We start from the raw sequence: 55,676 nt of genomic DNA, 5'->3' as shown, positions 1-55,676 counted from the left end.
CGGCGACGTCACCGCCAAGCTGATGCTCGCGCACACCGCCGAGGCCATGGGCGTCGTCGCGGCCGAGACGCTCGCGGACGCCGAGACGATGGAACTCGACTATCCGATGATCCCGCGCGCGACCTACTGCCAGCCGCAGATCGCCAGCTTCGGCTGGACCGAGGCCCAGGCAAGGGAGAAGGGTTTCGACGTCAAGGTCGCCAAGTTCCCCTTCACCGCCAACGGCAAGGCGCACGGACTCGGCGACGCGACGGGCTTCGTGAAGCTCATCAGCGACGACACGCACGGCGAGATCATCGGCGCGCACCTGATCGGCCCCGACGTCACCGAGCTGCTGCCCGAGCTGACGCTGGCCCAGCAGTGGGACCTCACCGTCCACGAGGTCGCGCGCAACGTGCACGCGCACCCGACGCTGGGCGAGGCGGTCAAGGAGGCGGTGCACGGGCTCGCCGGGCACATGATCAATTTCTGATCCGGCGCATTGCCTGATCCTCCGGTGAGCGGTTCCGGGCGGTCTCCGGGCCCGTTCACCGTCTTCCGCACTCGCGGCGGAACGACGCGGTCGCTTCGCGGCAGGTCGTCGACGTGCACCTGCGCGGTGGAACGTACGATGACGCACGGCGTACCCGACGGCCGGTACGCCGTGCACCACCGAGCGCCACCGAGCGCCACCGAGCGAAGGAACGGGAGCGGGTCGTGCGCCTGTTGCTGACGACGGACACCCACGTGCCCAAGCGGGCCCGGGAGTTGCCCTCCGCTCTGCTCGCCGAGATGGACCGGGCCGATGTCGTCTTCCACGCCGGGGACTGGGTGGACGTGGCGACACTGGACGTGTTCCAGGCCCGTGCCCGGCGTCTGGTCGCCGTCCACGGCAACAACGACGGACCGGAGCTGCGGGCCCGGCTCGACGAGGTGGCGCGTGCGGAGTGCGGTGGGCTCCGCTTCGGTGTCGTGCACGAGACGGGGGCCGCGCAGGGCCGGGAGCGGCGCTGTGCCGACCGGTTCCCGGACCTGGACGTGCTGGTGTTCGGTCACAGCCACATTCCGTGGGACACCGTCGCGCCCGGCGGATTGCGGCTGCTGAACCCCGGCTCGCCCACCGACAGGCGGCGACAGCCCCACTGCACGTACATGACCGCCGAGGTGTCGGACGGCCGACTTCTCGACGTCCGCCTGCACCGGTTGCCACCCCGCACCTCGCGTGCGCGTGCGGAACCTCGGTGAGCGGCATGGCCGGCGAGCGGGCCGCCGACCGGGCCGAGGCCATGCAAGTACCGCCGGACCATCAGCACGAGGAGGGATGGACCGGCCTGCCGGACGTGGCGCTGCCGCCGGAGCGGGTGTGCGAGGTGGCGTACGACCACATGCGGATGATCCGGAGCTCGCACGCAGCCATCGAGCCGAGCGCGATCACGGCGCCCGGCTGCCTGACGCGCCGTCACCCTCCCTCTCGCGCCTGACGAGCCCCGGCATGGGCAACCGCATCGCGGCCGTGCTCCGGTCCTCGCCGGTCAGGGCTCACCGCTCTGCCGGGCGCGGCCGTTCACGCACGTCGCCGCCAGGTGCGCCACCACGGCAGTGATCGCGACGAGCGGCATCTGCTCGTGCGCGTCGGCGCCCAGCAGCAGTACGGTCAGCACCGCACTGCACAGCGGCAGTCCCGTGATCGCCGTCGACGCGGCACAGATGCCGAGGGCGAGGGCCGGCGCCGTACCGAGGCCGGGGAGCGCGGCACAGGCGAGGGCGGCCGCGGCGCCGAGCAGCAGCGCCGGGAAGATCGGTCCACCGCGCAGGCTCCCGAGGCTGATGCTCCAGGCGAGCCCCTTGCAGACGACCAGTGCGAGCAGTGCCGTCACCGGCCACGCTCCGGGCTGTGCCGCGAGTTCGCCGAGCGTCTCCTGGCCGGAGAGCGCGGCCTCACCGGGGGAGCGGCCGGTGATCAGTGCGTACGCGCTGAGGCAGACGCCCACCGCGACGGCGCAGATCCCCGTGCGCCGGGCGGTGCGACGGTCGCATGTCCACCGGCCCACGCGCCTGCCGAAGCGGCGGGTGAGGGCCACGGCGCACGCGATGAGCGCGGCGAGGGGGACGCCCCACAGGAAGTCGCCCGCGTCCGGCGGGGCGGCGGGCGGCACCGCCGGCAGTGCGAGCCCTCCGGTGGGCAGGCCGGTCCACGTCCCGAGGGCCGCGAAGACGACGGCTCCGGCGGCGCTCGCGGCGAGGCAGGGCAGCAGGAGGACGGCAAGGCGCACACCGGCGAGTCCGGCCGCTTCGACGACGAGGAGGGCGGCCACGAGCGGTCCGCCCAGGATCGTGGAGATGGCGGCGGTGGAGCCGACGGTCGCGACGAGGGTCGCGGTCCGCGGGTCGCTCGCGCCCCGGAAGCGGCGCAGGGCGAGAAGGGCGAGCGCACTGCCCACTGCCATCAGCGGGGCCTCCGGCCCGAGCACCACGCCGAGCGGCAGCGTGGCCAGTGCCGCCACGACGACCCCCGGCAGCACACGCGGCCCGATGGGCGCCCCACCGAGCCCATCGACCGGCAGATGCCCGCCGCGGCCGGGGAAGCGACTGACGATCGGGGCGAGGATCAGGCCGGCGAGGGCCAGCGCGGGAAGCGGCCACCACCAGGGAGCTTGTTCGTACCCCAGGGCCGCGGGCAGCGACGTCCAGACCTCGTGTTGCAGCCAGTGCTGCAGGCCGACGAAGAAGAAGCAGGCAACGGCGATGGGGGCACCGAGCAGAACGGACAGGAGCAGCAGGCGGAGGTAACGGCCGCTGAGCATGAGCCGGTGCGCGTCGTCGGTGTGCTCCGCCTCCGTCGCGGGCGACGAGGCGGGGCCGGCGGCCGTCATCCGTCACCCGCTCCGGCACGGCAGTACGCTCCGCCGAGGTCTCCCCCGGACGTCCTGCCCCGCGTGCGCCTTCCCCGGCACCCTGCACAAGCGACCATGGCACCCATCCAACGCGAGCACCGTGCGAGGGGCCCGCGTGGGTGGGCCGAACGGGTCGTCGGCCGCCTCAGCTCCGCTGGCCCCCGGAACGCCTGTCCCTGCGATGCAGCATCTGCACACGGAGGTGGCGGGTGATCGCGGTGGCGCCGGCGGTGAGGAACACGAAGCTGTAGAGAACCTGGAGCATCGTCATCACCCGTGCCGTCTGGCCGCTCGGGGTGATGTCTCCGTACCCGATCGTGGCGAGGGTGACCACGGTGAAGTACAGGGCGTCCACCCGGGTGCGCAGCCCGGTGAACTCCTGCTGGTCCCGCGCCAGTACGAAGTAGGCGGCCGAGAACAGCAGCATCGTCAGGCACATCAGACCTGCGATGAGGCAGGCGGGCCGGGTGCCGCCGCGGCCGGTCATGACGTCCTGGATCTGCACGAGGAGTCCCGCCGCGACCAACGCGAGACCGCACACCACGACGGTCCAGCTCAGGACCGGCCGGTGCGGTCCGAAGAGATGCAGCGGGAGAAAGAAGTACGCCGTCACCATGACGGCCGCCGCGACCACGAGAAACGTCGGACGCCGCCAACCGGATGCGGGCTCCCGCGAATTGCCCGTCACGTCAGCGAGACCGCCATTCCTGATCGTCCGGCACCCGTTCAACGGCCCCCTGCCCCGCCCCGCACCCCACCGCACCGCCCGCCCGCACGTCGCCGTCCCGGGCAAGGTCCGGGACGGCGACGGTCACCACGACGACTCCGTCCACGGCGGCCCGGACGCTGCCGGGGCTCCTGTGTCCGCCGGTCGGTGCGAGCCTGTTGCCGCGCAGCCGCGAGGAACTAGGTGCACAGCCGCGGGGAACTAGGTGCAGTTGACGCTGCGCGACGACTCCTGGACGGTCGTGCCGAGCTTCTGGATCTGCGGCTTCACCTTGGACAGGGCGTCCTTGCCGCTGGTGTCGCCCGGGAGGTCCTCGTACGCCTTCTTCAGATCGTCCGCAGCGGACCGCAGGCCGTTCCTCTTGGCCTCGTCGAGGTCCCCCAGAGACTCGGAGACGTCCTTCCAGTCGTCCTGGACGGCCTCGTAGGCTTCCTTCACCTGGTCCTTCGTGGCGGAAGCCGGGTCGAGGGCGGCGAGCTTGGCCTGGTCCGCCCTGAGCTCCGACAGATCGGTGCAGAGCTCCGAGGCGGCCTTCGTTCCCTCTTCCTTCGGACTCGCGTCGTTGTCCGAGCACGAAGCCAGCGAGAGAACCGCCGCGAGAGAAACCGCGGCAGGGACCAGAACACGCTTCATGGGTGACCTTCCTTTTCCCGATGAGAACTCACTCGCTCGACAACCTGCCAGACGTCAGCAGGCTCCGCATTCGCCCCACGTTTTCCCACCCGCGCGGACCGCCCGTGTTGCGCGGTCCCGGAAACAGTGAACCGATTCCGCGGGGGCCTTTTCGCTCGGCGTCGGTCAGGCGAGCAATTTGCTCTTCGCCCTGTCGAACTCGTCGTCGGACAGAACTCCGGACCGGTGCAGGTCGGAGAGCTTGGTCAGATCGTCGGGACCGCTCGTCCCCGCCCTCGCGTCGGCGGCCGTCCTGCGGATGTAGTCCTGGAGCGCCTCCTCTGCCTCCTTCGCCTGCTTGACGTCGCGTCGGCCCATGCCACGACCGCGCGCGATCACATAGACGAGCACTCCGAGGAACGGCAGGACGATGCAGAAGACGAGCCATCCGGCCTTGCCCCAGCCGCTCAGGTCGTCATCGCGGAAGATGTCCATGACCACCCGGAACAGCAGGAAGAGCCACATGATCCAGAGGAAGAAGTACATCATCGTGAGAAAGAGATCCAGGAGCGGGTAGTTTTCCATGACTTCCTCTTTCCGGTTTCCGGTCGTCGGTCGCGGGACAAGCGGCGTACCGAAGTATCGCCCGTGCATTTCGGCCGCGCATTCCGAGAGGAACAGGCCCGAAGGGCCGGTCGGATCCGACGGGTCAGCGGGCCCGAAAGACCCATCGGATCCGGCGAGTTCGGAAAGAGGCCGTGCGGCGTCGGCGCCGCCCCGCATGGCGCAGGATCCGGCCGGTGGTGAAGCTGTGCGGGAAGCACCGGCCGGAAAGGGGCGAAGTGCTTCACCGCGTGCTGCCGCCCGGGAGGCGCGGTGTCCGGCGCCGTCCGCCCCGGCCGCCGGGTCCGGAGTCATCGCCGCCGACGAGGAAGTACGGCGCGCCCTGCCGTCCGTCACCACGGTCGTCGGCATCGGACCCTGTGCGCCGTTCCGGTCGGCAGTCGCGCAGTTCCTCGGAAAGGAAGACCGGGCATGGCCTCAGTGGACGTCGTCGCCGCACGCCGTATGACCGACACCCTGTTCATCGAGCGTTCGGTGCGCAGCCCGAGCTCGACGCGGTTCTGGGGGCTGCTCGTGCTGGCCGGGATCATCGCGGGCGCGGGCGTGGTGGGCGACTCCGTCGCGACCGTCATCGGCGCGATGATCGTCGCACCCCTCATGACGCCGATCCTGGGGAGCGCGCTGGCGCTGGTCCTCGCCGACCGGTCGCAGGTGCTGCGCTGCGCTGCCCTCGTGACCGGCGGGGCGCTCGCCGTGGTGGCACTGGGAATGCTGCTCGGTTGGATCGCCGCCCCACCGGACGACTTCGCCTCCAACGGTCAGGTCTCCTCGCGGATCAGCCCTCGGCTCATCGATCTCCTCGGCGCTCTGGCCACGGGAACCGTCGGCGCCTTCGCGCTCGTCCGCGCCGACATCTCGGACACGCTGCCGGGTGTCGCCATCGCCATCTCCCTCGTGCCGCCCCTCTCCGTGACCGGGCTGCTCCTGACGGTCGGCCGCTACCACGACGCCGGTGAGTCGGCGCTGCTGTTCGCGACCAACGTGGCCGCCATCGTGGCCACCGGGACCATCGTCTTCCTGGTCTACGGGGTGCGGCGCACGGCACAGGAGTCGGGCCTGACCGTGGGGCACTTCCACGGGCGCACCCTGGCCGCGGTGGTCGCGGTCGTACTGCTGGTGGCGGTGCCGCTCACCACGGGCACGGTGAGCGTCGCCCGCGACCGGGCGCTCGCCGCCGACGCCCGACCGGTCGCCGAGGAGTGGGCGACCACCGGCGAGTGGCGGATCGCCTCCGTGCAGGCCCGTAACGGCATCGTCGTCGTCAGTGTGCTCGGCCTGCCGCCCCAACCGGCGCCCACCGCGCTGCGCGCCGCCCTGGACCGGAACGGCATGGCGGACGCCGACCTTGAACTCCACCTGGTCGGCGGCCGCACCCACTGGTGCCCGGCGGGCACGGAGGACTGCACCGTACGCGCTGCGGGACGCAGTTGAGCCAGGGCGCCTGCCGCGGCGGCCCGTGCCCTGCTCGTCGGGGCGCCGCTGCGCGGCCTGGTCCTCGCGCTGCCCGGCCCGGCGTACGTCCTGGGCGCGCCCTCCGGCTTCGCCGGAAGGCCGGCGGGCGCCTTCCGGCTGTGCGACCCGCTCGCCCCGGTCCCCGGACCCGCGACCGCGCCCGCCCGGCCGCCCCCGGGCCCTGACCGGTGCCTGACCAGCGGACATGTGGCGATCAAGGCGGGAAGGGGAACGGCGCCCCCGTACGAACGGTCGACTCCACTGTGAACAGTTCGGTCATCCGAACGGGTTCTCCCTGCCTGCCCGGCGCTACCTCGTGTGCGAGCCGACGTTTCTCCACGAGAGGTTTTCCGATCGGCGTCGAGCAAGGAGCATCAGTCGATGGACACTGCGGAGCATGTCACCGTCCTGCTTACCGGAATGTTCCGGCTTCCCCCTGACTCCGTGCTTCCCGACGTGCCGCTGTACCGCCTGAAGATCGACTCTCTCGCCCTGGAGGAGTTCCGGCTGGTGCTTGAGGACGAGCTGTCCCTCGATCTGGAGGACGCGCCCCTGACGTCCCGGAGCACCGTGGGGCAGTTGCTCGCCACCGTGTGCGAGAAGGCAGCGGTGGCATGAGGGCGGCGGCCGGCGCGGTTGCGGTGACGGGGATCGGCATGGTGACCGCCGCGGGCCACACTGCCAAACAGACCTGGGTCGAGGTCACTTCGGCCACCGCCCCTTCCTCGGTGCGCCGTCCGGACACGCTGCGGGACCTGCCCTGCGACTTCATGTACACGGTCGAAGGGCTCGACCTCGACGCGCACCTGGGTGCGACGGCACGGCTCACGAGCCGCTTCGCCCAGCTGGCGGTGATCGCGGCCCGGGAAGCCGTGGCCGACGCGGGACTCGACCCGCACACCTGGGACGGCGCCCGCGTCGCCGTCGTCGTGGGTACGGCCCACGGCGGCCTCGACTACTACGACGAGCAGCAGGCCGTCCTCACCGCACGCGGCGCCCGCAGGGTCGCGCCGAAGGTCGCGCCGCTGAGCGTGAACAGCAACGCCGCCGGCAGTGTCTGCCAGGACCTGGGCGCCCGCGGGCCGAGTTTGGCGGTCAGTACGGCCTGTGCCTCGGGCACCGACGCGATCGGCACCGCGCTGGGCTGGCTGCGTGCCGGGCGCTGCGACATCGCGGTCGCCGGCGGGGCGGAGTCCCTGCGTTCGCGCCTGGTGTACGCCAGCACCTGTCAGATGAGGGCCCTGTCCACCCGGGTGGACGACCCGGCCGCTGCCTGCCGGCCGTTCGACGTCGACCGGGACGGCTTCGTCACCGGCGAGGGAGCCGGGCTGCTCGTACTGGAGAACGAGGAACACGCCCGAGCGCGGGGAGCCGCGGTCCGGGCCCGGCTGGCGGGGTACGGGTCGTCCAACGACGCCTACTCCCCGGTCGCCCCCGACGAGAAGGGGACCGGCGTCGAGTCGGCACTGCGTACCGCGCTGGCCGATGCCGGCCTCGCCCCGCGCGACGTCGGCCACGTGAACGCGCACGGCACCTCGACCGTCCTCAACGACCTCGTCGAGAGCGCCGCCCTGTACCGCGTCTTCGGCGACCGGCCGCTCGTCACCTCCACCAAGGCCATGACCGGCCACACCCTGGGCGCTGCCGGCGGCATCGAGGCCGCCCTGACCGCCCTCGCCCTGGAGGAGCAGCTGATCCCCCCGACGGTGAACCTGGACGTGCAGGACCCGGGCGTGCCCATGGAGGTGGTGGCCGGGGCCGCCCGCCCCGCACGGCTGGAGTGCGCGGCATCGTCCTCGCTCGGCTTCGGCGGGCACAACGCCGTACTCGTCCTCACCCGGGCCTGACGTGAAGGAACATGACGTGCTCAAGGAAACCGTCCGTACCTTGACCGTGGACGGGCTGGAGTTCGCCTACCGGCGGGTGCAGCCGTCCGCGCCGCAGTACGAGCCGCTCGTCGTGCTCGGCGGCGCGTTCCAAAGAATGTACGACTGGCCCCAGTTGGAGGACGCGGTCACCGAGGTCGCGGGCCTGGTCACCGTCGACCTGCCCGGCGCGGGCGACTCGGACTGGCTGCGGCCCGAGCACACCATCGACGTCCTGGACGCGGCGCTGGCAGCGGTCATCGACGATCTGTGCGTGCCGCGCGTCAATCTCTACGGCTACTCCTACGGCTCGGTCTTCGCCTTCAGGTACGCCCAGCGCCACCCCGAACGCTGTGCCCGCCTCCTCCTCGGAGGCGTCCCCGCCCGGATCAGTGAGGCGCAGCTCGCCCGGTTCGCACAGGCCCGCCGACTGCTGGACGCCGGCGACAAGGAGGGCTTCGTCGCAGGTCTCGCCGCGGAGATGTTCTGCCTGGACGAGAACCGCCACATCCACCGTCAGGACCTCGCGCTGCGCTACTTCCGGCGCTCCCTGCTGCGCACGCTCCGCAAGCCGATGTCCGAGGACGTCCTGGACCGTGCCTTCGGTTCGCGCGTCGCCCTCACCGGCGGTCTGACGGGCGTGCCCACCCTGGTCTTCGCCGGTGAACACGACTCCGTCTCCACGCCGGACGAGCAGCGCGCCTTCGCGTCGACGATCGAGGGCAGCCACTTCGTGACCCTTCCCGACTGCGACCACATGCTCCTCATGGAACGCGCCGACGCCGCCACCTCTTTGATCGAGTCCTTCCTCACCGAGACGCCGGCCCATCCGCGCGCCGCTGCGCTGCACCTCGTCCCGTCGGGCAGTGCGCCCAGTCCGGGCTGACAGCACACGACGTCTCGCTGCGGGCGTTCGCGGGCGGCGGCGGGTGGGGTCAGGCGGCTGCGTGCCGTATGTGCAGGTGACCGTCGAGCGGGTAGGCCGGCGGCGCCGACGGCAGGATCGCGTCGAACCGGTAGCCGTTCTTCTCGGCGACGCGGCAGGAGGCCGAGTTGTCGACCTGGTGGAGGAGTTCCAGGCGCTCCAGTCCGTCCGCGCGGAAGGTCTCGAAGGACCAGGCGGTGAGGGCGTTCAGGGCGCGTGAGGCGACGCCCCGCCCGCGGGCCCGTGCGGCCGTCCAGTAGCCGACTTCGGCGGACGGCCTGCCGGATGCGACCTCCTTGAGCACCACGTTGCCCACCAGCAGCGGCGGCACCTCGGGGGCCGTTTCCAGGACCGCGAAGGCGAACCGGTCGCCCGCCGCCCAACTCCGCTCCTGGTCCCGCACCCATTCCCGTGCCTCGTCCTCGTTGTCCACATGGGAGACCGCCCATCGCCTCAGCACGGGATCCCGGTACACCTCGACCAGCCCGGCGGCGTCCTGCGCGCACCAGGGGCGGAGGAGGAGAGCGGGAGCGGCGGGCGTCGGGGCGGCCTGGAGCATGACGGGAGCGTTCATCGACGGATCATACGCAGCACGGCCCTGAACCGATCACGGCGACAGCGGCGCCTCGCCAGGACGGTCGGGGTGCAGCGGCCCGGCCATCCGGGCGACGGGCTCCGACCAGCCGGGCGAGGCGGCGAGACAGCGGCCGTTCCCGCGGCGATCCGCTCCGCCTCCGCAACTCCCTTACGAGGTCACTGACTTCCGCAGCGTCCGCAGACACAGCGTCAGCGCCTCGTGCTTCGTGCCGCCGTCGCGGCCGCGCTGCCAGGCCACGTACAGCAGCGACCACAGCACCTGGACGATCCAGTCCTGGTCGAGCCCGGTGTCGAAGGCGCCCTCCGCGTGGCCGCGGTCGATGAGGCGGGCCAGGGCGCGGTCCGCCTCGGTCTCGTCCTCCCACCCCTCCCACTTCCACGTCCCGGCGAGCGACTCGTCGAAGACCAGGGTGAGGCTCTCGCCGAGTTCGAAGAGTTCCTGGCCCAGCCGCTCCAGCGCGGCCATCGCCGGGCCGTCCTCGGTCCGGGCCCGTACGGTGGCCGCCGCCACCTTGTCCAGCACGTCGACGCCGAGCGCGCGCAGCAGGTCGGAGCGTTCCGGGAAGTAGCGGTGCACGGTCGTACGGCCCACCTCCGCCGCCGCCGCCACATCGGCGAGCGAGGCCGCCTGGTTCTGGGCCAGCACGGTGGCGGCGGCGTCGAGGATCGCGCGGCGGGTGCGGCCACGCGGCCCGCTCGTGGGGCTGCTGCTTGCGGGGCTCTCCATGCCGCACACCGTAGCGCGGTGCCGGAATGAAACGCACTTGACCGCTATGGAACAGTGATGTTCCACTGGGGAACATGATTGCTCCGGAAAGTCTGCGGATCCTCTGGTCCTTCGCCGCACCGCACCGTCGGGCCCTGGGGATCGGCCTGCTCCTCGCGCTGGCCGCGTCCGCGCTGGGTCTCGCCACGCCGATGGTCACCAAGGCGGTACTCGACGCGCTCGGCGGCGGCGGCTCGCTGCGCGGGCCCGTGGTCGCGCTGCTGGTGCTGCTCGTCCTCGGCGCGGTGCTCTACTGCGTCCAGTGGATCCTGCTGGGCACGCTCGGCGAGAAGGTGGTGCTCGAAGCGCGGGAGACGATGGTGCGGCGGTTCTTCCACGCCACCGTGCCCGCGATCACCAAGCGGCCGCCGGGCGAGCTGGTGACGAGGGCGGTGTCGGACACGGTGCTGCTGCGCGAGGCCGCTTCGTCCAGTGTGATCGGGCTGATCAACGGCGTGGTGATGCTGCTCGGCACGCTGGCGCTGATGGCGGTCCTGGACCTGGTGCTGCTCGGTACGACGGTGGCGTCCGTCGTGCTGGTCGTCGTGCTGTTCGGCGCGCTGATGCCGAAGATCGCCAAGGCGCAGGAGCGGGCGCAGGAGCACGTCGGGCGGGTCGGCGGCACGCTGGAGGGCGCGCTGCGCGCGATCCGGACGGTCAAGGCGAGCGGTGCCGAGGAACGGCAGGCGGAGCGGATCGGCAGGGACGCGAAGGAGTCCGCGCGTTACGGCATCCGCGCCGTGCGACTCGAAGCCGCCGTGTGGACCATCGCCTGGACCGGGATCCAGCTCGCGGTGATCCTCATCCTCGGCGTCGGCGCGTGGCGGGTCGGCGAGGGACAGCTGGAGGTCTCCGGTCTGATCGCCTTCCTCCTGTACGCCTTCGGGCTGATGGAGCCGATCACGGAGCTGTCGCAGAACCTGACCTCGCTGCAGTCCGGCCTCGCCGCCGCGGAGCGGATCCGCGCGGTGGACGCGCTGGAGAGGGAGTCGCAGGCCCCGCACGCGCCGGTGCCTGCGGCGCACACGGCGGCTGGTCCGGTACTGGAGCTGCGGGGTGTCACCGCGGCGTACGGACCCGGCCTGGAACCGGCGGTGCATGGGATGGACCTGGCCCTGCCGCGGCAAGGGCACATCGCGATCGTCGGCCCGTCGGGCGCCGGCAAGACCACGGTCCTGTCCTTGCTGCTGCGCTTCCTGGAGCCGCAGGAGGGGGCGCTGTTCCTGGACGGCGTCCCGTACGCACGGTACGGCCACGCCGCGATCCGCTCCCGGCTGGCGTACGTCGAGCAGGACACCCCCGTGGTGCCCGGCACCATCCGCGACAACCTCCTCATCTCCCGTCCCGACGCGACCGAGGAAGAACTGCACCGGGCGCTCGCCGACGTGCGGCTGACGCAGAAGGTGGCCGGACTGGACGACGGCCTCGACACGCAACTGTCGTCGGCCGCGGTCTCCGGCGGCGAACGGCAGCGCATCGCGCTGGCACGGGCGCTGCTGCGGCGTCCCGACGTGCTGCTGCTGGACGAGGCCACCGCACAGCTCGACGCGCTCACCGAGGCCGCGGTGCACGACTGCATCCGCGCGCGGTCGCAGCAGGCCACGGTGGTGACCATCGCACACCGGCTGTCCACGGTGATCGACGCGGACACCATCGTGGTGATGGAATCGGGCCGGATCCGGGCCCGCGGCACCCACGCGGAACTGCTCGCGGGCGACGACCTCTACCGCGACCTGGTGGAGGCGCTGCGGATCGCGGACGGAGTGCCGTCGGCCTGAGCGGGGGCCCTCGATACCGACGGCCGGCGCGGCGGGGTGCCGCGCCGGCGGCTTGACGACAGGGGACGAGGGCCGCCCACTGGCCCCCGGAGGCCCGGACCACCGAGGGCCTCCGGCCCCTCGGAGCCCCGTCGGACCGTCGGGGAGGCCCCGGACCGGAGGCCCCGGACCCCTGCCCCGGGCCCCGGGCCCCGGACCCCTGCCTCGGACCCCGGACCCCGGACCCCTGCCCCGGATCCGGGACTCCGGACCCCGGGCGGCGGGCAAAGCACCAGCGATACGGGATCAGCTCCGGCGTCCCGTCCGTGCCTTCCCACCGCCGGTCAGATCCGCACTCCGCCCACCGCATCCGGCACCCCTCCACCCACGCCCTCCCGCGCGTGCGCCTCCTGGTCCGGTCCGTCCACGGCAGCGGGCATCCACCGTGCCGCTGCCACGGACACCATGAGGGTGACGGTGCCCGCCACGACGGCGGTGACCGTCAACGCGTCGGTGAAGGCCTCCCGGGCGGCAGCCATCACGACCTCGCGTTCCGGCGGCCCGAGGCGTGCGGCGACCCCCGGCACCGCGAGCATGCTGCGATCGGCCACCGTCAGCAGGTCACCGGACGCGCCACGCTGCGCCAGCGAGGCGCTGAACTGCGAGGTGAACACGGCGGTGACGATCGCTCCTTGTACCGCCACGCCGAGAGCGGAGCCGATCTGCCGGGTGGCATCGTTGATCGCCGAGCCCAGCCCCGTCTTCTGCCCGGGTACGGCACCCATGACCGATTCCGTCGCCGCCGCGCCCACCAGACCCGAGCCGACGCCGATGACCAGCTGGAAGAGCGCGCAGCGCCCGTACCCGGAGTCCGCAGTGGTTCCTGCCAGGACGACGAAACTCGACGACACGACCAGCAACCCCCACACGATCGGGGCCTTCTGGCCGCGGCGCGCCTGCAGGGGCAGGGACATCGCGGCGCCGACCGCCAGTCCGGCGGGCAGGGGAAGCGTGCGTACTCCGGCCTCCAGCGGTGAGTATCCAAGGACGCCCTGCAGATAGAGCGTGAGCACGAACAGGGAGCCGAACGCGGCGAAAGCCACCACCGCCAGCGACCCGGCCCCCACGCCGACGCGCGGCAGCGCCAGTACCGGCAGCGGCAGCATCGGCTCCCGGGCGCGTGACTGACGCAGGAGGAACGCGGCCAGCAGCACGAGGGAACAGGCGAAGGCGCTCAGCACCCAGCCGCTGGTCCATCCCCGGTGGGGGCTTTCGATGACGGCCCACACCAGTGCCGTGAGGCCCAGGCTCGACAGCACGGCCCCGGGGACGTCGAACGCCGAGGGGCGGGCCGCGCGCGACTCGGGCACGAGAGCCAGGGCGAGGACGACGGCGAGCACGGCGAGCGGGAGATTGACCCAGAACCCGGCACGCCAGGAGGACTGCTCCACCAGCCAGCCGCCGATCACCGGCCCGCAGACCCCGCCCAGACCGCCCACGGCGGCCCACGCGGCGATGGCCCGGCGCCGCAGAGCGGGCTCGGGGAAGAGGTCGTGCAGGACCGCCAGGGTCGCCGGCATCAGCAGGGCGGCCCCCGCGCCCAGCAGGCAGCGCGCGGCGATCGCCTGCTCCGGCTGGGATGCCAGCGCACCGCAGACCGAGGCCACCGCGCAGACCGTCAACCCGCAGACGAACGAGCGCCGTCGGCCCCACGAGTCGGTGAACGCCCCCACCGCCAGCACCGTGCCGCCCAGCACCAGCGCGTACGCGTCGACGATCCACTGCACCTGGGCCGACGAAGCGTCCAGGTCCTGCTGGAGGCCCGGCAGGGCCACGTTCAGGACCGTCAGATCCATCCCCAGCAGAAACAGACCCAGGCACACCACGGCGGCAGCCGCCGCCCGGGCGCCCGGGGTCGTCGGCCTCGTCACGCGTCCCAGCCTCATGCCAGGGCCGCCATGGGAGCCACGGCATCGAGACATCGGACCACTTCCCCCGCGAGCCCCGCCACCTCCTGCGCCGGGTACATGTGCGCGCCGGGGAACAGGCGCGGTTCGGCGGGCACCGTCACCAGATCGTTCCAGGCCCGCAGGTCCGCCAGTGGCGTCAGGGGGTCCTGCGTCCCGCCGAACAGCGCCAGCGGAACGTCCAGAGGCTCTTCCGTCCGGTGCCGGTACTGCAGCAGCAACAAGGCGTCGGCGAGAAGCGGAGTGCACGCGGCGGCCATCAGCTGCGGGTCGTCCACCAGATGCTGCGGGATGGGACCGCCGACCAGATTCGCGAGCCCGTCCAGCCCCGTCGTCAGACAGGACGGCAGGGCGGCGGTGTAGGCGTTCAGGTGAGGGGCCGCGAGCGCCGAAAGCCCCAGCAGAACGGGAAGCCGCCCCCGCCTGCGGCGCAGATGCCGTGTCGTCTCGAAGGCCAGCAGCGCACCGACACTGTGACCGAACAGGGCGAACGGGCGCGGATCGGCCCAGTCGTCCACCACGGCGGCGATCCGCGCACTGAGGCACTCCGCATCGGTCAGCGAGGGCTCGTTCCGCCGCTCGCCACGGCCGGGCAGCGAGAGGGAGCACAACTCGACGCCGGCAGGCAGGTGTCCTGCCCACCCCTGGAAGAACTCCGGTCCCGCACCGGCAGGCGGCAGACAGTACAGCCGCACCGCGGCCCCTGGCGCCGTGGCCAGCACCGTCCGCTCCACCGCCGCCACCGACGCGGCCTGGGAGCCGGTCCTTTCCCACCTCATGCGGTCGCCTTCCGTTAGGGCCACCGGCGGGCGACAACCCGCCGGAGCCGCGATCAGTACCGACCGGCGCCCGAGGCCGAACGGGTACGAGAACAGCCCGCAGGCTCCCCCGGGCGCCACGTCTGGCGTGTCCTGACACCCTTTCAGCTCAGGCGCTCCCCTCCTCGGGTGGCCCGGCCCCAGGTCACCCGCACGGGCCACAGGGAAGGGGCAACCGGCACGCCCGTCCGGCACTGCGGGGCGTGCGTCGTGCACCGCGGGACGTGCGTCGGGATCCCGCCGGACAGGACGGGAACGCCGCGCGGGCGGGCCGGGAACCCACGGCCCCCTGCACCGGCCGACCGGTGGTGCGACCGCCCCCGCGGACTGCGTCCGGCACCCTCCTCGTCGTCGCCCCCACCGCCCGTCCCGCGCCCGACCTGCGCCTTCGAGGTTCGCGGGCGGGCGGTGACCAGAGTGCGGGAAGATCGTTGTCCGGACATGACTGGTGCAGAAGGTGCAAAACGTGAGGGTGGCCGAACGGCACGGAGCGAGCCCCGCCCCGGGCCCGCACGGCGTCGGATCCTGGCCGCGGGCGGCGTGGTCGCGAGCGGGGCCGCCCTGTCATCGACGGGCCGTGCCTCCCGGGCGTCGGCCGCGGTGAGGGCCGCCGGACGGGGAGATCGCTCGGTCGCCGTGCTGGGCGGAGGCGTCTCCGGCCTGAGCGCCGCCCAGGAACTGGCCGAGCGGGGCTATGCCGTCACCGTGTACGAGTACCACGACGCGCTGGGCGGCAAGGCGCGGAGCATGCCCGTCCCCGGATCGGGGCGCGGCGGGCGCGGTCCGCTGCCCGGGGAGCACGGCTTCCGGTTCTTTCCGGGCTTCTACCGCAATCTGCCGGACACCCTGCGGCGCATTCCGTACCGGGGAAGCGCCACGGGCGTGCACGGCAATCTCGTCGCCGCCACGGAGGAACTCTTCGTCCGCGACGGCGGGCGGCCCGACCTGCGCCTGCCTTTCCGGACCGTGCTCAAACCGCCCCCTCTGCAGTCCCTCCTGCCGCGGAAGCTGCTGGACACGGTGGTGGGCGTCCTCGACACCTCGCTGCATCTGCCGCCCACCGAACTGGCCTACTTCACGAACCGCGTGCTGGTCTTCCTCACCAGTTGCGAGGAGCGCCGCGTCCAGCAGTGGGAAAGGCTGCCGTGGTGGGACTTCATCGCGGCCGACCGCATGTCCCGCGACTACCAGCACCTGCTCGGGGTGGGCCTCACCCGCAACATCGTCGCCACCAAGGCCGAGATGGCCAGCACCAGGACCGTAGGGCGCGTCCTGCAGGCATTCGTGTACAACATCCTCGCCCAGGGGCACGACGGCGAGCCGGACCGTGTCCTGAACGCCCCCACGAACGAGGCATGGATCGACCCCTGGGAGCACCATCTGCGCCGCCTCGGCGTGCACTTCGTCATGAACACCGAGGTCCAGCAGGTGCTGTACGAGGCGGGCCGGATCAAGGGGGTGCGGGTGCGCGACCGTGCGCACGACACCTCGCGCACCGTAGTGGCCGATCACTACCTCAGTGCCCTGCCGGTCGAACACGCACGAGCCACCTGGGGCAGGGCACTTCGGGCCGCCGACCCGCAACTGGCGCGCTGCGACCGGCTGCGCACGGACTGGATGGTGGGCGTGCAGTTCTACCTGCGCACCCGTACACGCCTCGTCCACGGCCACACCAACCACGTGGACTCGCCGTGGGCACTCACCACCATCCACCAGGCCCAGTTCTGGAAGAACCGCGACTTCGCCGCCCGATACGGGGACGGGCAGGCGGTGGACTGTCTGTCCGTATGCGTGTCCCAGTGGGACGAACCGGGCATCCTCTACGGCAAGCCTGCCATCCGGTGCACCCGCGACGAGGTGGTGCGCGAGGTGTGGGCGCAACTCAAAGCAGGTCTGAACGACACCGGACGGCAGACCCTCAGGGATTCGGACATCCACAGCTGGTTCCTGGACCCGGCGGTCCGAGGACTGGGCGGGCCCTCGCCCACCAACCGCGAACAGCTGCTCGTCCACCCCACCGGCACGCTGTACGACCGGCCCTCCCACATCACAGCGGTCCCCTCCTTCTTCCTCGCCGGCGACTACGTGGCCACCGACATGGACCTCGCGACCATGGAAGGAGCCAACGAGTCCGCGCGACGCGCGGTGAACGCCCTACTGGACGCGGACCGTTCCCCGAGCCCCCGCTGCACGGTGTGGAACCTCCACCGCCCACCGGAACTCCAGCCCCTGCAGGCCCAGGACAAGAGCCGGTACGAAAGAGGTCTGCCCCACGTGCTCGACGTCCGGTGACAGCCCTCCTGGTGGAGGCGCGGGGCGCTCGCGCCGTCGCGTCCGGCGGCCACGGCGTACGTCACCGCACGCGCGTGCCCGGCCGGCCCGCAGGCAGGCGCCGCACCGGACACGCCGCGACCGCACGCGCACGCGCGGCCCGTCACTGCGGCGCGGCGCACGCCTGCGGAAGCGCGGCGGGGCATCCGGGGGACGACCGGCGTGGTTCCTTCAACGTCGGGGAGGGGCGGAGGAAGGTGGTCGGCGATCGACGCCCGGCGAACGTGAAGCACCACCGTGCACAGTTGCGGCCCTGAAGGAGTGCGTGTGAGGCATCTGCTCACGGGCGAGACCGGCTTCCTCGGCTTCCCTCCGCCGGCCCGGCCGCCGGCCCGCGGGGAACCGGCCGCCGTCCCGTACCGAGGAGAGCGCGACTCGCCACGGGGGCGTTTGGCGACCGCGTCCGGGCACTGCTGCCCGGCCGCACCGACGCGACCACCCACGACGTGCAGGTCGAGTACGCGGCCGACGTCATCGCGCACAGGACGGAACAGCCGCCCACCGGCCCGGCCGACGCCTTCCACGTCATCCCACCCCACAGCGACACCGCTGCGCCGGGCCCTGGACGCGAGGGAGGAATTCCGCCCCCGGCCGCGGAAGTCCCTCGTTGAGGAGATCCGGCAGGAGATCCCGGGCACGATCGAGCAGATCCGCACCCGGAGCGTCACGGGGGCGATGCCGCCCGCCCGACCGCGCCGTGAGCACGCCCGTACCCGGACCGACGCCGCCGCGAGCGCGGCCCTCGCACCGCCTGCCGTCCTCGGCGCGGACCACCTCCGGGCAAGTCCCGGCCCGGACATCACGATCCCCGTCGCGGCCTGACCCCACCGTCCCCCCCACCCCACATTCAGGAGGCACCGCCATGTCCGCCAGCTACCCCGTGCTCGTCGAAGTGCTCACCGAATCCCTCGGCGTCGACGCAGACCTGGTAGACCCCGAGGCGACGTTCGAGGACCTCGACCTGGACTCCCTGTCGCTGCTCGAACTCGTCCTCATCCTGGAGGAGCGCACCGGACAACGTCCCGAGAGCCTCTCCGCCTCGTCCACCCTGGCCGAGGCCGCCGCTGTCATCGACCAGCTGAACGCCTCCCAGGACGCAGGAGAACCCGTCCCCACGACGGCAGGCACCACCGCATGACACGCGACGCCATCGCCGTCACCGGGCTCGGCATGGTGACCGCCGGCGGCATCGGCGCACCGGCCACCTGGCAGTCCCTGCTCACCGGCATGTCCACCGCGGCCACCGACCCCCAACTGGCGGGGCTGCGGCAGGACTTCTCCTGCCGGGTCCCCGGGTTCGACCCCCAGGAGCTGCTGGGCAAACGACTCGCCTGGCGCCTGGACCGCGCCACCCAGATGGCCTTGGTCGCCGCCCGCGAAGCCGTCGCCGACGCCCGTCTCGACCCGGGTGCCTGGACCGCCCCCCGGGTCGCCGTGGTCATGGGTGTGGGCACCGGCAGTTTCCAGCACTACGAACGCGAGTTCGGCCACCTCGGTTCCGGTCGGCCCGACAAGGTGTCCGCTCTCGCGCTGCCCCGCAGTGTGCCGAACATGGTCGCCGGGGAACTCGCCCTCGACCTGGGCGCCCAGGGTCCCAACTTCGTCGTCAGCACCGCCTGCGCCTCCGGCACCACCGCACTGGGCCTCGCCCGCGACCTGCTGCGCTCCCACAGTTGTGACATCGCCATCGCCGGCGGTGCCGAATCCATGTGCTTCCGCGTCCCTGCGGCCTGCTTCGCGCAGATGGGCGCACTCTCCCGGCGGCGTCACGACCCCGCCCACGCCTCCCGGCCCTTCGACCGCGACCGCGACGGGTTCGTCCTCGGCGAAGGCTCCGCCGTCCTGGTCCTCGAACGCGCCGCGCACGCCCGCGCCCGCCACGCCCCGGCCAGAGCCCTGCTCGCCGGCTACGGGGCGTCCTGCGACGCCCACCACTTCACCGCCCCCGCCCCCGACGGCCGCGGCCTCGCCCAAGCCGTCCGGTCCGCACTGGACGACGCCGGCATGGGCCCCCAGGACATCGATCACCTCAACGCGCACGGCACCTCCACCCCCCACAACGACGCGGCCGAGGACCGCGCGTTCCGCACCGTCTTCCCGCGCCCCGCACCCGTCACCGCCCTCAAGAGTGTCCTCGGGCACGCCGTCGGCGGAGCCGGAGCCATCGAAGCCGCAGCCACCGTCCTGGCACTGGAACACCAGATCATCCCGCCCACCGCCAACTACGACACTCCCGACCCCGCCATGGACCTCGACGTCGTCCACAAGGCCCCGCGCCCCACCCGCATGAGCGCGGCCCTCAGTACCTCCAGCGGGTTCGGCGGCCAGAACGCCGCCCTCATCCTCACCAGCGCGTGACCGGGGCCGCGGGACGCGCGCTTGAGCGTTCCTGTTGGCCGCCAGCGGCGCTGCGGCCGGACAGGGCGTGTTCGGCGAGGGCGGCGATGGTGACGGGTTCGCGCCGCCGACGCCGCCCGGCGGCAGCGATCCGCCGACCACGCCCGGCCCGCGGTGGCCGCGCGAGGCGTCCGGCCCGGATGGTCGCGGTCGCGACGGCAGGCTTTGGCCAATGCCTGCCCGAAGGTCACCGTCGGACGTGCATACTCGGGTGATGTCTCAGTCCCGTTCGCACATATCCGACAGTTCTTCCGTTCCCGACCCCAGAGGGGGCCAGGTCGCTCGCGCGGATCTGGCTGCGGTGCCCGTGGTCGCCGTGTCCGGCGAGTTCGACCTCGACTCCTGCCCGCTGCTGCTGGAGGCGGTGACCACCGCGGCGGGGGAGGGCCGGGTGGTGGTGCTGGACCTCACGGAGGTGGCTTTCGCGGACTCCACCTTCCTCAACGTTCTCCTGCGCGCCCACCAGTTGACGGACCTGCGGCTGGCCGGAGTCTCCGAGCAGGTGGAGCGTCTGCTGGAGATCACCGGCACCGACCAGCTCCTGAAACTGTTCCCCACCGTGGCCGACGCCGCAGCCGCACCGGACACACCCGTATGACCCACTCGTGCCGCCCCGGCGCAGCGGGCGCGGCCTTTCCGGGTTGTCCGGGCCGAGGGCGGGTACTCGCCGTGATGCCCGCGCCGCTCCCTCTGTCACTCGGCAGGGGTTTCGCGGCCGGGCGGGCCGCAGCTTGTGGCGTACGGCAGCAGCAGGGCTGCCGGGTTGCCGCGGGCCTGGTTCTCGCCGTGCGACACGGCCCCTTCAGTACCGGCCGGGGTCAGGAAGAAGCTGGGAAAGTCCATGGGAACGGTCACTGCCGTCAGCAGGGCGTTCGACGGTAGCAACAGCAGGGCCGTGGGCGCGGCCCGCGATTTCACCACCGTCTTCCTCCTGCGCGCGATCGTCGCGGGGACCTCAGTGGGGGTCCTTCTCCTCGACCGCGCGCGGCTGGTCGTCTCCGAGCTGGTGACCAACGCCGTGAAGTACGCCCGGGGCCGGATACTGCTCGAACTCCAGGTGCAGGACGAGGTTCTGATGATCACGGTGGCGGACAGCACCCCGGCACTTCCGGTGAGCCGTGCCCACGACCCCCGCCGGATCGGCCAACACGGTCTGAAGATCGTCAGGATGCTCTGCCGCTCGGTGGACGTGACCCTCGAACCCGCAGGCAAACGCGTCACCGCCCACCTCAACCTCCACTGACGCCGCCCGCGCGACGAGGCCCGGGTGACCCCGCACGCGCGAAGAGGCCCGGGTGACGCGCCCGCGCGACGAGGCACGGGCCGCCGAGGAATCCGTACATCCCTGTCCCCAGGACCCGGCACGGCGCGGTGGGGGTCCCGGAGCGGGGAGGGAGGTACCGCGTGGCGATGGCTGACGTCCGCGCCCGAACCGTGGGCGGCTCGGGCGGCTTCGGCTGTCGGGGCCGCTGGGCCCTCGGGTTTTCCTGAGCGGCGCGCAGTCTCCGCGACGGAAGCCCGTACAACGGGAGGTGGGCCCGGTCGGCACGTGCCGACCGGGCCCGACTGCTGTTCACGTACCGCCTCGTGCGTGTCCCTTCAGCCGGGCGGACACGGGGGTGCCGAGCGGCACCGAGGCACGCCGGAGCGCGCCGAGGACGCGTACGGGTGCGGCCGACAGGGGCCGGGGCCCGCCCCCCTGCTCAGTTGCTCAGTCCCGGTCAGTAGGCGGTGGGCCAGCCGCCGTCCCACTTCAGCAGGTTGAGGCCGAGCTTGGAAGTGCCACCGTCACGGCCGTCGTAGTAGTGGTAGACGAGCACGTCCTCGTTGCCGTCGCGCATGATGTCCTGGCCGCCGGGGCCGATCACGGAGCCCTGGGACGCCATGACCACAGTGCCGCCGTCCTTGGTCAACGCGACGCCGTTGCGGTCGTAGTAGGGGCCGGTGGGGCTGGTGGCCCGGCCGACCTTGATCTTGTACGTGGAGGCGGTACCGGCGCAGCAGGTGTCGTACGAGGCGAAGAGGTAGTAGTACCCGTTCCGCTTGATCACGGTCGGGCCCTCGACCGCCCTCGGGGCCGTGGGGCGCGAGGCGAGCGAGCGGCGGACGGTGTCCTGCGCGTGCTGCTTTCCGGTCTTGGGATCGAGGCGGATCATCTTGATTCCGCTCCAGTGGGAGCCGAAGGCCAGCCACCACTTGCCGTCGTCGTCCACGAACAGGTCGGGGTCGATGGCGTTGTAGTCGCTGGTGGACGTGGAGGAGTGGACGACGCCCTGGTCCTTCCAACTGCCGGGCGAACCGGTCGTGGAGGTGGCGACGCCGATGGCGGAGGTGTTGGAGTGGAAGCTGGAGACGGAGTAGTACATCAGGTACTTGCCGCCGTGGTAGGAGACGTCGGGTGCCCACGGGTCGTTCTCGGGCGAGTAGCGCGACCACCAACTCGGCGGCGAGGCGAAGGCGTTGCCGGTGCGGCTGAACGCGACGCGGTCGGTGGAGGCGCGGGACTCCAGGTAGCCGTGGGTGGAGTGGAGCAGGTAGCGCCCGTCGGGCGCGCGGAGCATGGTCGGGTCGTGGACGGCGACGTCGCCGGTGACGCGACCGGGCCCGGGGTAGGCGGACGCGCTCGACGGCGTCAGGGCCAGCATGAGGGCGGCCGGGAGGGCGAGGAACGAGGACTTGCGCAGAGTGCGGCTCACGCGCTTCTCCTTCGTGGGTGGAGGGACAGGACGTGGAACGTGCGAACGTGCGAACGTGCAAGGACGCGACTTCGAGCGTGGACGGGACAGAAGGTGTCGTTCGAAATACTGTACGCCGCTCGTGAGTTCGAACGGGAAGGTAGCAGACGCCCGGAGTCCGAGGTGGTGCTCGTGGTGTCTGCCGGAGCCTTCGAAGAGCACGCCTGCCCGCGGCGCCCGTGGCCGCGGTGCCCGTGTCCGCGGCGCGCGCGTGCGGGATGCGCTCCCGCACGGTGTGGTGCGGAGCACCCGGGGGCGTCGCATTCCTGACGGGTGCGGCGCTCCGTCGCCCAGGGGGCGCGCGGCCCCTGCGCGTGGTCAAGGGGCGGCTCATGGCCGTCCTCCGTGGCGACGGCAGAGTGTGGCGGGTGGGGCAGGGGACATCGGAACCTCATGGGCCGAGTGCGGTGACACCTGGTGAGTTGCCGCAGCCCCGCGGAAGGTTGCCGGTTCAACGGCATGTATCGCGTCGTCGGGTGCGGCTTCGGGTGGGACCGGCCTTCCGTCGCAGGTCGTACCCGCTGACCGATCTCGTCGGTGCGGGGGAGCGCCGTGTGGAGTTCCGGGTCGCGCCCCGCGCTCGCGGCGCTGCGTACGGGCCGGTCGGGGCCCACCCGCGGCCTCTCGCGCGAGGGCCGGTCGGCGTCAACCGCTCAGCGCCGCAAGGGCGTTGCGAGCCTAGTGGGGTGCGGGGGGTCGGCCGAAGGCGCCTGTGAGAAACGTTGACGTGTACGCGCCTTGGTCCTACGGTCTCGTCCGATAACACGATCGCCGTTCGACATATCGGACAGCCTTGGCGACGGACCGCCTCCACCGAAGGAGCCCCGAGTGAGCCGCACCCCCGGCAGCACCCCCGGACGCACCCAGAAACCCGTGCGCAGCGGCACCCGTACCGTCCTACGGCGCAGAGCCCTCGTCGCTCTGCCCGCCGCCGCCCTGCTCGCCCTCCTCCCGAGCAACGCCCTCGCCTATCCCGCGCCCGGCCGGGTCACCGGCGACATCGTCGTCCACGACCCGTCCATGGTCCGCACCCCGTCGGGCAAGTACCTGCTCTACTCCACCGGCGACGGCCTGCAACTGCGTACCTCCACCGACCGCATCGCCTTCGGCCGGAGCGGCTCCGCCTTCCCCGTCCGGCCGAGCTGGTGGAACGACTACAACTCCACCGGGGACGTCTGGGCGCCGGACATCTCGTACCACGGGGGCAGGTACCTGATGTACTACTCCGTCTCCTCGTTCGGCTCGAACAAGTCGGCCATCGGCCTGGCGACCTCCACCACGGGCGAGCCCGGATCCTGGACCGATCGCGGGGCCGTCCACACCTCGACCCCGTCCAGCGACTACAACGCCATCGACCCCAACCTCTTCGTGGACGACGACGGCACGTGGTGGCTGTCCTTCGGCTCCTGGTGGACCGGGATCAAGCTGATCAGGCTCGACCCCGCGACGGGCAAGCAGCACACCGGCGACACGGCTCGGCGTCCGCTCGCCTCGCGTCCCACCGGCACCAAGGCCGTCGAAGCGCCCTACATCCTCAAGCGAGGCGGCCACTACTACCTCTTCGCCTCGTACGACACGTGCTGCGCGGGCACCGGCTCCACCTACAAGATCAAGGTGGGTCGCTCCACCAAGGTCACCGGCCCGTACGTCGACAGGAACGGCGTCGCCATGATGAACAACGGCGGTACGCCGGTCCAGGAGAGCCACGGCCGCTACATCGGCCCCGGCGGCCAGTCGGTCCTCCAGGACACCGACGGCGACCTCCTCGTCTACCACTACTACGACGGCCAGGCCAACGGCACTCCCAAACTCGGCGTCAACCTCTTGAACTGGAGCTCCGGATGGCCCGTCGCCTACTGACCCTGCTGACGGCCCTCGTCCTGGGCATCGGTCTGGGTACCGGCGTGGCACCCGCCGCACCCGCCGCACCCGCCGTCGAGGGCCGCCCGTACACGAACCCGGTCAAGAGCCAGAAGGGCGCCGACCCCTGGATCTCCTACCACCAGGGCAACTACTACCTGGTGACGACGAGTTGGACCCACGTCATCACCATGCGCAAGTCGCCCACCCTGGCGGGGCTCGCCACCGCGCCGAGCGTGCAGGTGTGGGACGGCAAGGCGGACGACGCCTTGCGCTGCTGCAACATCTGGGCACCGGAGCTGTACTTCGCCGACGGCCGCTGGTACCTCTACTACACCGCGGGCGAGGAAAGCACCGAGTTCGGTTCGCAGCGCCTGCACGTACTGGAGAGCAGCGGGTCCGACCCACAGGGCCCCTACCGCTACAAGAACCGGCTGCAGCACTCCTCGCTGAGCGGCTGGCTCATCGACGGCAACGTCATGACGGTCGGCGGCAGGCTGTACCTCCTGGCCAGCGCCTGGCAGGGCAGCAACCAGAACGTGCTGATCGCCCCGATGTCCAACCCGTACACGGTCAGCGGCGCGTTCACCGCCATCGCGTCCCCCACCCACGCCTGGGAGAAGGTGGGTTCCAACGTCAACGAAGCACCGGAGGTGCTCCAGCGCGGCGGCAGGACCTTCGTGATCTTCTCTGCGAGCGGCTGCATGACCCCCGACTACAAGCTGGGGCAGCTCGAACTCACCGGAACGAACCCCCTCGCCGCGTCCTCCTGGACCAAGAAGTCCACGCCCGTCCTCCAGCGCGACGACGCGGCGGGCGTGTACGGCCCCGGCCACAACGGCTTCTTCAAGTCGCCGGACGGGACCGAGGACTGGATCGTCTACCACGCCAACGACTCCACGTCCGACGGCTGCGACAACGGCCGTACGACGCGCGCGCAGAAGTTCACCTGGAACGCCGACGGCACCCCGAGGTTCGGCAAGCCGGTCGCCCTCGGCACCACGCTGCCCGGCCCCTCGGGCGAGAGCGCGACCACCCCGACCGCGTACACCCTCACGAACCGCAACAGCGGCAAATGCCTGGAGGTGGCGGGCGGTTCGACCGCCGACGGCGGCAACGTCCAGCAACGGACCTGCGGCGGCGGCAGCAACCAGAAGTGGCGGATCGAAGACCTGGCCGACGACACCAGCCGCCTGGTGAACGTGGGCAGCGGCAAGGTCCTCGACACCGCCGACTGCTCCACCGCCGACGGTGCGGCTCTGCGTCAGTGGTCGTGGTTGAACAACACCTGCCAGAAGTTCCGCCTCATCACCACGGACGCCGGCTGGATCCGCTTGACCAATCAGGCCACCGGAAAAGTGGCCGACGTGGCCGACTGCTCGGCAGCGGACGGGGCCGACGTACGCCAGTGGTCCTGGCTCGCCAACGGCTGCCAGCAGTGGCGGCTCACACCGTCCTGACCCGCACTCCGGACCGACACGCCCGCACCTTCCCCGTCAGGAGCCGTTACGGGCGGCCCCGGGGCGTGCCGGTCCGGGGCCGGGCGGTTGCCGGGCGCGGTCCGTACGATCTGGCCCCGCCCATGGACCGGCCCGCAGTGAGCACCTCGGCAGGCGCGGGCGACCCCTCGAAGGGGTCGTCCTCGAAGGGAAGGAAGCGCGGGTCGGCCGTTGCCGCCCTGGACAACCGAGGGCGCGGTTGCCGACCATGACCCGTATGCCCACTTGGACACTTGGCGCGGAGCGCGTGGCGAGCACGGAGATCAACGAGGCAATGGCGCAGTACCTCACCGAAAGGGGACTGCGGGTGCTGGGTCGCCCGGTCACCGAGGCGGAGATCCGCGAAGCACTCGGCGCGGACCGACACGACGACCTCGCCCCGCCGGGCGGGGAGTTCCTCGTCGCCCGCGATCACCGGGGCGGTCTCCTCGGCTACGCCGGAGTGCGGCTGCTGCCGGGTTCCCCGACGACAGCGGAGCTGAAACGGATGTACGTACGGCCCGCAGGGCGCGGGGCCGGCCCGGGGCACGGACTGCTACGAGCCGTCGAGGCGTCAGCACGAAAACTGGGCGCTACACGAATTGTCTGCGAGACCAACAGCGAACTGACCGAGGCACGGGCCCTGTACACGGCGCACGGCTATGAAGAGACCGAACCCTACGACGGCCACGGCAGAGCCGAGCACTGGTACGCCAAACCCCTCGGCTGCTGAAGAGCACGGGGGCGCCTTCCCGGCAGACCGGCGGCTCCGACAGCCCCACGCCCCACAGACCCCCGCAGTGCTACGGGCCAAGCACCGCAGGCACACAGGCACACAGGCACACAGGCACACAGGCACGCCAGCCGTCCCCCGCGTGCCGCGTGCCGCGTGCCAAGGGCTACCTCTTGAGCAGCGATTCCGCGATCGTGAGGGAGGACGGGGCGAGGCGGGTCTCGCCGTCCTCGATGTCCCAGAGCGCGTTCTGCAGCAGTCGCCCCAGGGTCCAGCCGGTCGCGCGTGCGCGGTCCAGGCCGAGGGCGTCCGTGAGCAGGTCGAAGCGGCGCTGCACGATGCGGCGGGTGTCGCCCTTCCTCACGACGTCGTCCCACCTGCTGTCCAGGGCGGGCCACAGATCGAATCCCGGGTCGCCGGCGAGGGGCTCGGGATCGATGGCGATCCACGGCTCGCGCTGTGCGGCCAGGACGTTGTCGTAGTGCAGGTCCCAGTGCAGCATCCGGTCCCCGGGCTCGTCGGCCAGTTCGGCCACCGCCGAGGCCCAGCTCCGCAGGCGAGCGCGGTCGGCCGGGTCGGCCAGATGCGTGATCGCCCGCGGGACCTGGTCCAGCATCCCGTAGGCGATGTCGCCGAGACCGCGCAGCCCCCTCGGCGCGGGGACTGCGACCAACCGCGCGAGGAGCTCGGCGAGGGCGCTCATCGCCACCTCGTCGTCGTTGAGCGAGGCCAGCGTGCGGGAACCGTCCAGCCGCTCCAGGAGCATGGTGCCGCTCGGGGAGTCGTGATCGAGCAGCCGAACCATTCCTTCGCCGTTCCAGGTACGGAGGCCGATCAGGGCAGCGGTGGTTTCCTGCCGGGGCATCTGAAACCTGAGGACCGCACGCGTGCCGTCGTGGCGCAGCACCGGCAGAACCAGGGAGGCTTCTCCCGCCCCGGCGCTTCCTTCCCGTTCGAGCTCCCACCGTTCCAGCATCTCCGCCGCGAGATCGGGCAGGCCGGCGACCCAGGCACGCCCTTCCTCGCCGAAGCCCCCGAGGTACGAGGCCGCCAGGCGGCGCGGGACCTCGTCCGCCTCCAGACTCCTCACGCCGGACCCCCTTCCGGAGGAACCGGGTTCGCGCCGCAAGCCACCGGAGGGAGCGATGCACGGCACGCCGTCGCGCCTGCCCGGTCGCGGGCCGGGTCGTCCCGTTCCGTCAACGGGACCCCGCCCTACGGGAGATGAGCACCTGCACCCCGTCGAGGATCCGCTCCAGCCCGAAGGCGAACAGGGCGTCCAGATCGAGGACGAAGTCCCCCTCCTCCTCGAAGAGCCGGCCGAGGGTCGGGTAGCCCCCCGCCGACTGGACGGCCTCCGCATGCGGCTCGTGGGACGCCATCCACTCCTCAGAGGTCATCCCGGTGTCCTGCCGGGCCCGGTTCTCCACCTCGGTCGCCGCGGCCAGCCCCTGGATGTGCCCGAACAGGGTCAGGTGGGTGTGCAGCATCTCGTACGAGCTGAGACCGTGCCCGTTCAGTGCGCGCAGCACCCACTCCGTGTACCGCATCGCCTCCGGGGCCGCGGTCGGCCGCGTGAAGGAGGCCATGGCCTGCGTCATCCACGGGTGGCGCTCGTAGATCTGCCACAACCACCGCGCGGCGTGGGCGAGTCGGCGGCGCCAGTCCTGTGCGCCGACTCCGCCGTGCGGCTCTCCCAACGGCCGCTCGGCGAAGGCCGCCTCCGACATCAGGTGCACCAGGTCCGCCTTGCCGGGGACGTGCCGGTACAGGGCCATGGTGGACACCCCGAGGTCGGTGGCGACCCGGCGCATGGTGAGAGTGACCAGTCCCTCGCTGTCCGCGAGGGCGATCGCGGTGCGCACGATGCGGGCCCGGCTCAGCCCGCCCGGGGTGCGGCCGTGGCGCAGGGCGGGCACCGCCGTCGCGTCCACGACGACCGTGCCGACCCCGGGCACCGCCCGTACGAGCCCCTCCTGCGCGAGCGAGGCCAGCGCCTTGCTGGCGGTGGCCATCGCAACGCCCCACTCCTGCGTGATGCGCCGGGTGGAGGGCACCTTGTCGCCGGGCGAAAGCTCGCCGCGGGAGATCCGGTGGCGGATGTCGTCGGCGATCCGGGCCGAGGGGGTCGTCCTCCGGGCGGACGCCGATCGGGCGGAGAGGGTCGTCATGCCTCGCACTGTACTCGCGGGCGCACTAGTGCGCTAGGGCGTGGCGCCCTCCAGGACGTGCAGGCGAAACGCGGTGCACTAGATCACTCGTTGCGCGACTTCTTCGGGGCTGCTTACTTCGTACGCACAGCGCTGGCGTACGCCGTACAGACACCCCCAGGAGCCCACCATGACTGTGCCACCGACCCAACACGCCCACCCTCAGCCACCGCCGCCTCCCCTCGCGGGCCGCAAGGAGTGGACCGCCCTCGGCGTCCTGATGCTGCCCCTGCTCCTCGTCTCCATGGACGTGTCCGTCCTCTACTTCGCGATCCCCTTCATCAGCCAGGACCTGGCACCGAGCGCCACCCAGCAGCTCTGGATCCTGGACGTGTACGGCTTCGTCCTGTCCGGTCTGCTGATCACCATGGGAACGCTCGGTGACCGCATCGGCCGCCGCAGACTGCTGCTGTCCGGGGCGGTCGCCTTCGGTGCGGCGTCGGTGGCGGCGGCGTACGCGTCGACACCCGACATGCTCGTCGTGGCGAGGGTGCTGCTCGGCATCGGCGGGGCGACGCTGATGCCGTCCACCCTCGCCCTCATCCGCAACCTGTTCCGCGACCCCGCCCAGCGGGCCAAGGCCGTCACGCTGTGGACGGCGGTGATGGCGGCCGGCATCTCGCTCGGCCCGGTCCTCAGCGGCGTTCTCCTCGAACACTTCTGGTGGGGCTCGGTGTTCCTGATCAACCTGCCCGCGATGCTGCTGCTCCTGGTCCTCGCGCCCTTCCTCCTGCCCGAGTTCAGGAGTACGCCCCGCCCCGGCTTCGACCTGCTGAGCGCGCTGCTGTCGCTGGCGGCAGTGCTGCCCGTCGTCTACGGCGTCAAGGAGGCGGCGAAGAGCGGGATCCACGTCCAGCCGCTGGTGTACGTCGCCGCGGGCGTGGCCCTCGGCTTCCTCTTCGTCCGCAGACAGCGCTCCCTCGCCCACCCGATGATCGACCTCGCGATGATCCGCCGACGTGCCTTCGGCGGGGCGGTGGCCGCGAACGTCCTCGCCATGTTCGCCACCGTCGGATTCGCGGTCTTCTTCAACCAGTACCTTCAGTCCGTCCTGGGCATGCGACCGCTGGAAGCGGCACTGTGGAGCCTGGTGCCGTCGGGGGCGGCGCTCGTCTGCGCCCCGGTCGGGGCGGTGCTGGCGGTGCGGATCAACCGGGCGCACGTCATGGCAGGCGGGTTCGTGATCGCGGCGGCGGGCTTCGTGTGGCTGACCCAGGTCCGCACGGACTCCCCCCTGTGGTTCGTGCTGGCAGCCTGTGCGACCTACGTGGGCGGCATCATCACCGCGATGACCCTCGCGAACGAAATGGCCCTGGGAGCCGCCCCACCCGAGCGGGCGGGCGCGGCGGCCTCGGTCATCGAGTCCGGGACGGAATTCGGAGGGGCGCTGGGGATGGCGATCCTGGGCAGCATCGGAGCCGCGGTGTACACGCGGGAGATGGCGGGACCCGTCGCGGGCGCGGACGCGGGGCCCGTCCCCGAAGCCGTGCGCGAGACGCTGGGCGGTGCTGTCGCAGCCGCGCACCACCTGCCGGCCGCGCAGGCGGAGTCACTGCTCGCCGCGGCCCGCGAGGCCTTCACGCAGAGCCTCACCTACGCGGCGCTGGGGGCGGCGGTGTTCATGCTGCTGGCGGCCGCATTCGCGGTCACGATGCTGCGACGGGCCGGGGAACCGGGAAAGGCGCCCCAAACTTCCGAACCCGTGGAGCGGTCCGGCCGGGTATGACCGGGCGCCACGGACGGGTGTGACCGAGCGATCGGCAGCGTATGGCCCAGCGACCGGCGGGGTGTGGCCGAGCGGTCCGGCCGGGCATGACTCCCAAGGACCGCGGGCGTGTATCGAACGTGCGGTGTGCGCGAGGGAGTCACTCGCGTGCGGAGAGGGTCGGGGTGCGCTCAGGGAGCACTCCTGGGCGGCCCGGATGCTCGGTCGTACGGGCGCAGGCGTGTACGACAAGGTCCGCATCGGCAGCAACACGCGCTTCGTGCTCGCCTACCACCCGACGACCGCCCGCACTGCATCACCGGCGTCCCTGAGGCGCCGGGGCCGGCTGCGCTGCCTGTGGTGAAGCACCTGGCGACGTGGTGACGGTGCTGTCCCGTGCACGTCCGGGCGGAAGGTGATCGTGGGTGAGCCGCAATACGGTGGCGGAGGCCATGACCTGATGCTTTGATGCCCGCGTGACTTCTGTGGATCTTGATGATCGCTCCGAGCGCGTGCTGCTGGACCGACTTGAGCGGTACTACGACGCGGTGCCGCGTCAGGGTGCCCGGGTCGAGGACTTCGGACCGCTGACCCTGTTCGTGCGGGACGGGGAGGGATGGCCGTTCTACGCACGTCCGGCTCGGGGATGGTCGGGCGCGGTGAGCGCCACCGATGTGGCCCGGGTCCGTGTCCGGCAGCGCGCACTCGGGATCCCGGAGAGCTTCGAGTGGATCGCCGAGACCGCAACCGCGCTGCGGGCGGCGATCGAGGACTCGGGGCTGGAGGTTCACGAGCACCCCCTCTTGGTGCTCGACCCGGGTGTTCCGGTCCCCGCTGCGTACGCGTCGTCCGGTGGATCGCGGGTGCGGATCATGGGCCCGGACGACCCGGCGCTGGCGAGCGCACTGGCCGTACCGCATCTTGCTTTCGCGGAGCCCGGGACGGGTAGGGGCTCGGCGGGAGTCGCCGAGCTCGCGGAAGCCGTGCGTGTCCGGGCACGCGACGGGTCGGTGGAACGCGCGGTGGAGCGGATCGAAGCGGGTCTGACGTCGGTTGCCGCAGCGGTGGAAGGGGGGACGGTGCTGTGCGCCGGCCAGCACCAGCCAGTCGGATCGGTCAGCGAGATCGTCGGTGTCGGAACGCTGCCCTCCGCGCGCCGTCGAGGTCTTGGGGTCGCGGTCACCGCGGCGCTGGTGGCGGACGCCCGAGCACGAGGAGCCGAGACCGTCTTCCTGTCGGCAGGCGACGACGACATCGCCCGGATCTATGCCCGTCTGGGCTTCCGACGCGTCGCGACCGCCCTGATCGCCGGGCCCGCCGAGTAGGCCAGGACGGACCGACTGCCCGTTACCGTGAGACCGGAGCCTTGCCCGGCGAGACCGGGACCTCCCTCGCGCTGACATTCGGACGTGCATCGACACCGTCCCCGCCGCGCTGCCGGAGCCCCGGCCGCCGGGCTGCCTCCACGTCCGCCCGGACGTGGGAGGTCGTACTTCGAGGACCACGCCGGGGCCTCACCTCAAGTACGGAGTACGAACCCGGCCGTTCACGTCGAGCTGTGAACACTCCTCACGGGGCAGGCAGCCCCCCGCGTCGACGCTCGGGTCACGGCCGAGGCGGTACGACGGCGGGCTCACCCGTACGAAGGGCTCGCCCGGTCCGGCGGACACGTGGGGAGAGGGACGGCACAGGTCGCGGACGCCGCGGCCGGTCTGTTCCGAGGGCACCCCGTACGACCGTGCCGACTGCTCCCGGCCCCCTTCGGGCCCCGTTTTGCCGGACTGGCAACAGGAGTGGCGGGACCGGGCCACGACGGGCCACGGTGGGTGCATGACCGACGACATCACAGCGGGATCGCCCGCGGCCGACGCCCCCTTGCCTGCCGACGGATACCTCGGAGACCCCGCGGTGCGGGAGGAGTGGGACCACCGGTATGCCGACCGACAACAGCTGTGGAGCGGCCGGCCCAACGGTGCGCTCGTGGCCGAGGTCGCCGGGCTCGTACCGGGGCGGGTCCTCGACGTGGGCTGCGGCGAGGGCGCGGACGCCGTCTGGCTCGCACGCGCCGGATGGGACGTGACCGCGCTCGAAGTCTCGGGTGTGGCGCTGGAGCGGGCGGCCGGGCACGCGCGGGACGCAGGCGTCGCCGTTCGCTGGGTCCACGCCGCGCTGACCGAAGCGGTGCTCCCGCCGGCCTCCTTCGACCTGGTCTCCGCTCAGTACCCGGCCCTGCTGCGCACCCCCGACGCCGCGGCCGAGCGAGCGCTGCTGGCGGCGGTCGCACCCGGCGGCGTGCTGCTGCTCGTCCACCACGCGGGGGTGGACACCCAGCAGCCGGACGACGGCGAGTTCGACCCGGCTGACTACGTCTGGCCCTCGATGGTCACCGCCCTGCTCACCGACGGCTGGACGGTGGAGGTGAACGAACAGCGACCGCGCGTGGCGCCCGACGGCGGCGCCGGCGCGCATCACACCGACGACCTGGTGCTGCGGGCGCGCCGACTGTTCTGAGGGCGTTACCGCTCGCGTCGGGCAGGGCAGTTGGGCAGGCCCGCCGTCCACCGAAGGATGCAGCTTCGCGCGGACTGAGCGTGTCCTCGCTGGGCCGAAGCCGGCAACGCACAGTCCTTGCGGGACGGGTGCCGATGACTTCGCGTCGGCGTGCTGCGCCGCTCCGAAGCCACCGACACCTGACCCACGGTCCTGTCCGTTCGCCGGCTGACTTCGACCGCCGGTTCAGGCCGAGTCTCCGCTGCTGGGCCGTGTTTCGGGCAGCGGGGACTCGTGCGCGGAGAACTCTTCGGCCAGGACCATGCAACGCAGGCGGGCCGGGGAGAAGTCGTAGGGCATCTTGCCGATGGCTTCGAACGCGCTCATGGTGTCCTGCCCCGTGCCGGAGCTTTGGCCGGCCCCGTCCTCGCTCTCCTCAGCGGTCGGGGGGTGCAGGGCGTCCCAGGAGTCGAAGAGCGCGTCGTCGCTCTCCGACAGGCCGGAATCCTCGATGACGGTGTGCAGCGCCTTTTCGAAGGCGTGCCGTTCGGCAGCCACCCGGGCCACCCGGGGGTCGTCGACGGCGACCGTGTCGTCGAGTGCCTCCTCGGCGGCATCCACACGGTCGGAGTCCTCCCGCAGCCCGGGGTGAGTGGCCAACGCGATGAAACGGCCGGCCTGGACGGCCGCACCGAGCGGACCGAAGATCCGCTCGGTGACCAGCAGGGTGTCCAGGTCCGCGGGGCGCAGCGACCCCACGGGCAGGCTCTTGAGGCGGCTGGTGACGAAGTCGGAGAGCAGACCCATCCTGCTGCCCTCGGTGCGCATGCGCTGCACGGCGGTCCGTTGCCGCCGCAGTTCCGCCTCCTGGGCGACGAGGGTTGCGTCCAGCCGTTCCAGGATGGTCGCGAGGCCGTCGTCGCTGTCGGCACCGGCGGAAGCCGCGTCGGCGAAGGCGTGACGGATGTCGTCCAGGGCGATCCCGGCATCGGCCATCCTGCGGATCCACAGGAGCCGGATCATGTCCTCGTAGCCGTAGCGGCGGCGGCCGTCGCTGCCCCGTCCGGGCTCGGGGAGCAGGCCGATGTCGTGGTAGTGACGGATCGCCCGCGGGGTGATGCCGACGAAGGCCGCCGCGTCACCGATCTTGACCCGGCGCGGCGGGATGAAGGACGAGTACATGAGCGGGGGCCTTCCTCAGTGGGGCGGGACGTGAGTCCACCGGACCACATACCGTTACGGAAGGTGCAACCCCGGGCCGCCCCGCCCGGCAGCGGGCCAGGAGACGCCCCGCTTCTCCGTACCGGCTGACGCGCGCCCCGCAGCCCGCGCGTCAGCCGACCCGCCCGGTCGGACGCAGGGTGATCCGGTGGATGTCCACTCCCGCGGGCTGGTCGACGGCGAAGACGACGGCGTCCGCGATCTGCTCCGGCGTCATCGAAGGCGCCGCGTCAGGGGTCCCGCCACGCCTGTCCCGGAACGGAGTGTCCACCACGCCGGGCCCGACGACCGTCACGCCGACCCCGTCCCGGCCGACGAGCAACCGGACGTTCTCGGCGAGCGCGTGGGCCGCCCACTTCGTGACGGAGTACGGGTTGCCCGGGGTCAACGCCGATGCGCAAGCAGGCCCGCCCCGTAGTGCGCCTCACGGTCCGCTTCTTCTGCTCCGTGTGCTCCCGCAGAACGGCCGCCGTCCGGGAGGTCGTTCCGAGCACCGGCTCTGGCGCCCACGGAAGCGTGCCGTCCAAGTCCTGCGGGCAGTCGCTCTGTTCGCGCGGAGTGCGCATCAGCGGCATCATGCCTTCGTTCCCGGGCGTGCCGCGCCCTCCGCCCAGACGCGGGCGAACCGCTCGTGCGCGGGCGCCGGGACCGCGGCGGGGGCCCGTACCGCGGAGGCGGGCGCGGGGCGAGGGACCTTCGCAGCGGTCAACTCCTTGCGTACGGCCCGGTGATGGTCGAGGGACCAGAAGTTCCAGCGGCGGACGGTGCGGTCGGCCGGGCGGTCGAAAGCATGCAGCTGGAGGTGGAGGGCGGCCGCGTCACGGCTGACGCCGAGAGCCGCCGCCACCTCGTCCACCAGCTCCGGGACGCCGAACAGCGGATTGGCCTCGTACTGGCCCGGCGGAACGGGGGTGGTCGTGGACCGCTCCGCCAGCCTGTGCAGGCCATCGAGCAGATCGGCGGGCAGATCCGTGAGCCGACCGAGCAGCACGCGGGCACCCCGCGCCGCGGGATCCGCGACCGGGCGCTCGGCGAGAGCCCAGGCGGCGGCGGTGGCGGCGGCCCGCACGCCCTCGGCGCCCAGGGGCTCCTCCAGGCGGCCGGTGAGCAGGGCCGTGGCCCAGATCGCCGGGAGGCCGTGGTCCGCGGCCAGGGCAGCGGCGTGGCTGCCGTCATCGGTATACGGGGCGCTGCCGAGCAACTGAACCCAGGCCGCGGCCATGCGTTCAGCGGCAGCGGTCGTTCCGCCGGGGGCCCAGAGCTGCGCCGGGTCGCCGGACACGGCCGCAGCGAGCACGGTGCGCCGGCCTGCCGGCCCGAGTCGCTGCCGGAACTCGTCGTACGCCCAGGCGGTGGCCCGGTCCGCCCGGTACGGCTTGGCGCGGACCAGCTTGCGCTGCGCACCGTAGTCGTCGCTGCCCGCGAAGCCGTCGAGGACCAGCGCGGCGATCGGGCGCGGCACCCCGGTGCGCCAGCGGAACAGGTCCACGGCCTCCTCGGGCACCGGCAGCGGGCCCTGGTCGGCGAGCAGGGCCAGCAGACGGGGGAGCCGGGTGGTGTCATCGGTGGTGACGGTGTGCGTGGCGCACTCCTCGGCATCGTCGGGCACCGGATCGGCTGCCCTGTGCAGGAAGGGGGCGAGGCCGCTGCGGTCCGGTCCGGAGGCGACGGCGAAACCGTCGGCGCGCAGTGCGGCGATCCGCTGCCCGGGGGCCCGGCCCGTCCGCCAGGAGCTGTCGGCCTCCGCGAACGGCTGCCGGCTCCAGACGGCCAGCAGTGCGGTGAGCGCCTGCCGCTGCTCGTCGGGGGTGGCCGCGACGACGGCCCGCCAGGCCACGGCGTCGATCCGGCCGGTCAGCACCGCCCACTCGGCGGGCGGTGCGGGCAACGCGAGCACGCGCACCTCGTCGTCGATCTCGCCGCGCAGGTACCGGCCGTCGGCGGCGACCGAGGTGAGCAGGGCGGGCTGTGGCTGCGGCTGTTGTTCCTCGTAGGGGCGCAGCTGGGGGAGCAGGCCGTGGAGGGCCGGCAGGAGCCGGTTGTCCGGCACCGGGTCGGGCAGATCGACGACCGGCCCGGCCCGCATGACGGCGACCCGGTGGGACAGCTCCCGGCGGCGGCGCAGTACGTCGGCGGCGAGCCGGACGGCACGGTCGACCCCTTCCCGGATCCGCGGGTCGGTCACGCCGGGCAGGGCGCGCCCGGTGCCCTGGTGCAGCAGCTCGCGCGCCGCGGTGTCGGTGACCCGCCGCAGGGCACGGGACGAGGGCTCGTCCCGTGGGGTGAGGAAGTGCCAGAAGGCGGGCGGCGGCACCGGCCCGGCCGACTCGCCCAGAGTGGCGCGGCCCCGGGACCTGCCGCGGCCGTCGGGGAAGCCCCGGACCTGCCAGAGCAGCGAGTTGTCGGCGGCGGAGTGGCAGCGGACGGTGGTCCCGCCGACCAGGACGGCGTCCTCACCGCCGACCGGCAGGGCGAGGATTCCCCACGGGCGTCGGCCCCAGTTGCGGCTGCGGTAGGTAGCGGTACGGCCGTCGATGGACTCCAGCACGAACTCGCGGGGCGAGGGGCCCGCGTACGGGGTGCGGTGGTCGACGCGGCAGCCGGTGAGGTTCCCGTTCCGGCCGAGCGGGGAGGGCGGGGCGCCGGGGGGCAGCGCGGCGAGGATCCGGTGGTCGGGGAAGGGCTTCGTGCCGGGCGGGGACCGGTCGGGGTCGTGGAAGGCGGGCAGGGTGCGGTCGGCGGTGGGAACACCGGTGGCCGGGTCGACGCGGGTCCACCCGTCGCGGCGCTCGCTGAACACCGTGGTGCTCCAGAAGGAGTGGCCGTCGCTCATCTGGTAGTCGCGGGCGCCGATGCCCTCACGGCCCCCTGCCCGCAGGACGCGCTCGCCGTCGAACCGGCCGCCGTCGTCCGGAGTTTCGAACTGGTAGCCGAGGCCGCCCTGGATGCTGCCGCCGTAGGGGCGCAGCCCGAACGTCTCCTCCGGTGCGAACCTCTCGCCGGGGCGGTCGGACCAGTAGGCGGTGGTGGCGGGGTTCTCGTGGTGTTTCTCGTTCCAGGCCACGAGGAACCGGCCGCCGACCCAGTGCACGGTGTGGCCGAGTGCGCCGTCGGGCAGCTCCAGGGCGTGCTCTCCGCGCCGCCCCGCGTGGTCGACGGCGAAGGCGCGGCCCTCCCCGTACACGGTGAGCACCGGCCAGGTGCAGGTGACGTACACGGTCTCGTCGGGCCGGAACTCGGCGAGTGCGCGGTCCAGGGCGGGCCAACCCAACTCCTCGGGGAGCCCGGCCCGCAGGGCGCGGGCCAGCGGGCCGGAGAGGTCGAGCGCGTCGAGGGCCTCCTCGATGCCGTCCAGGGCGACGGCGGTGGGCCGGTCGAGGAGCTCGTGCAACTCGTCGACGGCCTCGTCGGCGGCGGCGAGACCACCTCCGCGCAGGGCGTCGAGCAGCCCCTCGACTCGGGCGTGCACCTCGGCGGCGATGCCCGGATTGTGTGGAAGCCGGCTGATGGCAGTGCCGCCGACCGCCGTGCCGCCGCGGGTGCGGAGCCCGGCGTGCACGGTGCCTTCCAGCCGGGGGCCGAACACCGGGTCGGCGGCGAGGGCCTTGAGGTCGCGCTGCGAGCGCTCACCCCAGAACGCCAGGCCGACCGCGGCCCCGGGGTCGTGGACGGGTATGCCCTCGGCGAGGCAGAGATCGAGCAGGTCGGCGTCCAGATGCGGCCAGCGGTAGCGGTCCTCGTGCAGCCGTACCGGGGTGCCGTCCGCGCGCAGCAGCGGGGCGAACCGGCCCACCAGGTGGAGGAGTTCCGCGGGCATGGGCTGGCGGGTCAAACCCCCGCCGCCGGCCGGGCGGTGGGAGTACCCGGCGGAATACCGGCGCAACCAGTCGCCGAGGCCGCCCTCGGGTGAGATCCGTCCGGCCGCGGCCGCGTCGGCGGCCCCGCACGCGATGAGCAGCCGCAGCCAGGCCGCCGCGTCGTTCTTCGACTCGGGGAACAGGTCGAGCAGGGCGGTGGCCTGCTCGTCGCCGGGCGGGTGGGCGGTGAGCGGACCGGCGGCCGCGTCGAGCAGCCGGTCGGGTACGGCCTTGCCGTCGGCGGCGGCCAGCAGGGCGCCCAGCACCCGCGCCTCCTCCGCGCTGCCGAGCCCGGCCGCACGGGCCGAGTCCCGGACCCGCCGGGCCAGGTCGGCGGGCAGTTCGCCGGGCGACGCCGCCCAAACGGTCAGCAGGCGGACGAACTCGCGGTGCGCGTCGACCGGCCCCAGGACACCGGCCAACCAGGCCGCCGCCCCGCTGAGTTCACTGCCGGGCAGCGCGCCGAACCGGGCGAACAACAGCTGATTCGCCCGCCGCCAGTCAGAGTCGACCGGCAGTGCGTGGGTGCGTTCGGCGGCGCGCGCCTGCCCGTAGGCGCGCGCGGCGGAGCGGCGGTGCGTCTCCAGCAACCAGTGACCGATGGTGTCCCAGAACCAGGGCAGATGCGCAGCCGGCAGCCCCCGGGCCAGACGCTGCGCGTCGTCCACGAACCGGCCGGGCTTCTCCCAGGCCCGGTGCCGACCGCTGGCCGCCCGCTCCAGCGTGTCGCGGGCGTCGCTCTCGACGCCGGGCCCCTGAGTGCGCGCCCAGTCGGCGTACGTCTCGGAGCCGCGGTGATTGGCCGGGAGCGGGACGGGAGTTCCGGTGTTGCTGGTCATGTGCGCGATCTTGCCAGGCGGGACTGACAGCGGGCCGGGGGGCTCCGGGGCGAAGGGCTGTCGGGCCGCGTCGGCGGGTGGGCCAGGTGGGCGGCCCCGGCCCCGAGGCGTGCCGTCGCGGACTGCTGCCCGCCGAGCACCTGCTCGACGTCGGCTGCGCGCGGGTGCGGTGGTGGCTCGGCCTTCAGGCCCGTACGCAGGGGGGTGGGGGTTGGCTGTGCGCGGGTGCGGTGGTGGGCCGGTCTTCAGGCCCGTACGCACGGAAACGAGCCGGTGGTTCCTGGGCCATGACGTCCTGGTGCGCGATGACGACGGTGCGGCCGTTCTGGTCCGCGGCCGGACAGCGGCAGCTGTCGACCGCTTTCGTGACCTGATCCCGGGCGTCTGGCAGCACGACTGTCGCTGACCACGTCCCGGACTCCTGTCGACCGACCTGCTCGGTACGGCATCAGCCGCGAGGACTCCTCCGCCGCAGCCGAGGGCATCGCTCCCCGCGTCGCCGTCGGCTGCGCCTTCCGCCGTTACGTCGCCGTCTCGATCAGGGCGCCTCGCGCATCGACCCGCCCTGTGACGTCGGGTCGGACAGCGGGGAGTGCCCACGGCTGACTGGACGGCCGTCCACGTGAGGCGCCCGGCCGGGACACCCCGGCCGAGCGCCTGGCGGCACACGTCGCCGCCCGACCAGCACGATCACGCGGAGCGACGTCCCCCGGAACGTCGCCGGTGGCGGGCCGTTCCGGGGGACGACGGGTCAGCGCGGTCGCATCGCGGGCACGCGACGTCGGCATCCACGGCGGAACACCGTGGATGCACGGATCACCGGAAGTGCTCGATGGACGCGCGCTCCACGTAGCCCCAGTTGCAGTACGCGTTGGTCCGCGTCGCCCCGGTCACGATGCTGCTCGACCCTGAACCCCCCAGCGTGCACCGGACGTTGACGCGCCACTTGTAGTTCCCGGGCGTGGTGCACTTGCCCCACCCGTTGGTGAGGTTTTCGCCCGTGGAGCAGTCGGGCCCGAGCGCCGAGGACGCTCCGTTCTCGTCAGGGGCGGCCTGGGCGGGCGCCGAGACGCCGCCCAACGCCAGTGCCGCTCCGACTCCCAGTCCTGCGACAGCCGTACGGAAACGCATGGGTGCTCCTTCGGTTCGTGGATGACGTGGATGAGGAGGGGGAGAGGGGATCCGTCGCGGTCGGCAGGACACCGGCGACGACGTGCGTTCGGTGCACGGACGACACGTACAGTGCGACGTGCTGGCCCGGACGTGCCTTGGTGCGGACGGGGACTCCCGGGTCGCGCCCTCCCCCGAATGGCGCGTTCCTGGCTTCACGGCCCGTTGTGCACACCACCACACTGGAGCCACGGCCGGGACCGCGGCTTGTACGAACGCGCACCCCGCCGGTCCCCGCCCTCCCCGTCGCACGGGTCGAGAGGGGCGGTCAGCTGTGGCCCGCGAGTCAGCACCCAACCGGCTGGGCCCCGAGCGCCGCCGGGTGCGCCACCGGCCCGCGGCCCGGCTGCGCGACCATGTGGTCAGCTACACCGGATACCGCATGAGTGCGGCACCTGACGTGCGGCGGATCAACCTTCCCTCGGCCACCGTCACGCTGTGCCTGACGTGGGGAGTCCCGCTCCACCTCGCCTCGGTCCGCGAGCGGGAGCGGGGTGCGGGCAGCGACTGGGACATGGTGCTGCTGGGGCCGCAGACGCGCCCGGTGACCAGCCGCGTCGGCGGCACCGGCCACGGCGTACAGGTGGAGCTGACACCCCTGGGCGCCTACGCGCTCCTGGGCCTGCCGCTCCGTCACCTCGCCGAGGGCATGGTCCACCCGGCGGACGTACTGGGACGCCACTGGGGCTCTGCCCTCACCGAGCGGCTCGCCCGCGCCTCCGGCTGGGGGGCCCGCTGGACCGTACTCGACGAAGCCCTGTCCACCCGGCTCGCCGGCACCCGCTGCTGGCCCTCGCCCGTGGTGGTCCAGGCGTGGAACCTGTTACGGGCCAGCCACGGCACGCTGCCGGTCGGACGGCTGGCCGAGGAGACCGGAAGAAGCCGGCGGCGCCTGGAGGTCCTGTTCGCGGAGCAGATCGGGCTCGCCCCCAAGAGCGCCGCCCGCGTCCTCCGTTTCCAGAGGGCTCTGACAGGGCTGCTGGAGCCCGGCGCGACCGGGGCCGGGACGGCCGCCGCCTGCGGCTACCACGACCAGGCCCATCTGGCGCGGGACTTCCGTGTCCTGGCGGGCACGACCGCGACCGGCCTCCGGGCCCTCGCCGCGCACGACACCCACGCCGCCTCCCTCGGCCACGGCGTCGATGACACGAGTCTTGTCCGCCACCCCCTCACCTCGGTCCTGGTTCCGCCGTGACCTGCCGCCTCACGGGTGCCCGCCACCACCTCGCCCGCCGGTGCCCCGGATCGCAGGGCGGAGCCCACGCCTTCCTCCGCCCCTGCGATCCCTCCGCCGTGCAGGCGCGCCCTTCTGGCGGCTGCCGGGCGGCCGTCGCATGCCAACAGGACGCCACTCGGCCGGACTTGACCGGTCGTCTACGGTCCAGCGCAAGTCTCGGGCGGTGCCTGCTCTCCGGCCGTACAGTGAGGAGGGTGGAAGACCATGCGGCCACCGGACTCAGCGCGCGTCCGACGCCCGCCCTGCGGCGGTACGTCGACGCGTATGCCGGTTTCGATCTTCGAGGGTTCCCGGCCGGGGTGCACTGCGGTCCGCCGGGCCGCTCGCTCACGGCGGTGATCAGCCTTTCCGACCCTCTGGAGGTGGCGGCGTCCGTCGACGACGGGTCACCGGTCGCCCGGTTCGACAGCGTGACCGGCGGCCTGATGTGCCGGTCCGTCGCGATCCATCACGACGGACGCCTGCACGGCGTGCAGGTGTCCCTGACACCGCTCGGGGCCCGAGCCGTCTACGGTGTGCCCGCCGCCGCGCTCGCCCACCGGCTGATCCCTCTCGACGAGCTGCTCGGCACCCTCGGCGTCGAGCTGACCGACCGGCTCCGGGCGGCGACGACATGGACCGCGCGGTTCGCCGTGCTGGACGAGTTGCTCCTGCGAGCCGTCGGCCGCGGTGCCGGCAACGACCGCGCGCCCGGAACGCGCCCCGAGGTGGCCGAGGCATGGCGACGCCTCGTCGCCGCGCGGGGTCGCGTCCAGGTGGGGGCGGTCGCCGCCGAACTGGGCTGGAGCCGTCGGTACCTCGCCGAGCGGTTTCGCGGCGAGGTGGGCCTGTCGCCGAAGACCTTCGCCCGGGTTCTGCGCTTCGAGTACGCGCACGAACTGGCGACGGCGCGCGCCCCGCTCCCGTGGGCCGACGTGGCGACCGCCTCCGGCTACGCCGATCAGGCCCATCTCGTACGGGAGTGGCGCGCGTTCACGGGCCGACCGCCGACGGTCTGGCGTCGTGGCGAAGTCCTCCTCGAAACCGGGTAGACGCCGGCCGGCGGCCCGTCGCGTCGGCTTGCGTTCCCTTTCTTTCAAGACCGCCCCCTGGCCGCCCTGTGACGATCGTCGGCATGAGACTCCTCAACGACGAACGCGATGCCATCGACCTGCGGACCACCCCCGTCCACCTCGGGCTGGGATCGAGAGCGAAACCCGTGGAGGGCTTCGCCTGGGACCCGGAGGTGCTGCGGGCGTACAGTGCCGCGGTCGCGGCGGACGGTGCCGAAGGCCGAATGGTGACCATCTTCGACGGCGAAGGCCCGGGCGACCACTGGGAGCGCCACCCCGCCGGCGACGAACTGGTCGTCTGCCTCAACGGGTCGGTGACCGTCACACGCGTCATGGACGAGGGGCCCGACCGTGTGGTGCTCGGGCCGGGGGAGGCGACGGTCAACCCGGCCGGGGTCTGGCACGCGGTCGACATGACGGGGCAGGCGTCCATCCTGACCATCACCGCCGGCCTCGGCACCGACCACCGTCCCCGGACCGACGCCCACCCGACCGAGCACGACGGCACCCCCGACCCGCAAGCACCGTGAGGACACGCGCCGTGTGCCTCGACGACGGCCCACCCACGCGCAGCCGGGCGCCGACCGTCTGGATCGCGCGCAGCCGGGCGCCGACCGTCTGGATCGCGCGCAGCCGGGCGCCGACCGTCTGGATCACGTGCAGCTCGGCGCCGACAGTCCGGACGCTCTCGGACGACACCACCGTCGTTGTGCCGTGCCGACGTGAACGGGACGAGGGGGCACGGCACTTGTCGGACCGCCCGCCCAGGGGCCGGGTTGCCGAGGCACGTCGTACGGCAGGACCGCCCACGTCGCAGCCCGGCATCGCGCTGCCGGCTGTGCCCGACTCCCGCACCCACGGTCACGTCTCTGCCGGTCACGTCTCTGCGCACCGAAGATGAGGTCGGGTTCGGAGCTCGTGCCGCCGGCCCCCACCGCGAGCAGCGGTGGGGGCCGGTGTGCCACCGGACGCCGTCCTGTGGGGAACGCGGCCCGCCGGGCAGCAGGTCCCGCTTCCGGCGGGCCTCCGTCCGCGCGGCGAGGGGTCCGGTGGCGGAATACCGGTCGGCGACGTCGGCCGGCTCGTCGTACCGAGTCCGAGGCGGCTGGTCCACTCCCGGCGAGCCGTGGCCGCCCCGGCGTCGCTGGTCGGGTCGCCGGCCCGCCGGGGCGGGTGACCGGCTCGCTGTCAGGCGGCCGGCGCTCCCATGAGTCGGATGATGAGGTCGTCGAGGCTGACCAGGCCCGTCAGCCGGCCGTCGGCGTCGCGGATGACGGCGAGTGAGGCCCTGCGGTGCTGCAGTTGCTCGACGGCGTGGGCGACGGTGTGGTGCGGGGCCAGGTCCGGGACGGGGCGGGCGAGTTCGCGGGCCGTGGGGGTCCGGCCCTGGGCGCGGGCGACCAGCGCGTCGCGGGCGTGTACCGATCCGAGGATGGTGTCGCCGTCGCGTACCAGCAGGCGGGTGTGGTCGGCCGCTGTCGCAGCGGCAAGGATCGTGTCGGTGGTCGCGGTCGCGTCGACGTAGCTGATCTGTGCGGCGGGTACCTGGAGCTGCGCGACCGGGGTCTGGGGTTCGCTCAGGGAGCGGGTGATCAGGCCGGAGTCGGTCTTGCTGATCAGTCCGAGGCGCTCGGACTCGGCGACCAGGTGGGTGAGCTGTTCGCGGTTGTGGACGGAGGTGAGTTCGTCGCGGGGGGTGACGCGGCACAGCCGCACGAGGGCGTTGCTGACCTTGTTGAGTACCCAGATGAGCGGCCGTACGAGACGGATGAGGGCGCGGAAGGGCGGGGTGAGGAGCATGGCGGAGCGTTCGGGGTGGGCGATGGCCCAGGACTTGGGGGCCATCTCGCCGAGGACCATGTGCAGGAAGACCACCACGATCATGGCGATGGCGAAGGCGATGCCGTAGCTCAGCCCGCTGGGCAGGCCGAGCCTTTCCAGGAGCGGGTCCAGTTCGTGGGAGATGGCGGGTTTGGAGATCGATCCGAGGCCCAGGGTGCAGATGGTGATGCCGAGCTGGGCGCCCGCGAGCATCAGGGACAGTTCGCGCATTCCGGCGAGAGCCGATTTGGCGCCGCGCTGTCCCTGGGCTGCGGCGCGTTCCATGCGGTGGCGCTTGGCGGCCACCAGGGCGAACTCGGCGGCGACGAAGAAGCCGCTGCCGATGAGCAGGAGGAGGGTGAGGGCGAGGGCCAGGGGGAAGCTCATCGGGTCGGCTCCTCGTCGTGCACGGCGGTCGGCGGGTCCGCGTCGGGGTGGGTGGTGTCCGGGAGGCGCTCCAGTCGGATGCGGTCGGGGACGTGGCGGTCGAGGGTGCGGACCTCGATGAGGACGGCGGCGACGGTGAGGCGGTCGCCGATGGCGGGGAAGCGGCCGAGCCGGTCCACGATCAGGCCGGCGGCGGTGTCGTAGTCCTCGTCCTCGGGAAGTTCGATGCCGGTGGCTTCGGCGATCTCGTCGAGGCGACGGCCGGCGTCGACCAGCCATCCGGTTCCGTCGGGGGCCGCGATCTCGATCACCTGGTCGGACTCGTCGGTGATCTCACCGACCAGTTCCTCGGCGATGTCCTCGAAGGTGACGATCCCGGCGAAGCCGCCGTGTTCGTCGAGGACGACCGCGAATTCCTGCTGGTGCTCGCGCATCTGCTCCACGGCGCGGGGCAGGGGCAGCGTGTCGGGCAGCAGGAGCGGGCGCCGGGCCAGCTCGCCGGCGGTGGCGCCCTCGCAGGCGGGGGCCGGCAGCCGCATCAGTTCGCGGACGCCGATGACGCCCTTGATGTCGTCGTAGCGCTGTCCGGTGACCGGGTAGGTGGAGTGGCCGTGCTTGGCGATCAGCTGCACGACCTCGGTGGCGGGTGCGTCGGCGCGTACGTAGGCGACGTCGACGCTCGGCACCATGACTTCGTCCAGGGTGCGCTCGGAGAACTCCAGGGCGTGGTCGAGGAGCTCGGCGTTCGCGCGGGGGAGCTGTCCCTGTTCGTGGGACTCGCCGATCAGATGGCTGAGCTCCTCCAGGGTCGCGCCGTGGTGCAGTTCTTCGACCGGCTCGATGCCGACCTTGCGCAGCAGCTTGTTGGCGGTGGCGTCGAAGAGGTGGACCACCGGTCCGACGACCTTGAGATACGCCAGGGTCGAGGCCGACAGCGACTTGGCGAGCCGCTCGGGAACGGCGAGGGCGAGGTTCTTGGGGGCCAGCTCGCCCAGCACCATCTGCACGACGGTGGCCATCACGAAGGCGAGCGTCACCGAGATCGCGGAGACCGCGCCGTCGGGGAGGCCGGTGCCGCTGAGCGCGGGCCGCAGCAGGGCGGAGACGGACGGTTCGGCGAGGAAGCCCACGACCAGGCCGGTGACGGTGATGCCCAGCTGGGCGCCCGAGAGCATGAACGAAAGCCGCTCCAGCACCTGCACGGCGCGTGCGGCGCGTTTGTCGCCCGCTTCGGCCTCACGGGCGAGTGCCAGCCGGTCGGCGGCGACGTAGGCGAATTCCTGCGCGACGAAGTAGCCGGTGCCGGCGGTCAGGACGAGGACGGCCAGCAGGCCGAGTACGGCGTTCATCGGACGATCCGGGGACTGCGTCGCGGACCGTCGTGGTCCGTCGGACTGGCGGACAAGACGTGCTCCTTCATAGGGGTGGGGAGGGGTGATGACGAGGACGACGGGTCTGCCGGGACCGAAGGTCCTGAGCCCGAGTATCCGTGGAGGCGGTGGGTCGCGCGTGCCGTCAGGCGGCCGGGCCGACCAGTTCTTCCAGTACGTCTTCCATGGTGACGAAGCCGAGGACCGTGCCTGCGTCGCCGGTGACCGCTGCGAGGTGGCTGCCGGCGGCGCGCAGCGCGGCGAGGGTGTCGTCCAACGGGGTGTCGATCCGCACGCGGGTCACCGCGTGCAGGGCCGCGCGGGGGAAGGGCCGGTCGCGGTCGACGACGCCGAGGGTGTCCTTGATGTGGAGGTAGCCCAGGACGGCTCCGGTGGGACCGGTGACCGGGAAGCGGGAGAACCCGGCCGCCGCGGCGACGCGCTCCAGGCGGGCCGGGGTGACGGTGTGGTCGACGGTGGTCATGTCGGCCGCGGGGACGAAGATCTCGCCGACCGGCCGCCTCCCCAGCTCCAGGGCGTCGCGCAGCCGCTCGCTGTCCGCCGGTGAGAGGAGACCGGCGTCGCTGGCGTCGCGCACCATACGGGCGAGCTCGTCGTCGGTGAACACGGACGCGACCTCGTCCTTCGGTTCGACCTTCAGCAGCGTCAGCAGGGCGTTGGCGAAGGCGTTGACGGAGAAGATCACCGGACGCAGCGCACGGGTGAGCGCGACCAGCGGCGGGCCGAGCAGCAGCGCGGTCCTCACCGGGGCGGCGAGCGCGATGTTCTTGGGCACCATCTCGCCGATCAGCATGTGCAGATAGGTCGCGACGGTCAGCGCGATCACGAACGCGACCGGGTGCACCAGGCCGTGCGGGACGTGGATTGCTTCGAAGCCCGGCTCCAGCAGACGGGCGATGGCCGGTTCGGCGACGGCGCCCAGCACCAGCGAGGAGGCGGTGATGCCGAGCTGGGCCGTTGCCATCATCGCCGAGAGGTGCTCCAGCCCCCACAGGGTCGAGCGGGCACGCCGGTGGCCCGCGCGGGCCTGTGTCTCGATCTGGCTGCGGCGGACGGAGATCAAAGAGAATTCGGCGCCGACGAAGAAGGCGTTGACCAGGATCATCAGCGCGCCGACGGCCAGCTGGAGCGCGGTCATCGGGCCATCTCCTGAGCACCCTGCTGCGAGGCGGCCGCGGGTTCGGGCTCGGTGATGTGCACGCGGTCCGCCCGGTGGTGCGCGACGTCGAGGACGTCCAGCTGCCAGCCGCCGACCACGACCGTGTCGCCCTCGGCGGGAATGCGCGCGAGGTGGGTGGCGATCAGCCCGGCCACCGTCTCGTACGGCCCGTCGGGGGCGATCAGACCTATCCGGGCGAGTTCGTCGATCCGCACGCCGCCGTCGGCCTCCCAGCCGGCCCGGCCGTCCGCGGTGGGCGGAGCAGGCAGCAGATCAGGAGTACGCGCCGGGTCGTGCTCGTCACGGACCTCGCCGACGACTTCCTCGACGATGTCCTCCACGGTCGCCACGCCGGCGGTGCCGCCGTACTCGTCGACGACCACCGCCATCGTGCGGTGCGCGCGCATCCGCTCCAGGAGCCGGTCGGCGGGCAGGGAGTCGGGCACCAGCAGCGGCGGGGTCGTCAGCTCGGTGATCGGCGTCACCGGACGCCTGCCGGGGTCGAGGGCGAGCACGTCGCGGATGTGGACGGTGCCGATGACCTCGTCGAGGCTGTCACGGTAGACGGGGAAACGGGAGAGTCCGGTGGCGTACGTCAGATTCGCCGCGTCGGCCGCCGTGGCGTGGGCCTCCAGCGCGCGCACGTCGACGCGTGGGGTCATGACGTTCTCGGCGGTCAGCTCACCCAGGTGCAGCGTGCGCACGAACAGCTCTGCGGAATCCGCTTCGATCGCACCCTCGGCCGCCGAGTGCCGGGCCAGCGAGGCCAGCTCGTCGGGGGTGCGTACGGAGGTCAGCTCCTCGGCCGGCTCCAGCCCGAAGCGCCGTACGAACCGGTTCGCGGTGCCGTTCAGGTGACGGATCAAGGGGCCGAAAGCAGCGGTGAAACCGCGCTGGGGTCCGGCCACCACCTTGGCGACGGCCAGCGGACGCGAGATCGCCCAGTTCTTGGGCACCAGCTCGCCGACGACCATCAGCACCACCGTCGAGACGGCGACACCCACCACCGTCGCCACGGAGGACGCCGCCGCACCGAGCCCCATCGCTTCGAGCGGACCGCGCAGCAGGGCCGCGAACGACGGCTCGGCGAGCATGCCGATCACCAGTGAGGTGACGGTGATGCCGAGCTGGGCACCGGACAGCTGGAACGTCAGTCGGCGCACCGCCCGGAGCGCGCTCTCGGCGCCCCGTTCCTGCGCCTCGGCGGCTCGCTCCAGCTCACCGCGCTCGACGGTGGTCAGCGAGAACTCAGCGGCGACGAAGAGCGCACACGCGAGGGTGAGGCCGAGGGCCAGGAGCAGCAGAAGGACTTCGGTCACCGTGCCACCCCCGCTTCCTGGCTCACATGGTGTGCGCAGGCGGTGGCACGGTTCGTACTGGGAGGCTCGCCCATGACGGGTCGCTCACTCCTTTTCTGCTCGGTCCGACGTAGCTGCTGGAAACAGTGTCCCCGACCTTATAGTAAAGGGATGGTAAAACCAGGTGCGTGACGGCTGAAACCGGAGCCGTTCCTCCCGCGCCCCCTCGGGGCGTCATCCTGCCGTCCGCGTCGACCGCCGCCCTGACGCCGCAGTGCCTCAGGGCGGGGCGTCGGCGGATCTCCGCGAGGTGCACGCTCCGGCGCGCTGCGGCATGCGAAGCCTTCGTCGGATCCTCCGTCAGCGGCTCCTGCCCGGTGTGAGGGCTGTGCGCTCCTCCTTCCAGTGGCATGGGGGAGGGCGTCGCAGGCGGGCGCCGCTGTCCGCCCGGACATGGGCAATTCGCTTTCTCACAGACCTGTTTCGGACATTCCCCAGGGGGGTCAAGCGGGATGCGGTCGGCACGGGTGACCGCCCTCTATGCTTCTACAGGCTTGTAGAGAACGCGAGTGCAGCCAACCGATTACGCTTCTTTCAGGAGGATTTCGTGGCATCGATCGACCTCGGCAAGGTGCTGGACAAGGCATGGGCGGACAAGAGCCTGCCGGAGATTCTCGCGGCTCCCGTCGGGGCGCTGAAGGGCGTCTCGGACCGTGACGGCGAACTGTTGCAGGAGGCGTTCGGCGTCAAGACCGTGGCAGACCTGGCCGAGTTGAAGTACGTCCGCTGGGCGCAGGCCCTGGCGGCACTCGACGCGGCCAAGTAAGGCGGCCAAGTAAGCACGACCGGCGGGTGGCCGCACCTCGTGGGTGCGGCCACCCGCCGCCCGAACCACTACCTGCACCTGAAGGTCTTCGAGCGCGGGCGGGGTGAACATCCGGTCCTGCCTGTGGCGTGGGACGCGTTCCTGCCCGGTCTCGACCCCTACCTCGACCCTGACCGCGACCTCGACCTCGACAGGTAGGGTTTGCTCAGATCAGTCCCTGCGCCAGCATGGCGTCCGCGACCAGTTCGAAGCCGGCGATGTTCGCGCCGACCACGTAGTTGCCCGGCACCCCGTACCGCTCAGCGGTGGTGTAGCAGGCCTCGTGGATGTGCCGCATGATCTCCTCCAGCCGCTCCTCGGTGTGGGAGAAGGTCCACGAGTCGCGCGAGGCGTTCTGCTGCATTTCCAGGGCGCTGGTGGCCACCCCGCCCGCGTTCGCCGCCTTACCGGGTGCGAACGCGACGCCCGCCTCCTGGAAGACCTTCACCGCCCCCGGCGTGGTCGGCATGTTCGCGCCCTCGGCGACCGCCCGGATGCCGTTCGCCACCAGGGTGCGCGCGTCGTCCTCGTCCAGCTCGTTCTGCGTGGCACACGGCAGCGCCACGTCGCACGTCACGTTCCACACGCCGCGGCCCGCGACGAACTGCGCGTGGGCGCCCCGGCGTTCCGCGTACTCCGAGACGCGACCGCGACCGGCCTCCTTGATCTCCTTCAGGAGCGCGAGGTCGATGCCCTTGTCGTCGACGACGTAACCGCTGGAGTCCGAGCAGGTCACGACGGTCGCGCCGAGCTGCTGGGCCTTCTCGATCGCGTAGATCGCCACATTGCCGGATCCGGACACGGCGACCCGTCGGCCCTCCAGGCTCTCGCCCCTGGCGCGCAGCATCTCCGCCGTGAACATCACACAGCCGTAGCCCGTGGCCTCGGTGCGCGCCTGCGCGCCGCCCCAGCCGAGACCCTTGCCGGTGAGCACCCCGGACTCGTAACGGTTCGTGATCCGCTTGTACTGGCCGAAGAGATAGCCGATCTCGCGTCCACCGACGCCGATGTCACCGGCCGGCACATCCGTGTACTCGCCGATGTGGCGGTGCAACTCGGTCATGAAGGACTGACAGAAGCGCATGACCTCGGCGTCCGAGCGACCCTTGGGGTCGAAGTCGGAACCGCCCTTGCCGCCGCCGATCGGCATGCCGGTCAGGGCGTTCTTGAAGATCTGCTCGAAGCCGAGGAACTTGACGATGCCGAGATTGACCGACGGGTGGAAGCGCAGTCCGCCCTTGTACGGGCCGAGCGAACTGGAGAACTCCACCCGGAAGCCCCGGTTGACGTGGATGCCGCCCTTGTCGTCGGACCACGGGACACGGAAGATCAGCTGTCGTTCGGGCTCGCAGACGCGCTCCACGATGCGGGCGTCCATGAATTCGGGACGCGCGTGCAGCACCGGGCCGAGCGTCTCCAGGACCTCGCGCACCGCCTGGTGGAATTCGCTCTCGCCCTGATTGCGGCGCAGCACCTCGGCGTACAGCTTCTCGATGACGCGGTCGTCGAAGGCGCCGTTCCCGACGGCACCGTTCTGAGCACCGCTCTGGGGGGTCGCAGACATCGGTCACATCCTTTCCAAGCTGGTCGGCACCCGGTACGGCGCCCGCCGGGGAGACGGCCCGGGGCCCCGTCGGCCGCACACCGACTCCGGAATTCCTCGTCCGCGTGCACGGGCACGCGGATGCATCTGACCGATGATTGTTCCAGTGCACGTCAAGGGCCCTCCCCGCAGTCCACATGCTGGCGCCCCCGCCCCCGCCCCCGCCCACATCCGGCTGAAGCGGCCTCGAAGCCCCGCGACGGACACTGCACGACGACGTGCGGCCCAGCAGCCCGAGCCCTGAGCCCCGAGCTGTGGCCGAACGCGACCGCCCCCTGCCTCAGACGCCCTCGTACCGTTCACCTCAGCAAAGACGCAGACGGGACGCGCGGGTAAATCGGGACCGTCCGCGGTAGGCATTCTGCGTGCAGACCTTTCTCCCGTACTCCGACTTCACCAGATCCGCCGCGGCCCTGGACCGGTCACGTCTGGGCAAGCAGCGGGTCGAGGCCCTCCAGGTGCTGCGCGGATTGACCGTGCCCGGCTACGGATGGCGGCATCATCCCGCGGTACGCATGTGGCTCGGCTACGAGGAAGCCCTGGCCCGTTACGGCCTCGACGTGTGCGCGGTGTGGGTGGCGCAGGGGCGCGCCGACACCTGTGCCACCACGCTCCTCGCCGACTTCGCCCGGCACCGTCCCGGCGCCGACGTACGCCCCCAGGAACAGCTCGCCGACGACGGCGAGCTGCCGCCCTGGCTGGGGGACGCCGCCTTCCACCGCAGCCATCGGTCGGCGCTGGTGCGCAAGGCGCCGGAGACGTATTCCCCGCTCTTCCCGGGCGTCCCCGATGATCTGCCCTACGTCTGGCCCGCGTCCGACCGGGGCCCTTCGTAGCCTTGCTCCTCACCGGCGGGCGTGGACTCCACAGTCGTCCGTGCCCGCCGGCGTGCGGTCGGGGCCCGCGCGAAGGGGGTCCTCAGCGGGACGAACCCGGCGGCATCGAGGACGAGCCCGCCGGCCACGGGCCCGGACGCTCTCGTGCCGGCCTGACCGGGTACCGCCACATCAGTCGGCGTGTCCGGAAGCGGAGGCCGGCCCGGCGTGGGTGCGGGAGGAGCGGCGCGCTCGCAGGCGACGGATCATCCAGGCTGCCAGGAGCAGGACGGCCAGGAGCCCGGCGATCACGGCGGGCCCGGCACTGTCCAGGGTGTTCGCGAGTGCGCGCTGGAGGGCACCGGCTCCGTCGATGACGGGATCGGTGGTGGCGGGGTCGCGCTGGACACGGATCTCGTACCAGCCGTAGTAGGCGACGTACAGGCTGACGAGGAGCAGGAGTCCGCCGCCGATACGGGGTGCGAGCGCGCCGGCGCGGCGCAGGTGGCCGACGGCGGTACTGCGGGTGAGGGCGACGGTGAGAGACGCGACGCCGACGATCAGGCCCATGCCCACCGCGTACGCGGCGAACAGAATGAGGCCCCGGCCCGTGGAACCGCTGCGGAACGCGGAGACGACGATGGCGAGGAACGGAGCGATGGTGCAGCCCAGGGACGCGGTGGCGTACGCCATGCCGAACAGGGCCATCGAAGGGACGGAACGGGTGACGGTGGGGGCCCGTCGGACTTTCGGCAGCAGGGCGGGCAGTTGGCGGCCGACGAGCAGCCATGCCCCGGCCGCGGCCATGAGGACGCCGAACGTGATGGTGAACCAGGGCAGGTGTTCCTGGACCTGTCCGGCGACGGGCTGGACGGCCAGGCCGAACACGCCGAAGAGGGCGGCGAAGCCGACGGTGATCGAGACGGTCGCGGTCAGGGCGCGGCCGACGGCGACGGCGCGGGTGGGGCTGTCGTCGCCGAGGACCAGGAGGGAGAGGTAGGCGGGGAGCAGGGCGAAGCCGCACGGGTTGACGGCGGCGAGGATGCCCGCGGTGAGTGCGAGGGCGAGGGGCAGGTCGGACATCGTGGCTCAGCCGGTCAGTCCGGCGACCTTCTCGGCCAGCCCTTTGCCTCCGGGCAGAACCCCTTCGTAGACGGTCTTGCCGTCCTTGTCGAGGATGACGTAGCGGCTCTGCTCGGTGACCTCGAACCGCTTCCAGAGCTCACCCGTCTCGTCGGAAAGCTGGGGGAACCCGTCGGTCCCCGTGTCGGCGACGAAGTCCTTCATGGCCGTGTTCTTGTCCAGCCCCGCCACACCGACGACATGGGCCTTGCCCGCGTGGTCGGCTGCGACCTTCGCGGTCTCGGCGGCCTGGGCCTTGCACTTGGGGCACCAGGGCGCCCAGAACCACAGCACGGTCGGTTTGCCCGCCAGTGTCTCGGCGTTGAAGGGCGTGCCGTCCACCGTGGTGGCGGTGAACCGAAGCGCCTGTGGCACCGCGGGTTCGGCGGTGGTGTCGCCGGTGCCGGGGGAGGCGGTTGGCTGTGCCGGGGACGAGGCGTTCGAGGGCGAGGTGCCTGCCGCCGCGTCCCCGGCGCCACTGTCGGCACCGCATGCAGTGAGGGTGATCAGTGCGGCGGCGAGGGCTGCCGGGAGGACGGTGCGGGCGCGCATGGAGGTCTCCTGTGTGCTGGGGATGAGGGCGACTGTAGATCCTCAGGTCCGGCCGGGGAGGCGGGGTGCGCTTACGGATTCATGACGTCAGCCGCCGGACCGGGCCGACGGAGACGCCGCGCAGTCCGCGACGATGCCGGAGGGGGCGACCGGCACCGCGCACGGGCGAGAGCGCCGGCTGTGGTCGGTTCCCGGAAGGGCCGCTACGGCCCCGCTCGGATGCGTACCGAACCCGCTCCCGCGCCGTCCTCCCTCGGTACGCACCACCCGCCGGGTGCACGGGCTCGACGCTCGGTTCGGCATGCGATTCGATCACCTGCTGTGCTGTGCTGTGCAGGGAGACGGCCCGTGTCCGTCGGCACGCCGCCTGCTGTGGACTCAACACGTCTGCTGTGGACCCAAGGTGACGGGCGCCGCTCAGAACTGTCATGGTCCGGTCACTTCCAACGCACGGGGCGGTCATGGGTCGCTGACAGGCTCTCGTATGTCCTCGCGGCAGCCGCTCGGGGCAGGAGGGAAGGCGCAGACCGTGTCAGCGCTGCTCGTTCCGGCCTCGCCGCCTGCGCCGTACAGGGTCCGACACGCGCTTCCGCGCACCCTCGCCGCGGAGACGCAGCACGTCCTGCCCGCGTTCCCCGACTGCACCGCCCTCGGCGCCGTCTGCTGAGCGTGGCCGCGAGGGCCCAGCCGTCAATGACCGACCTCTTGGAGGTTCCATGGTGAAGTCACTTCGTCTGTTGCTGCTCACTTCCCTGGCAGTGGGCACGCTGATGACCACGTCCGTCGGGCCGGCCAGCGCCGCGCCGGAGAAGATCAACCGCGATCAGGTGCTGTCGATCGCGGACAAGAGGACCGCCGAGTGGACGTCGATCGGCGGGTTCCAGGTTCAGCTGCGCTATGGCAGCTACGCCGGTTCCCAGTACGGCTGGGCCAAGTTGGACAACTTCCCGACGGACCGGCAGGGTGCCATCTGGCTGGAGACCAGTGCCGACAGCGGCGCGAACTGGGTCACCCGATCCTTCTTCAGCACAACGGTGAGCGTGTTCACCGAAGGTGTCCAGACCAGGTCGGCCAGTAGCTTCGTGATGCGTGCCTGCTACCGGGGGCCGGAGACGAACAAGTGGTGCACCGACAAGTGGTGACCGGCCGGCCTCGACCACATCTGACCTGCCGTCAACTCGCAGACGGACCATCAGGAAGCGCGTCGGCGAGCGGATCCTGCCATGTCTCGTTCCTGGAGGGCCCGGCGCACACCACACCGAGCGCAAGCCCGCTGTGGTTCCCCGGACGTCGTGTTCCAGTCGCCGCGGAGGACGGTCCGCGAGGAGGCTTTCAGCTTCCCGAGAGGCTTGCACCACGTCCGACCGCGGGCGATGCTGTCCGCACCAAAATCACCGCCCGTTCCAGGGCTTCCCGGAAACCCATCAGGGGGAATCAGAAGATGCGCAGGACGAGTTCACGCCCGCTGACCAAGATGATGACTGCGGCGGCGGTGGGCGTGATGGCCGCGGCCGGCATGGCGGCTCCGGCCTCCGCGGCGGAAGCCCCGCGGGCCGACCGGTTGAGCGCGAGCGCCGCGTTCCAGACGGTCACCACCTGGGTCCAGGGCAATGTGCGGATCGGGCCGTCGACGGGCTACCGCATCGCCTACACCGTCGCGGCGAACCAGAACCTCACCGCCGTGTGCTGGACGGAGGGCGGCACGGTCACCGCCAACGGATACACCCACAACAAGTGGGTGTACCTCGCGGACGAACGGTGGATCTGGGGCGGCCTGCTCAAGGGCAACGAGGTGGGCAACGTCAGCTCCCGCTGCTGGTGACCCACCGGCCGCTCCCGCACCCACCGCGGGAGCGGCCGTCCTAGCTCTGCCCCGCCGCCTCGGCCACCGACCCGTGCAGCGACAGAACCGATCCGGCTCGACCAGCCCCGTCGCCCGCCGCCTCGGCCACCGACCCGTGCAGCGACAGAACCGATCCGGCTCGACCAGCCTTGGACCCGTCGCCCGTCGCCCGTCGCTGCACGCTGGTGAGTTGGTTCCGGCCGAAACGCACCGGCGTCGCCCCTGCCCGTACGCACGGTCCTGCCCGTCTCGGACGGATGCCCCTCACTGGTGCTCAGGCACAGCCGGACGAGGGCGGAAGCAGCGCTGCCGCGACCAGCCGGCTCGGACGCCGGGACGCGTCGAACCTCGACACGATCCATGCCCCGAGCGCAAAGCGTGCGCAGCGCTCGCGGTGACCACCGGCGCTGACGGTCCGGTGTCCACGCGGTCTCGTGCCGCGAACTCCTGTGTGCTCGCGCAGGGGGTCTGCCCCACCTGATCCAGGGGGCTGGTCGGAGTGCCTGGGCCCGGCACCGCATG

General features: G+C 72.2%; 54 protein-coding genes (2 of these 54 running past the window's edge). 31 read left to right on the top strand and 23 right to left on the bottom strand.

The window, feature by feature from the left end; translation table 11 throughout:
• The 3 genes from lpdA to ACQPZG_RS00765 all read left to right on the top strand — a co-directional run.
• Positions 1–472, top strand: partial view of a dihydrolipoyl dehydrogenase gene (gene lpdA, locus ACQPZG_RS00775; RefSeq protein WP_433543788.1) — the 3' end only. Its footprint begins 932 nt before the window's first position; the window shows 472 of its 1,404 coding nt (coding positions 933–1,404); its start codon lies beyond the left edge, outside the window; it ends in the stop codon at positions 470–472.
• 224 nt (positions 473–696) lie between these two features.
• On the top strand, positions 697–1,224 hold the full coding sequence (locus ACQPZG_RS00770; protein WP_433543787.1) for a metallophosphoesterase family protein: 528 nt from the start codon (positions 697–699) through the stop codon (positions 1,222–1,224).
• Positions 1,221–1,460 (top strand): hypothetical protein, encoded by a 240-nt coding sequence (locus tag ACQPZG_RS00765; protein ID WP_433543786.1) that lies wholly within the window; start codon positions 1,221–1,223, stop codon positions 1,458–1,460. Before ACQPZG_RS00770 ends, ACQPZG_RS00765 begins: the two co-directional genes overlap by 4 nt.
• Before the next feature lie 51 nt (positions 1,461–1,511).
• Here ACQPZG_RS00765 and ACQPZG_RS00760 read toward each other — a convergent pair whose 3' ends face one another.
• The 4 genes from ACQPZG_RS00760 to ACQPZG_RS00745 all read right to left on the bottom strand — a co-directional run bounded on the left by ACQPZG_RS00760 (position 1,512) and on the right by ACQPZG_RS00745 (position 4,797).
• A complete protein-coding gene (locus tag ACQPZG_RS00760) occupies positions 1,512–2,852 on the bottom strand; it encodes a chloride channel protein (protein WP_433543785.1) in 1,341 nt (446 codons plus the stop codon).
• Between the two features lie 166 nt (positions 2,853–3,018).
• Positions 3,019–3,561, bottom strand: coding sequence for a potassium channel family protein (locus ACQPZG_RS00755; protein ID WP_433543784.1), 543 nt, complete (start codon positions 3,559–3,561; stop codon positions 3,019–3,021).
• A gap of 240 nt (positions 3,562–3,801) precedes the next feature.
• The gene (locus ACQPZG_RS00750; protein ID WP_433543783.1) at positions 3,802–4,233 is read right to left on the bottom strand and encodes a hypothetical protein; all 432 of its coding nucleotides are present in this window, start codon (positions 4,231–4,233) and stop codon (positions 3,802–3,804) included.
• 165 nt (positions 4,234–4,398) lie between these two features.
• Positions 4,399–4,797 carry an SHOCT domain-containing protein gene (locus tag ACQPZG_RS00745; RefSeq protein WP_433543782.1) on the bottom strand — a complete coding sequence of 133 codons (399 nt, stop codon included), beginning with the start codon at positions 4,795–4,797 and terminating at the stop codon, positions 4,399–4,401.
• A 450-nt stretch (positions 4,798–5,247) separates the two neighbouring features.
• Here ACQPZG_RS00745 and ACQPZG_RS00740 point away from each other — a divergent pair, with 450 nt between their 5' ends.
• The 4 genes from ACQPZG_RS00740 (at position 5,248) to ACQPZG_RS00725 (ending at position 9,039) form a co-directional block, all read left to right on the top strand.
• Positions 5,248–6,267 carry a DUF389 domain-containing protein gene (locus ACQPZG_RS00740; protein ID WP_433543781.1) on the top strand — a complete coding sequence of 340 codons (1,020 nt, stop codon included), beginning with the start codon at positions 5,248–5,250 and terminating at the stop codon, positions 6,265–6,267.
• Positions 6,268–6,669: 402 nt separating this feature from the next.
• A complete protein-coding gene (locus ACQPZG_RS00735; RefSeq protein WP_433543780.1) occupies positions 6,670–6,906 on the top strand; it encodes an acyl carrier protein in 237 nt (78 codons plus the stop codon).
• Entirely contained in the window at positions 6,903–8,135 is a 1,233-nt protein-coding gene (locus ACQPZG_RS00730; RefSeq protein WP_433543779.1) for a beta-ketoacyl-[acyl-carrier-protein] synthase family protein, read from the top strand. Before ACQPZG_RS00735 ends, ACQPZG_RS00730 begins: the two co-directional genes overlap by 4 nt.
• A 16-nt stretch (positions 8,136–8,151) precedes the next feature.
• Positions 8,152–9,039: an alpha/beta fold hydrolase gene (locus ACQPZG_RS00725; RefSeq protein WP_433543778.1), complete on the top strand. Its 888-nt coding sequence runs from the start codon at positions 8,152–8,154 to the stop codon at positions 9,037–9,039.
• A gap of 49 nt (positions 9,040–9,088) precedes the next feature.
• Here ACQPZG_RS00725 and ACQPZG_RS00720 read toward each other — a convergent pair whose 3' ends face one another.
• Together ACQPZG_RS00720 and ACQPZG_RS00715 are read right to left on the bottom strand one after the other, a co-directional pair.
• Positions 9,089–9,652, bottom strand: a complete 564-nt coding sequence (locus ACQPZG_RS00720) for a GNAT family N-acetyltransferase (protein ID WP_433543777.1) — start codon at positions 9,650–9,652, stop codon at positions 9,089–9,091.
• A 171-nt stretch (positions 9,653–9,823) separates the two neighbouring features.
• On the bottom strand, positions 9,824–10,402 hold the full coding sequence (locus tag ACQPZG_RS00715; protein WP_433543776.1) for a TetR/AcrR family transcriptional regulator: 579 nt from the start codon (positions 10,400–10,402) through the stop codon (positions 9,824–9,826).
• A 92-nt stretch (positions 10,403–10,494) separates the two neighbouring features.
• Between ACQPZG_RS00715 and ACQPZG_RS00710 the strand changes: the two genes are divergently transcribed.
• Positions 10,495–12,219, top strand: a complete 1,725-nt coding sequence (locus ACQPZG_RS00710) for an ABC transporter ATP-binding protein (protein ID WP_433544577.1) — start codon at positions 10,495–10,497, stop codon at positions 12,217–12,219.
• Between the two features lie 323 nt (positions 12,220–12,542).
• Here the strand turns inward: ACQPZG_RS00710 and ACQPZG_RS00705 are convergent, their stop codons facing one another.
• Together ACQPZG_RS00705 and ACQPZG_RS00700 are read right to left on the bottom strand one after the other, a co-directional pair.
• Complete coding sequence (locus ACQPZG_RS00705; RefSeq protein ID WP_433543775.1) at positions 12,543–14,129, bottom strand: MFS transporter; 1,587 nt, start codon at positions 14,127–14,129, stop codon at positions 12,543–12,545.
• A gap of 11 nt (positions 14,130–14,140) precedes the next feature.
• Positions 14,141–14,944, bottom strand: a complete 804-nt coding sequence (locus ACQPZG_RS00700) for a thioesterase II family protein (RefSeq protein WP_433543774.1) — start codon at positions 14,942–14,944, stop codon at positions 14,141–14,143.
• 480 nt (positions 14,945–15,424) lie between these two features.
• Between ACQPZG_RS00700 and ACQPZG_RS00695 the strand changes: the two genes are divergently transcribed.
• The 4 genes from ACQPZG_RS00695 (at position 15,425) to ACQPZG_RS00680 (ending at position 20,309) form a co-directional block, all read left to right on the top strand.
• Positions 15,425–17,275 (top strand): hydroxysqualene dehydroxylase, encoded by a 1,851-nt coding sequence (locus tag ACQPZG_RS00695; protein WP_433543773.1) that lies wholly within the window; start codon positions 15,425–15,427, stop codon positions 17,273–17,275.
• A gap of 901 nt (positions 17,276–18,176) precedes the next feature.
• Positions 18,177–18,452, top strand: a complete 276-nt coding sequence (locus tag ACQPZG_RS00690; RefSeq protein ID WP_433543772.1) for a phosphopantetheine-binding protein — start codon at positions 18,177–18,179, stop codon at positions 18,450–18,452.
• Positions 18,449–19,672 carry a beta-ketoacyl-[acyl-carrier-protein] synthase family protein gene (locus ACQPZG_RS00685; RefSeq protein WP_433543771.1) on the top strand — a complete coding sequence of 408 codons (1,224 nt, stop codon included), beginning with the start codon at positions 18,449–18,451 and terminating at the stop codon, positions 19,670–19,672. Before ACQPZG_RS00690 ends, ACQPZG_RS00685 begins: the two co-directional genes overlap by 4 nt.
• Positions 19,673–19,925: 253 nt before the next feature.
• Positions 19,926–20,309 (top strand): STAS domain-containing protein, encoded by a 384-nt coding sequence (locus ACQPZG_RS00680; RefSeq protein ID WP_433543770.1) that lies wholly within the window; start codon positions 19,926–19,928, stop codon positions 20,307–20,309.
• A gap of 95 nt (positions 20,310–20,404) precedes the next feature.
• Here the strand turns inward: ACQPZG_RS00680 and ACQPZG_RS00675 are convergent, their stop codons facing one another.
• Positions 20,405–20,554 carry a hypothetical protein gene (locus ACQPZG_RS00675; protein ID WP_433543769.1) on the bottom strand — a complete coding sequence of 50 codons (150 nt, stop codon included), beginning with the start codon at positions 20,552–20,554 and terminating at the stop codon, positions 20,405–20,407.
• On the opposite strand from ACQPZG_RS00675, the gene ACQPZG_RS00670 reads away from it, so the two are divergent.
• Complete coding sequence (locus ACQPZG_RS00670; protein WP_433543768.1) at positions 20,553–20,954, top strand: ATP-binding protein; 402 nt, start codon at positions 20,553–20,555, stop codon at positions 20,952–20,954. The genes ACQPZG_RS00675 and ACQPZG_RS00670 overlap by 2 nt on opposite strands.
• Before the next feature lie 478 nt (positions 20,955–21,432).
• Here the strand turns inward: ACQPZG_RS00670 and ACQPZG_RS00665 are convergent, their stop codons facing one another.
• Positions 21,433–22,407 (bottom strand): arabinan endo-1,5-alpha-L-arabinosidase, encoded by a 975-nt coding sequence (locus tag ACQPZG_RS00665; RefSeq protein WP_433543767.1) that lies wholly within the window; start codon positions 22,405–22,407, stop codon positions 21,433–21,435.
• 912 nt (positions 22,408–23,319) lie between these two features.
• Here ACQPZG_RS00665 and ACQPZG_RS00660 point away from each other — a divergent pair.
• From ACQPZG_RS00660 to ACQPZG_RS00650, 3 genes are all read left to right on the top strand, one after another.
• Positions 23,320–24,306, top strand: a complete 987-nt coding sequence (locus tag ACQPZG_RS00660) for an arabinan endo-1,5-alpha-L-arabinosidase (RefSeq protein WP_433544576.1) — start codon at positions 23,320–23,322, stop codon at positions 24,304–24,306.
• On the top strand, positions 24,288–25,766 hold the full coding sequence (locus ACQPZG_RS00655) for a family 43 glycosylhydrolase (RefSeq protein WP_433543766.1): 1,479 nt from the start codon (positions 24,288–24,290) through the stop codon (positions 25,764–25,766). The genes ACQPZG_RS00660 and ACQPZG_RS00655 overlap by 19 nt, the downstream gene beginning before the upstream one ends.
• Before the next feature lie 256 nt (positions 25,767–26,022).
• Positions 26,023–26,517, top strand: a complete 495-nt coding sequence (locus ACQPZG_RS00650) for a GNAT family N-acetyltransferase (RefSeq protein ID WP_433543765.1) — start codon at positions 26,023–26,025, stop codon at positions 26,515–26,517.
• Positions 26,518–26,683: 166 nt separating this feature from the next.
• Here the strand turns inward: ACQPZG_RS00650 and ACQPZG_RS00645 are convergent, their stop codons facing one another.
• Both ACQPZG_RS00645 and ACQPZG_RS00640 read right to left on the bottom strand, forming a co-directional pair.
• Positions 26,684–27,607, bottom strand: a complete 924-nt coding sequence (locus ACQPZG_RS00645) for an aminoglycoside phosphotransferase family protein (protein ID WP_433543764.1) — start codon at positions 27,605–27,607, stop codon at positions 26,684–26,686.
• 109 nt (positions 27,608–27,716) lie between these two features.
• Entirely contained in the window at positions 27,717–28,688 is a 972-nt protein-coding gene (locus ACQPZG_RS00640; protein ID WP_433543763.1) for a TetR/AcrR family transcriptional regulator C-terminal domain-containing protein, read from the bottom strand.
• 169 nt (positions 28,689–28,857) lie between these two features.
• Here ACQPZG_RS00640 and ACQPZG_RS00635 point away from each other — a divergent pair, with 169 nt between their 5' ends.
• The 4 genes from ACQPZG_RS00635 to ACQPZG_RS00620 all read left to right on the top strand — a co-directional run bounded on the left by ACQPZG_RS00635 (position 28,858) and on the right by ACQPZG_RS00620 (position 32,943).
• Positions 28,858–30,453, top strand: a complete 1,596-nt coding sequence (locus tag ACQPZG_RS00635) for an MFS transporter (RefSeq protein WP_433543762.1) — start codon at positions 28,858–28,860, stop codon at positions 30,451–30,453.
• Positions 30,454–30,649: 196 nt separating this feature from the next.
• Complete coding sequence (locus ACQPZG_RS00630; protein WP_433543761.1) at positions 30,650–30,796, top strand: hypothetical protein; 147 nt, start codon at positions 30,650–30,652, stop codon at positions 30,794–30,796.
• 112 nt (positions 30,797–30,908) lie between these two features.
• Positions 30,909–31,757 (top strand): GNAT family N-acetyltransferase, encoded by an 849-nt coding sequence (locus ACQPZG_RS00625; RefSeq protein WP_433543760.1) that lies wholly within the window; start codon positions 30,909–30,911, stop codon positions 31,755–31,757.
• A 505-nt stretch (positions 31,758–32,262) separates the two neighbouring features.
• Positions 32,263–32,943 carry a class I SAM-dependent methyltransferase gene (locus ACQPZG_RS00620; RefSeq protein WP_433543759.1) on the top strand — a complete coding sequence of 227 codons (681 nt, stop codon included), beginning with the start codon at positions 32,263–32,265 and terminating at the stop codon, positions 32,941–32,943.
• Between the two features lie 225 nt (positions 32,944–33,168).
• Here ACQPZG_RS00620 and ACQPZG_RS00615 read toward each other — a convergent pair whose 3' ends face one another.
• The 3 genes from ACQPZG_RS00615 to ACQPZG_RS00605 all read right to left on the bottom strand — a co-directional run bounded on the left by ACQPZG_RS00615 (position 33,169) and on the right by ACQPZG_RS00605 (position 38,839).
• A complete protein-coding gene (locus ACQPZG_RS00615; protein WP_433543758.1) occupies positions 33,169–34,104 on the bottom strand; it encodes a MerR family transcriptional regulator in 936 nt (311 codons plus the stop codon).
• Between the two features lie 151 nt (positions 34,105–34,255).
• Positions 34,256–34,531: a hypothetical protein gene (locus tag ACQPZG_RS00610; RefSeq protein ID WP_433543757.1), complete on the bottom strand. Its 276-nt coding sequence runs from the start codon at positions 34,529–34,531 to the stop codon at positions 34,256–34,258.
• A gap of 186 nt (positions 34,532–34,717) precedes the next feature.
• A complete protein-coding gene (locus tag ACQPZG_RS00605) occupies positions 34,718–38,839 on the bottom strand; it encodes a hypothetical protein (protein ID WP_433543756.1) in 4,122 nt (1,373 codons plus the stop codon).
• A gap of 86 nt (positions 38,840–38,925) precedes the next feature.
• On the opposite strand from ACQPZG_RS00605, the gene ACQPZG_RS00600 reads away from it, so the two are divergent.
• Positions 38,926–39,213, top strand: a complete 288-nt coding sequence (locus tag ACQPZG_RS00600) for a hypothetical protein (protein WP_433543755.1) — start codon at positions 38,926–38,928, stop codon at positions 39,211–39,213.
• Between the two features lie 442 nt (positions 39,214–39,655).
• Here ACQPZG_RS00600 and ACQPZG_RS00595 read toward each other — a convergent pair whose 3' ends face one another.
• Entirely contained in the window at positions 39,656–39,970 is a 315-nt protein-coding gene (locus ACQPZG_RS00595; protein ID WP_433543754.1) for a hypothetical protein, read from the bottom strand.
• A 313-nt stretch (positions 39,971–40,283) separates the two neighbouring features.
• On the opposite strand from ACQPZG_RS00595, the gene ACQPZG_RS00590 reads away from it, so the two are divergent.
• The 3 genes from ACQPZG_RS00590 to ACQPZG_RS00580 all read left to right on the top strand — a co-directional run bounded on the left by ACQPZG_RS00590 (position 40,284) and on the right by ACQPZG_RS00580 (position 42,828).
• Entirely contained in the window at positions 40,284–41,204 is a 921-nt protein-coding gene (locus tag ACQPZG_RS00590) for a helix-turn-helix domain-containing protein (protein ID WP_433543753.1), read from the top strand.
• Positions 41,205–41,440: 236 nt separating this feature from the next.
• Positions 41,441–42,277 (top strand): helix-turn-helix domain-containing protein, encoded by an 837-nt coding sequence (locus tag ACQPZG_RS00585; RefSeq protein WP_433543752.1) that lies wholly within the window; start codon positions 41,441–41,443, stop codon positions 42,275–42,277.
• Positions 42,278–42,360: 83 nt separating this feature from the next.
• A complete protein-coding gene (locus ACQPZG_RS00580) occupies positions 42,361–42,828 on the top strand; it encodes a cupin domain-containing protein (RefSeq protein ID WP_433543751.1) in 468 nt (155 codons plus the stop codon).
• 658 nt (positions 42,829–43,486) lie between these two features.
• On the opposite strand, the gene ACQPZG_RS00575 is transcribed toward ACQPZG_RS00580, so the two are convergent.
• The 4 genes from ACQPZG_RS00575 to ACQPZG_RS00560 form a co-directional block, all read right to left on the bottom strand.
• On the bottom strand, positions 43,487–44,506 hold the full coding sequence (locus tag ACQPZG_RS00575; protein ID WP_433543750.1) for a hemolysin family protein: 1,020 nt from the start codon (positions 44,504–44,506) through the stop codon (positions 43,487–43,489).
• The gene (locus tag ACQPZG_RS00570) at positions 44,503–45,855 is read right to left on the bottom strand and encodes a hemolysin family protein (protein ID WP_433543749.1); all 1,353 of its coding nucleotides are present in this window, start codon (positions 45,853–45,855) and stop codon (positions 44,503–44,505) included. The genes ACQPZG_RS00575 and ACQPZG_RS00570 overlap by 4 nt, the downstream gene beginning before the upstream one ends.
• A 166-nt stretch (positions 45,856–46,021) precedes the next feature.
• A complete protein-coding gene (locus ACQPZG_RS00565) occupies positions 46,022–47,035 on the bottom strand; it encodes a hemolysin family protein (RefSeq protein ID WP_433543748.1) in 1,014 nt (337 codons plus the stop codon).
• Positions 47,032–48,375, bottom strand: coding sequence for a hemolysin family protein (locus ACQPZG_RS00560; protein WP_433543747.1), 1,344 nt, complete (start codon positions 48,373–48,375; stop codon positions 47,032–47,034). The genes ACQPZG_RS00565 and ACQPZG_RS00560 overlap by 4 nt, the downstream gene beginning before the upstream one ends.
• 586 nt (positions 48,376–48,961) lie before the next feature.
• Between ACQPZG_RS00560 and ACQPZG_RS00555 the strand changes: the two genes are divergently transcribed.
• Positions 48,962–49,180 carry a hypothetical protein gene (locus tag ACQPZG_RS00555; protein ID WP_433543746.1) on the top strand — a complete coding sequence of 73 codons (219 nt, stop codon included), beginning with the start codon at positions 48,962–48,964 and terminating at the stop codon, positions 49,178–49,180.
• 39 nt (positions 49,181–49,219) lie between these two features.
• Positions 49,220–49,378, top strand: a complete 159-nt coding sequence (locus ACQPZG_RS00550) for a hypothetical protein (RefSeq protein WP_433543745.1) — start codon at positions 49,220–49,222, stop codon at positions 49,376–49,378.
• Between the two features lie 7 nt (positions 49,379–49,385).
• Here ACQPZG_RS00550 and gdhA read toward each other — a convergent pair whose 3' ends face one another.
• Positions 49,386–50,783: an NADP-specific glutamate dehydrogenase gene (gene gdhA / locus ACQPZG_RS00545; protein ID WP_433543744.1), complete on the bottom strand. Its 1,398-nt coding sequence runs from the start codon at positions 50,781–50,783 to the stop codon at positions 49,386–49,388.
• Between the two features lie 404 nt (positions 50,784–51,187).
• On the opposite strand from gdhA, the gene ACQPZG_RS00540 reads away from it, so the two are divergent.
• Entirely contained in the window at positions 51,188–51,658 is a 471-nt protein-coding gene (locus tag ACQPZG_RS00540; RefSeq protein WP_433543743.1) for an MSMEG_6728 family protein, read from the top strand.
• A gap of 171 nt (positions 51,659–51,829) precedes the next feature.
• On the opposite strand, the gene ACQPZG_RS00535 is transcribed toward ACQPZG_RS00540, so the two are convergent.
• Positions 51,830–52,720, bottom strand: coding sequence for a cytochrome c biogenesis CcdA family protein (locus tag ACQPZG_RS00535; RefSeq protein WP_433543742.1), 891 nt, complete (start codon positions 52,718–52,720; stop codon positions 51,830–51,832).
• 6 nt (positions 52,721–52,726) lie between these two features.
• Complete coding sequence (locus ACQPZG_RS00530) at positions 52,727–53,311, bottom strand: redoxin domain-containing protein (protein ID WP_433543741.1); 585 nt, start codon at positions 53,309–53,311, stop codon at positions 52,727–52,729.
• A 529-nt stretch (positions 53,312–53,840) separates the two neighbouring features.
• Here ACQPZG_RS00530 and ACQPZG_RS00525 point away from each other — a divergent pair.
• The 4 genes from ACQPZG_RS00525 to ACQPZG_RS00510 all read left to right on the top strand — a co-directional run.
• A complete protein-coding gene (locus tag ACQPZG_RS00525) occupies positions 53,841–53,978 on the top strand; it encodes a hypothetical protein (protein ID WP_433543740.1) in 138 nt (45 codons plus the stop codon).
• A 49-nt stretch (positions 53,979–54,027) separates the two neighbouring features.
• Positions 54,028–54,453 carry a hypothetical protein gene (locus ACQPZG_RS00520; RefSeq protein WP_433543739.1) on the top strand — a complete coding sequence of 142 codons (426 nt, stop codon included), beginning with the start codon at positions 54,028–54,030 and terminating at the stop codon, positions 54,451–54,453.
• A 299-nt stretch (positions 54,454–54,752) separates the two neighbouring features.
• Positions 54,753–55,133 (top strand): SH3 domain-containing protein, encoded by a 381-nt coding sequence (locus ACQPZG_RS00515; RefSeq protein ID WP_433543738.1) that lies wholly within the window; start codon positions 54,753–54,755, stop codon positions 55,131–55,133.
• Positions 55,134–55,673: 540 nt separating this feature from the next.
• On the top strand, positions 55,674–55,676 hold the beginning of the coding sequence (locus tag ACQPZG_RS00510) for a DUF998 domain-containing protein (RefSeq protein WP_433543737.1). It continues 693 nt past the right edge of the window; only the first 3 of its 696 coding nucleotides appear in the window; it begins with the start codon at positions 55,674–55,676; its stop codon lies off the right edge, out of view.

The sequence above is a fragment of the Streptomyces sp. CA-294286 genome (assembly GCF_050947155.1).
Taxonomy (GTDB): Bacteria; Actinomycetota; Actinomycetes; order Streptomycetales; family Streptomycetaceae; genus Streptomyces.
Note: the sequence above shows the minus strand (reverse complement) of the source record. Positions and strands in the feature narration are given on the sequence as shown.

What these genes read in the sequence shown, in the direction of transcription:
- ACQPZG_RS00760 (WP_433543785.1), bottom strand. Translation starts at nt 2,852, where the DNA reads ATGACGGCCGCCGGCCCCGCCTCGTCGCCCGCGACGGAGGCGGAGCAC.
- ACQPZG_RS00750 (WP_433543783.1), bottom strand. Translation starts at nt 4,233, where the DNA reads ATGAAGCGTGTTCTGGTCCCTGCCGCGGTTTCTCTCGCGGCGGTTCTC.
- ACQPZG_RS00745 (WP_433543782.1), bottom strand. Translation starts at nt 4,797, where the DNA reads ATGGAAAACTACCCGCTCCTGGATCTCTTTCTCACGATGATGTACTTC.
- ACQPZG_RS00740 (WP_433543781.1), top strand. Translation starts at nt 5,248, where the DNA reads ATGGCCTCAGTGGACGTCGTCGCCGCACGCCGTATGACCGACACCCTG.
- ACQPZG_RS00735 (WP_433543780.1), top strand. Translation starts at nt 6,670, where the DNA reads ATGGACACTGCGGAGCATGTCACCGTCCTGCTTACCGGAATGTTCCGG.
- ACQPZG_RS00730 (WP_433543779.1), top strand. Translation starts at nt 6,903, where the DNA reads ATGAGGGCGGCGGCCGGCGCGGTTGCGGTGACGGGGATCGGCATGGTG.
- ACQPZG_RS00720 (WP_433543777.1), bottom strand. Translation starts at nt 9,652, where the DNA reads ATGAACGCTCCCGTCATGCTCCAGGCCGCCCCGACGCCCGCCGCTCCC.
- ACQPZG_RS00715 (WP_433543776.1), bottom strand. Translation starts at nt 10,402, where the DNA reads ATGGAGAGCCCCGCAAGCAGCAGCCCCACGAGCGGGCCGCGTGGCCGC.
- ACQPZG_RS00700 (WP_433543774.1), bottom strand. Translation starts at nt 14,944, where the DNA reads ATGAGGTGGGAAAGGACCGGCTCCCAGGCCGCGTCGGTGGCGGCGGTG.
- ACQPZG_RS00695 (WP_433543773.1), top strand. Translation starts at nt 15,425, where the DNA reads ATGACTGGTGCAGAAGGTGCAAAACGTGAGGGTGGCCGAACGGCACGG.
- ACQPZG_RS00690 (WP_433543772.1), top strand. Translation starts at nt 18,177, where the DNA reads ATGTCCGCCAGCTACCCCGTGCTCGTCGAAGTGCTCACCGAATCCCTC.
- ACQPZG_RS00685 (WP_433543771.1), top strand. Translation starts at nt 18,449, where the DNA reads ATGACACGCGACGCCATCGCCGTCACCGGGCTCGGCATGGTGACCGCC.
- ACQPZG_RS00680 (WP_433543770.1), top strand. Translation starts at nt 19,926, where the DNA reads ATGTCTCAGTCCCGTTCGCACATATCCGACAGTTCTTCCGTTCCCGAC.
- ACQPZG_RS00670 (WP_433543768.1), top strand. Translation starts at nt 20,553, where the DNA reads ATGGGAACGGTCACTGCCGTCAGCAGGGCGTTCGACGGTAGCAACAGC.
- ACQPZG_RS00675 (WP_433543769.1), bottom strand. Translation starts at nt 20,554, where the DNA reads ATGGACTTTCCCAGCTTCTTCCTGACCCCGGCCGGTACTGAAGGGGCC.
- ACQPZG_RS00655 (WP_433543766.1), top strand. Translation starts at nt 24,288, where the DNA reads ATGGCCCGTCGCCTACTGACCCTGCTGACGGCCCTCGTCCTGGGCATC.
- ACQPZG_RS00650 (WP_433543765.1), top strand. Translation starts at nt 26,023, where the DNA reads ATGCCCACTTGGACACTTGGCGCGGAGCGCGTGGCGAGCACGGAGATC.
- ACQPZG_RS00640 (WP_433543763.1), bottom strand. Translation starts at nt 28,688, where the DNA reads ATGACGACCCTCTCCGCCCGATCGGCGTCCGCCCGGAGGACGACCCCC.
- ACQPZG_RS00635 (WP_433543762.1), top strand. Translation starts at nt 28,858, where the DNA reads ATGACTGTGCCACCGACCCAACACGCCCACCCTCAGCCACCGCCGCCT.
- ACQPZG_RS00630 (WP_433543761.1), top strand. Translation starts at nt 30,650, where the DNA reads ATGCTCGGTCGTACGGGCGCAGGCGTGTACGACAAGGTCCGCATCGGC.
- ACQPZG_RS00620 (WP_433543759.1), top strand. Translation starts at nt 32,263, where the DNA reads ATGACCGACGACATCACAGCGGGATCGCCCGCGGCCGACGCCCCCTTG.
- ACQPZG_RS00615 (WP_433543758.1), bottom strand. Translation starts at nt 34,104, where the DNA reads ATGTACTCGTCCTTCATCCCGCCGCGCCGGGTCAAGATCGGTGACGCG.
- ACQPZG_RS00605 (WP_433543756.1), bottom strand. Translation starts at nt 38,839, where the DNA reads ATGACCAGCAACACCGGAACTCCCGTCCCGCTCCCGGCCAATCACCGC.
- ACQPZG_RS00595 (WP_433543754.1), bottom strand. Translation starts at nt 39,970, where the DNA reads ATGCGTTTCCGTACGGCTGTCGCAGGACTGGGAGTCGGAGCGGCACTG.
- ACQPZG_RS00580 (WP_433543751.1), top strand. Translation starts at nt 42,361, where the DNA reads ATGAGACTCCTCAACGACGAACGCGATGCCATCGACCTGCGGACCACC.
- ACQPZG_RS00575 (WP_433543750.1), bottom strand. Translation starts at nt 44,506, where the DNA reads ATGAGCTTCCCCCTGGCCCTCGCCCTCACCCTCCTCCTGCTCATCGGC.
- ACQPZG_RS00570 (WP_433543749.1), bottom strand. Translation starts at nt 45,855, where the DNA reads ATGAACGCCGTACTCGGCCTGCTGGCCGTCCTCGTCCTGACCGCCGGC.
- ACQPZG_RS00565 (WP_433543748.1), bottom strand. Translation starts at nt 47,035, where the DNA reads ATGACCGCGCTCCAGCTGGCCGTCGGCGCGCTGATGATCCTGGTCAAC.
- gdhA (WP_433543744.1), bottom strand. Translation starts at nt 50,783, where the DNA reads ATGTCTGCGACCCCCCAGAGCGGTGCTCAGAACGGTGCCGTCGGGAAC.
- ACQPZG_RS00535 (WP_433543742.1), bottom strand. Translation starts at nt 52,720, where the DNA reads ATGTCCGACCTGCCCCTCGCCCTCGCACTCACCGCGGGCATCCTCGCC.
- ACQPZG_RS00530 (WP_433543741.1), bottom strand. Translation starts at nt 53,311, where the DNA reads ATGCGCGCCCGCACCGTCCTCCCGGCAGCCCTCGCCGCCGCACTGATC.
- ACQPZG_RS00520 (WP_433543739.1), top strand. Translation starts at nt 54,028, where the DNA reads ATGGTGAAGTCACTTCGTCTGTTGCTGCTCACTTCCCTGGCAGTGGGC.
- ACQPZG_RS00515 (WP_433543738.1), top strand. Translation starts at nt 54,753, where the DNA reads ATGCGCAGGACGAGTTCACGCCCGCTGACCAAGATGATGACTGCGGCG.